Annotated in this window: 47 protein-coding genes and 1 tRNA gene (2 of these 48 cut by a window edge); 19 read left to right on the top strand and 29 right to left on the bottom strand. The window is 41.0% G+C overall.

Annotated elements, in window-relative coordinates:
- The 5 genes from lonB to KSK55_RS00520 form a co-directional block, all read left to right on the top strand.
- On the top strand, window positions 1-381 hold the 3' portion of the coding sequence (gene lonB / locus KSK55_RS00540; RefSeq protein WP_214418300.1) for an ATP-dependent protease LonB. 1,662 nt of this gene lie to the left of the window's left edge; the window shows 381 of its 2,043 coding nt (coding positions 1,663-2,043); its start codon lies beyond the left edge, outside the window; its stop codon occupies window positions 379-381.
- Complete coding sequence (locus KSK55_RS00535; protein ID WP_218607781.1) at window positions 381-1,715, top strand: TldD/PmbA family protein; 1,335 nt, start codon at window positions 381-383, stop codon at window positions 1,713-1,715. The genes lonB and KSK55_RS00535 overlap by 1 nt, the downstream gene beginning before the upstream one ends.
- Window positions 1,708-2,991, top strand: a complete 1,284-nt coding sequence (locus tag KSK55_RS00530; protein ID WP_218607780.1) for a TldD/PmbA family protein — start codon at window positions 1,708-1,710, stop codon at window positions 2,989-2,991. Before KSK55_RS00535 ends, KSK55_RS00530 begins: the two co-directional genes overlap by 8 nt.
- Window positions 2,992-3,756, top strand: coding sequence for a type I 3-dehydroquinate dehydratase (locus KSK55_RS00525; RefSeq protein ID WP_218607779.1), 765 nt, complete (start codon window positions 2,992-2,994; stop codon window positions 3,754-3,756).
- 226 nt (window positions 3,757-3,982) lie between these two features.
- The gene (locus tag KSK55_RS00520; RefSeq protein WP_218607778.1) at window positions 3,983-4,675 is read left to right on the top strand and encodes a hypothetical protein; all 693 of its coding nucleotides are present in this window, start codon (window positions 3,983-3,985) and stop codon (window positions 4,673-4,675) included.
- 6 nt (window positions 4,676-4,681) lie between these two features.
- Here the strand turns inward: KSK55_RS00520 and KSK55_RS00515 are convergent, their stop codons facing one another.
- The gene (locus KSK55_RS00515) at window positions 4,682-7,267 is read right to left on the bottom strand and encodes a heavy metal translocating P-type ATPase (RefSeq protein ID WP_218607777.1); all 2,586 of its coding nucleotides are present in this window, start codon (window positions 7,265-7,267) and stop codon (window positions 4,682-4,684) included.
- An 89-nt stretch (window positions 7,268-7,356) separates the two neighbouring features.
- Between KSK55_RS00515 and KSK55_RS00510 the strand changes: the two genes are divergently transcribed.
- Window positions 7,357-8,136, top strand: a complete 780-nt coding sequence (locus KSK55_RS00510; RefSeq protein WP_214418294.1) for a carbon-nitrogen hydrolase family protein — start codon at window positions 7,357-7,359, stop codon at window positions 8,134-8,136.
- Window positions 8,137-8,154: 18 nt separating this feature from the next.
- Here the strand turns inward: KSK55_RS00510 and KSK55_RS00505 are convergent, their stop codons facing one another.
- The 13 genes from KSK55_RS00505 to KSK55_RS00445 form a co-directional block, all read right to left on the bottom strand.
- Entirely contained in the window at window positions 8,155-8,928 is a 774-nt protein-coding gene (locus tag KSK55_RS00505) for a peptidase associated/transthyretin-like domain-containing protein (RefSeq protein ID WP_214418293.1), read from the bottom strand.
- A 62-nt stretch (window positions 8,929-8,990) separates the two neighbouring features.
- Window positions 8,991-11,111, bottom strand: a complete 2,121-nt coding sequence (locus tag KSK55_RS00500; RefSeq protein ID WP_214418292.1) for a minichromosome maintenance protein MCM — start codon at window positions 11,109-11,111, stop codon at window positions 8,991-8,993.
- A gap of 60 nt (window positions 11,112-11,171) precedes the next feature.
- On the bottom strand, window positions 11,172-12,473 hold the full coding sequence (locus KSK55_RS00495; RefSeq protein WP_218607776.1) for a hybrid sensor histidine kinase/response regulator: 1,302 nt from the start codon (window positions 12,471-12,473) through the stop codon (window positions 11,172-11,174).
- Window positions 12,466-13,818 (bottom strand): ATP-binding response regulator, encoded by a 1,353-nt coding sequence (locus KSK55_RS00490; RefSeq protein ID WP_218607775.1) that lies wholly within the window; start codon window positions 13,816-13,818, stop codon window positions 12,466-12,468. Before KSK55_RS00490 ends, KSK55_RS00495 begins: the two co-directional genes overlap by 8 nt.
- Before the next feature lie 2 nt (window positions 13,819-13,820).
- Window positions 13,821-14,870, bottom strand: coding sequence for a chemotaxis-specific protein-glutamate methyltransferase CheB (cheB, locus tag KSK55_RS00485; protein WP_218607774.1), 1,050 nt, complete (start codon window positions 14,868-14,870; stop codon window positions 13,821-13,823).
- Window positions 14,870-17,263, bottom strand: a complete 2,394-nt coding sequence (locus KSK55_RS00480; protein WP_218607773.1) for a hybrid sensor histidine kinase/response regulator — start codon at window positions 17,261-17,263, stop codon at window positions 14,870-14,872. The genes cheB and KSK55_RS00480 overlap by 1 nt, the downstream gene beginning before the upstream one ends.
- Window positions 17,264-17,275: 12 nt before the next feature.
- Window positions 17,276-19,750: a methyl-accepting chemotaxis protein gene (locus KSK55_RS00475; protein WP_218607772.1), complete on the bottom strand. Its 2,475-nt coding sequence runs from the start codon at window positions 19,748-19,750 to the stop codon at window positions 17,276-17,278.
- Window positions 19,751-19,865: 115 nt separating this feature from the next.
- On the bottom strand, window positions 19,866-20,408 hold the full coding sequence (locus KSK55_RS00470; protein ID WP_218607771.1) for a chemotaxis protein CheW: 543 nt from the start codon (window positions 20,406-20,408) through the stop codon (window positions 19,866-19,868).
- Between the two features lie 10 nt (window positions 20,409-20,418).
- Window positions 20,419-21,774 (bottom strand): CheR family methyltransferase, encoded by a 1,356-nt coding sequence (locus tag KSK55_RS00465; protein WP_218607770.1) that lies wholly within the window; start codon window positions 21,772-21,774, stop codon window positions 20,419-20,421.
- A 158-nt stretch (window positions 21,775-21,932) separates the two neighbouring features.
- Entirely contained in the window at window positions 21,933-22,436 is a 504-nt protein-coding gene (locus KSK55_RS00460; protein ID WP_214418284.1) for a chemotaxis protein CheW, read from the bottom strand.
- Entirely contained in the window at window positions 22,417-23,388 is a 972-nt protein-coding gene (locus tag KSK55_RS00455; protein WP_214421353.1) for a replication factor C small subunit, read from the bottom strand. Before KSK55_RS00455 ends, KSK55_RS00460 begins: the two co-directional genes overlap by 20 nt.
- Before the next feature lie 95 nt (window positions 23,389-23,483).
- On the bottom strand, window positions 23,484-25,322 hold the full coding sequence (locus KSK55_RS00450; protein WP_218607769.1) for a tetratricopeptide repeat protein: 1,839 nt from the start codon (window positions 25,320-25,322) through the stop codon (window positions 23,484-23,486).
- A 93-nt stretch (window positions 25,323-25,415) separates the two neighbouring features.
- Complete coding sequence (locus KSK55_RS00445) at window positions 25,416-27,317, bottom strand: tetratricopeptide repeat protein (protein WP_218607768.1); 1,902 nt, start codon at window positions 27,315-27,317, stop codon at window positions 25,416-25,418.
- A 264-nt stretch (window positions 27,318-27,581) separates the two neighbouring features.
- On the opposite strand from KSK55_RS00445, the gene KSK55_RS00440 reads away from it, so the two are divergent.
- Window positions 27,582-27,653: transfer RNA gene (locus KSK55_RS00440), tRNA-Thr, on the top strand.
- Here the strand turns inward: KSK55_RS00440 and KSK55_RS00435 are convergent.
- Window positions 27,635-27,835, bottom strand: a complete 201-nt coding sequence (locus tag KSK55_RS00435) for a hypothetical protein (RefSeq protein WP_218607767.1) — start codon at window positions 27,833-27,835, stop codon at window positions 27,635-27,637. The two genes, KSK55_RS00440 and KSK55_RS00435, sit on opposite strands and share 19 nt — an antisense overlap.
- A gap of 64 nt (window positions 27,836-27,899) precedes the next feature.
- On the opposite strand from KSK55_RS00435, the gene KSK55_RS00430 reads away from it, so the two are divergent.
- Window positions 27,900-28,478, top strand: a complete 579-nt coding sequence (locus tag KSK55_RS00430) for a hypothetical protein (protein ID WP_218607766.1) — start codon at window positions 27,900-27,902, stop codon at window positions 28,476-28,478.
- Window positions 28,479-28,693: 215 nt separating this feature from the next.
- On the opposite strand, the gene KSK55_RS00425 is transcribed toward KSK55_RS00430, so the two are convergent.
- Both KSK55_RS00425 and KSK55_RS00420 read right to left on the bottom strand, forming a co-directional pair.
- Window positions 28,694-29,617, bottom strand: a complete 924-nt coding sequence (locus KSK55_RS00425; RefSeq protein ID WP_218607765.1) for a hydantoinase/oxoprolinase family protein — start codon at window positions 29,615-29,617, stop codon at window positions 28,694-28,696.
- Complete coding sequence (locus tag KSK55_RS00420) at window positions 29,604-30,503, bottom strand: ATP-grasp domain-containing protein (RefSeq protein WP_218607764.1); 900 nt, start codon at window positions 30,501-30,503, stop codon at window positions 29,604-29,606. The genes KSK55_RS00425 and KSK55_RS00420 overlap by 14 nt, the downstream gene beginning before the upstream one ends.
- Before the next feature lie 126 nt (window positions 30,504-30,629).
- On the opposite strand from KSK55_RS00420, the gene surE reads away from it, so the two are divergent.
- A complete protein-coding gene (gene surE, locus KSK55_RS00415) occupies window positions 30,630-31,466 on the top strand; it encodes a 5'/3'-nucleotidase SurE (protein ID WP_218607763.1) in 837 nt (278 codons plus the stop codon).
- Between the two features lie 53 nt (window positions 31,467-31,519).
- Window positions 31,520-32,224, top strand: a complete 705-nt coding sequence (rpiA, locus tag KSK55_RS00410) for a ribose-5-phosphate isomerase RpiA (RefSeq protein ID WP_218607762.1) — start codon at window positions 31,520-31,522, stop codon at window positions 32,222-32,224.
- Window positions 32,225-32,434: 210 nt separating this feature from the next.
- Here the strand turns inward: rpiA and KSK55_RS00405 are convergent, their stop codons facing one another.
- The gene (locus KSK55_RS00405; RefSeq protein ID WP_214418275.1) at window positions 32,435-32,995 is read right to left on the bottom strand and encodes a TATA-box-binding protein; all 561 of its coding nucleotides are present in this window, start codon (window positions 32,993-32,995) and stop codon (window positions 32,435-32,437) included.
- 41 nt (window positions 32,996-33,036) lie between these two features.
- Entirely contained in the window at window positions 33,037-34,893 is a 1,857-nt protein-coding gene (gene acs, locus KSK55_RS00400; protein WP_250545110.1) for an acetate--CoA ligase, read from the bottom strand.
- A gap of 233 nt (window positions 34,894-35,126) precedes the next feature.
- Between acs and KSK55_RS00395 the strand changes: the two genes are divergently transcribed.
- Window positions 35,127-37,193 carry an acetate--CoA ligase family protein gene (locus tag KSK55_RS00395; RefSeq protein ID WP_218607761.1) on the top strand — a complete coding sequence of 689 codons (2,067 nt, stop codon included), beginning with the start codon at window positions 35,127-35,129 and terminating at the stop codon, window positions 37,191-37,193.
- A gap of 15 nt (window positions 37,194-37,208) precedes the next feature.
- On the opposite strand, the gene KSK55_RS00390 is transcribed toward KSK55_RS00395, so the two are convergent.
- Window positions 37,209-37,499, bottom strand: a complete 291-nt coding sequence (locus KSK55_RS00390) for a DUF3467 domain-containing protein (RefSeq protein ID WP_214418272.1) — start codon at window positions 37,497-37,499, stop codon at window positions 37,209-37,211.
- 220 nt (window positions 37,500-37,719) lie between these two features.
- Between KSK55_RS00390 and KSK55_RS00385 the strand changes: the two genes are divergently transcribed.
- Window positions 37,720-38,229 carry a CRISPR-associated protein Cas4 gene (locus tag KSK55_RS00385; RefSeq protein ID WP_218607760.1) on the top strand — a complete coding sequence of 170 codons (510 nt, stop codon included), beginning with the start codon at window positions 37,720-37,722 and terminating at the stop codon, window positions 38,227-38,229.
- Here the strand turns inward: KSK55_RS00385 and KSK55_RS00380 are convergent.
- The 3 genes from KSK55_RS00380 to KSK55_RS00370 are packed head-to-tail and all read right to left on the bottom strand — an operon-like array spanning window position 38,206 to window position 40,384.
- Window positions 38,206-39,135 carry a DNA polymerase subunit beta gene (locus KSK55_RS00380; protein WP_218607759.1) on the bottom strand — a complete coding sequence of 310 codons (930 nt, stop codon included), beginning with the start codon at window positions 39,133-39,135 and terminating at the stop codon, window positions 38,206-38,208. The two genes, KSK55_RS00385 and KSK55_RS00380, sit on opposite strands and share 24 nt — an antisense overlap.
- Entirely contained in the window at window positions 39,135-39,677 is a 543-nt protein-coding gene (locus KSK55_RS00375; RefSeq protein WP_256664081.1) for an L-threonylcarbamoyladenylate synthase, read from the bottom strand. The genes KSK55_RS00380 and KSK55_RS00375 overlap by 1 nt, the downstream gene beginning before the upstream one ends.
- Before the next feature lie 32 nt (window positions 39,678-39,709).
- On the bottom strand, window positions 39,710-40,384 hold the full coding sequence (locus tag KSK55_RS00370; protein WP_214418269.1) for a DUF5612 domain-containing protein: 675 nt from the start codon (window positions 40,382-40,384) through the stop codon (window positions 39,710-39,712).
- 512 nt (window positions 40,385-40,896) lie between these two features.
- On the opposite strand from KSK55_RS00370, the gene KSK55_RS00365 reads away from it, so the two are divergent.
- Window positions 40,897-41,928, top strand: a complete 1,032-nt coding sequence (locus tag KSK55_RS00365) for a thioredoxin domain-containing protein (protein ID WP_218607758.1) — start codon at window positions 40,897-40,899, stop codon at window positions 41,926-41,928.
- 596 nt (window positions 41,929-42,524) lie between these two features.
- Here KSK55_RS00365 and KSK55_RS00360 read toward each other — a convergent pair.
- The 3 genes from KSK55_RS00360 to KSK55_RS00350 form a co-directional block, all read right to left on the bottom strand.
- Entirely contained in the window at window positions 42,525-43,496 is a 972-nt protein-coding gene (locus tag KSK55_RS00360) for a hypothetical protein (RefSeq protein WP_218607757.1), read from the bottom strand.
- 142 nt (window positions 43,497-43,638) lie between these two features.
- Complete coding sequence (locus KSK55_RS00355) at window positions 43,639-45,450, bottom strand: carbon starvation CstA family protein (protein WP_218607756.1); 1,812 nt, start codon at window positions 45,448-45,450, stop codon at window positions 43,639-43,641.
- 226 nt (window positions 45,451-45,676) lie between these two features.
- Entirely contained in the window at window positions 45,677-49,546 is a 3,870-nt protein-coding gene (locus tag KSK55_RS00350) for a PAS domain S-box protein (RefSeq protein ID WP_218607755.1), read from the bottom strand.
- A 249-nt stretch (window positions 49,547-49,795) separates the two neighbouring features.
- On the opposite strand from KSK55_RS00350, the gene KSK55_RS00345 reads away from it, so the two are divergent.
- From KSK55_RS00345 to KSK55_RS00335, 3 genes are all read left to right on the top strand, one after another.
- The gene (locus tag KSK55_RS00345; protein WP_218607754.1) at window positions 49,796-50,152 is read left to right on the top strand and encodes a DUF167 domain-containing protein; all 357 of its coding nucleotides are present in this window, start codon (window positions 49,796-49,798) and stop codon (window positions 50,150-50,152) included.
- Window positions 50,153-50,253: 101 nt separating this feature from the next.
- The gene (gene dnaG / locus KSK55_RS00340) at window positions 50,254-51,570 is read left to right on the top strand and encodes a DNA primase DnaG (protein ID WP_214418263.1); all 1,317 of its coding nucleotides are present in this window, start codon (window positions 50,254-50,256) and stop codon (window positions 51,568-51,570) included.
- A 59-nt stretch (window positions 51,571-51,629) separates the two neighbouring features.
- Complete coding sequence (locus tag KSK55_RS00335) at window positions 51,630-51,914, top strand: UPF0058 family protein (protein WP_214418262.1); 285 nt, start codon at window positions 51,630-51,632, stop codon at window positions 51,912-51,914.
- Window positions 51,915-51,929: 15 nt separating this feature from the next.
- Here KSK55_RS00335 and KSK55_RS00330 read toward each other — a convergent pair whose 3' ends face one another.
- Window positions 51,930-52,721 (bottom strand): ATP-grasp domain-containing protein, encoded by a 792-nt coding sequence (locus tag KSK55_RS00330; protein ID WP_214418261.1) that lies wholly within the window; start codon window positions 52,719-52,721, stop codon window positions 51,930-51,932.
- Between the two features lie 19 nt (window positions 52,722-52,740).
- Window positions 52,741-54,201 (bottom strand): tetraether lipid synthase Tes, encoded by a 1,461-nt coding sequence (tes, locus tag KSK55_RS00325; RefSeq protein WP_214421351.1) that lies wholly within the window; start codon window positions 54,199-54,201, stop codon window positions 52,741-52,743.
- A 140-nt stretch (window positions 54,202-54,341) separates the two neighbouring features.
- On the opposite strand from tes, the gene KSK55_RS00320 reads away from it, so the two are divergent.
- The 3 genes from KSK55_RS00320 to KSK55_RS00310 are packed head-to-tail and all read left to right on the top strand — an operon-like array spanning window position 54,342 to window position 56,941.
- Window positions 54,342-54,842, top strand: a complete 501-nt coding sequence (locus tag KSK55_RS00320; protein ID WP_256664287.1) for a CDP-2,3-bis-(O-geranylgeranyl)-sn-glycerol synthase — start codon at window positions 54,342-54,344, stop codon at window positions 54,840-54,842.
- On the top strand, window positions 54,836-55,354 hold the full coding sequence (gene pyrE, locus KSK55_RS00315; RefSeq protein WP_218607752.1) for an orotate phosphoribosyltransferase: 519 nt from the start codon (window positions 54,836-54,838) through the stop codon (window positions 55,352-55,354). Before KSK55_RS00320 ends, pyrE begins: the two co-directional genes overlap by 7 nt.
- 51 nt (window positions 55,355-55,405) lie before the next feature.
- Window positions 55,406-56,941 (top strand): NHL repeat-containing protein, encoded by a 1,536-nt coding sequence (locus KSK55_RS00310; protein ID WP_218607751.1) that lies wholly within the window; start codon window positions 55,406-55,408, stop codon window positions 56,939-56,941.
- Window positions 56,942-56,977: 36 nt separating this feature from the next.
- Here KSK55_RS00310 and KSK55_RS00305 read toward each other — a convergent pair whose 3' ends face one another.
- Window positions 56,978-57,671: the 3' portion of a class I SAM-dependent methyltransferase gene (locus KSK55_RS00305; RefSeq protein ID WP_218607750.1), read on the bottom strand. 110 nt of this gene lie beyond the right edge of the window; 694 of the gene's 804 nt are visible here — the last part of the coding sequence; its start codon lies off the right edge, out of view; the stop codon is at window positions 56,978-56,980.

The raw sequence follows: 57,671 nt of genomic DNA, 5'->3' as shown, positions 1-57,671 counted from the left end.
GCATCCATTACGGTTGCAACTGCTGCAATTAGCGCTCTTGAATCTATTCCGGTAAGACAGGATATTGCGATGACTGGGTCTTTGTCAGTCAGAGGGGATGTTCTGCCGGTTGGTGGAGTTACCTATAAAATTGAAGCAGCAGCACGGGCAGGTATAAGAAAAGTACTCATTCCAAAAGCAAATCTAGGAGACGTTCTCATCGAAGATGAATTTATTTCATCCATTGAAATAATTCCGGTTGAGAAGATTGACGAAGTCCTTAAGATTGCTCTTGTTCCTGACAACCGTGAACTCTTCCTGGACAAACTTAAAACAATTGCATGGTCAACAACCAGTTCTATACTGGGGACTGAAATTCCTGCTACCCGGACGGTTGTCTGATGTCTCAACCGTATCGATACTATGACGTCAGAAGGGTGACCGGAGAGGTAACTCAGATTGATGTTGATAATGGTAAAGTGGAACAGGCAGGTTCTTCTTTTTTTGATAAGGCAGTAATCCGAGTACTCGGTGAAAAAGGGTGGGGAGTTTTCTCCATATCAGGCCAGGAAGTAGACTCTGAAAAACTATCCAATACACTCATTGAAGAAGCAATATCTGCATCACAGGTTACTAATATCCACATCCCTATCCAGGAAACATCTTCAAAACTCCACGCAATACCGAAGATGAAGGAAAATCCCGCAGATATTAGTCTTGATGAGAAAGTCGCCATTCTCCTTGACATGTACAAAGCAACAGAGGGCACGAACATCGTCAGCAGACGAATTAACTATATCGAGAAAGATGAGCAAGTAACTTTTTCAGACTGTCTTGGGCATTCCTATGATTATCATCTCTGTCGATGTGGTTTTTCAGTAATGGCAGTTGCTTCCCGTTCAGGAGTGGTTCAAATGGGTTATGAACGGGATCATACGATTTCAGGTTTGAATATCAAACACCGTCAGGATCTAGCCAGAGAAGCTGCAGAACGAGCAGAAAAACTGCTTGATGCCAAACCTGCCAAGGGAGGGATATTAAGAGCTGTTCTTGACCCAGAACTTGCCGGCGTATTTGCTCATGAAGCAGTTGGTCATGCATCTGAAGGTGACTTGGTAAAAGAAGGAAGTTCAATCCTGAAAGATAGAATTCATGAATGTATAGGATCACCCCTTTTAACAATCGTAGACGATCCATCACTTTCCGAATTTGGATTTTGTCCTGTAGATGACGAAGGATCTGAAACCAAACGGACTGAGATCATCTCAAATGGGATTCTCCAGGCATATCTCCATTCAAAAGAGACCCTTTCAGCGATTGGAAACGGAGATGCTGGTCATTGCAGAGGGATGCCCGGTGTTGAACCGATTGTCCGGATGAGTAACACCTTTATTGAAAATGGAGATGCGTCATATGATGAGATTATCTCCGAATGTAATTCTGGAATTCTACTTAAAGGATCCCGGGGCGGACAAGTCGATCCTGGACGCGGAATGTTTCAATTCAACGCAGAATATGGATATTTAATTGAGAATGGTGAATTGACAACGATGGTCCGAGATGTATCATTATCAGGGGAAATTTTACAGACACTACATACCATCGCACTGGTAGGAAATGATCTTGCTCTCCATCCCGGATATTGCGGAAAAGGAGGACAAACTGTTCCGGTTACTGATGGATCACCCCATCTTCTGTTAGAAAAGGCTATAGTCGGGGGGTGCGAGATTGATTGATGAGATACTCAAAGCTGCAAATAAACAGGCTGATGAGACTGAAATTTTCTTTGCGTCATCAGAATCCATTGGAGCGGACCTGAAACAGGATAAGATAGCCATCGGGAGTAAATCCAGGGGATCAGGACTTATTATACGCGTCATCACAAATGGAAAAGTGGGTGTCTCTTGTACAGATAATCCAAAGACGTGGAAACAATGTCTTGATGCAGCACTTGCAAGCGCAAAATTTGCTGATCACATACCGTGGAATGGTCTTCCAAAACCAGATTCCATAGATAAAACACTTCATGCATTTGATCCCCGGATAAAACCAGATCCAGATCTCATATTGAATCTTATTGAACGGTTAAAATCAGGATCTGAATCATATACTGCGGATATAACATCAGGATCAGCATCTCTTGGGATTTCTGAACACACCATCGCGAACAGCCATGGACTTGAATATTCTGCAAAAGGAACACAGGTTCATGTCAGTCTCGAAATGATTGCAGGTACCTCAACGGGGTATGAATCAGATACGTCATGGAACCTTGATCATATTCATCCAGAAAAAACCGGAGAAGATGCTGCCTTTTTTGCTTCAAAAGGACAAGGAGGGAAAGAAATTACATCAGGATCGTATGATGTGGTTCTTTCACCCATGGCGATTACCCAACTTCTGGAGGCAGCAGTAGTCCCTGCATTATCCGGTCGGAATGTCCATACCGGTCGTTCATTTTTTTCTGACAAGATTGGTCAGTCTATAGCATCAGAAACCATATCACTCATAGATGATCCTATGGACAAACGTGGTGTGGCAAATTGTGCTTGGGATGGTGAAGGAATGCCAGTAAAAGTTCTCCCATTTATTGAAAACGGAATACTTCATTCCTTTGCATATGATCTTCGCACTGCATACCGGTATAATGAAACACCTACCGCTAGTGCAGTAAGAACTGGTCAATCAGGAGCACCTGCAATTGGAAACCATAACCTTATTCTGAAAGGTCCCGAATCAGATGTTCTCTCTGAAAAGGCAATATTTGTTCACGATCTCATTGGTGCTCATACTGCAAATCCAATGTCCGGAGACTTTTCTGTAGAATTGTCATCTCCATTTTATGCGCAGGATGGAGAATTACATGAACCAATCAGAACCGGCATGATATCAGGAAATATTTTTGACCTACTCCATAAAATTGAAGGCTGCAGCACAGAGACTCGAACACTTGGATCTATGATAATGCCATCAGTCAGATTATCCGGAATGACCGTTATTGGGAGAGCATAAATGAGCTCAGAGGCTTTGAAATCTGATTCAAACAGGATTATTCATATTATCGCTTCTTTATCAAGTCCGCGTGAGTTTCAATCTCCATTGATCACAGAAGCTGATGCCCTAGAGGTCCGTCTTGATATGATTACAGAGCCTATCGGGGATGCATTGCACACCCTTCGTACCAAATTCCAGGGGCCGATTATAATCACCATTCGAAGCAGTAATGAGGGTGGTGCATATGCCGGAGGGCCAGACAGTCTTTTGGAAAAGATCGAGCCTCATTTATCAAATATTGATATGGTAGATCTTGAAATCCGTTTCAGGGATCATGCTCAGATCATGAAAGACCGTAATAAAAAGGTTATTGCATCATGTCATCAGAACCGGATGCCAAGCGATAATGAGATGAAAGACCTGATTGAGGAACTACATTCTTTTGGAGACATTGTTAAAATAGCAGTACAACCGCAATCAAACGATGATCTCATTCGGCTTCTTCGAATAACTGCAGAATGTCCCTATCCAATCATTATGAGCGTGACCGGCACTCTGTTCCGATATGCCAGACCAATTCTTTGTTTATTTGGGTCCCAATACACCTATTGTTATATTGATAGTGAAACTTCACCTGGTCAGTATAGTATTCGAGAAATGCAACTTCTTGCTCATCTCCTTACTCCGGGTTTTGTAGATCCCTGGTTTGAAGGAAGACCAGTACGATCAGGAGATGTGTCAGGGTTTATCGAGCGGGCTCATGCTTATCTGAAATCTCAATAATTTCGAGTATATTCATTATTCCTTTTTTACGGAGTTTTTACCGAACATTCCTGCAGATGTGATGTGATTCACAGATCAGCTCATTTCACAAAAAGGGTTTAAAGGATTATCTTCCTCAAACCTGATAAGCCCATACGGTAATATATTACATATACGGGATGCGATGGGAACTGACATGCAAATAACTTCTTTTCTGATTCTCCTAATCTGTGCACTTTTTATATTCATGCAACCTGCATGTGCAACATTAGAAGAATTTAAAGAAACAACAAATCCGACAGCACTGGTTACATTAGAAGAATTAACAGACGAGGTAATAATCGGTGATAAAATCACTCTGACCGGTAGAATAGATCACTCATTATATGGTACAAATCCTTCTGATGTTGTCATCCTCATCTCCGCGCCACCAGGATCACATGCAGATGCGTTTATGCTTGCAAAACCTGCATCAAATGGAACGTTTCGATATAATCAGATAGCTGATGTTGGAGGAGACTGGGGATTTGAAGCTTTATACACCGGAGTGTATAGCGAAAAGGTATCTGTTCAAGCAATTCCTGGAAATGAACCAAAAAAGACTGCACTGACTTTAAGTGGTTGGCCGACTTTTCCTAAAACAGGTGATTATGTGACTTTTAAAGGGAGATTAACGGATAGTGAAGGAAAAGGAATTCCTAACAAAGTCATCACTTATCAATTAGCGTCAAGCCCTGTGGGTTGTCTTGGTGGATGTGCTTTTGGAGGCATCCTTGAATGGAGAGAGGCCGGATCGATAAGTACAGATATGAATGGTGAATATTCATTCGGTCTTCCCGTAGTCGAAAAAGGATCTGTCCAGATCGAATCTGTATTTGCTGGTGATGACGGATACAGTCCTTCATCCTCAAGAACATTAAAAATTACGGTATATGAGTAAAAATTATTATTTATATTTTTCTGGATTTGAATCAAAGGTTTCTTTGCATCCTTTATTACAAAAATAATATCTCTTTTCATTGAAATCAGACCAATATTGAGCGGTTTTTGGATCCACCATCATTCCACAGATGGGATCTTTTTCCAGTTCTTTTTTGCTATGATTTTCCCTTTCAATATAAGAGAGTGCTGGAGGAATGTACCGCTTGAGGAGAAGAGAAAGACTGATAACTGTGACTGAGGAAAAGGCCATTGCCAACGCTCCATATTCTGGTTTGAACAGGATAACAGGATAAAGGATGCCTGCAGCGAGAGGAATAAGGATTATGTTATATGCAAAAGCCCAGAATAGATTCAATCGAATCCGACCCATAACTTTACGAGCCAACTGAATCGCCGCAGGTATGTGAATTAACGAATCGCGGACAAGGACAATATCGGCGCTTTCAATGGCGATATCAGTTCCTGATCCAATCGCAATTCCTGTATCCGCACGTGCGAGTGCTGGTGCATCATTAATTCCGTCCCCAATGAAAGCAACCACATCTCCTGATTTCTGTACCCGTGATACTTCCTGTTCTTTCCCTTCCGGAAGAACACGGGCAAACACTTCATGGATACCGACCATCGATGCAACAGCGTCAGCCGTCACTTTGTTATCACCAGTCACCATCCCGGATCTGATACCCATCTCGTTCAAAATCCGTACACAAGATCCAGCCTCTGGTTTCACTTGATCTGCTATGGAAATAAGACCGAGGATAGAACTATCTCTCGATACAAGAACAGTTGTTTTTCCCTCCCGTTCACGTTGAGTATGTATTGCATCCTGTGGAGGAGTAAGAGAAAGGCCGGATGAGAGGATATAATCTCTGACACCAAGACGAACAATGCCTCCTGCAATAATACCCGAAAGTCCACTTCCGGATACCGTCTGAAAATCCTGAACTTCAGCAGGAATTATACCTTCTTCTTTACTCTTGGAAAGTATTGCGGAACTGATTGGGTGATCAGAAAGATGTTCTAAAGATGCGGCCATAGAAATGAGTAAACCGGGATTTCCTGTGAATGAATCGACGTCGGTGACAACTGGTTTCCCTTGTGTAATTGTTCCGGTTTTGTCAAATAAGGCAAGAGTAATTTTGTTTGCAATCTCAAGGACAGAACCATTCCGAATAAGTATTCCAAATTCCGCTCCTCGGCCGATACCCACCGTCACAGCGGTTGGTGTCGCAAGACCCAGAGCACAAGGGCAGGCAACAACAAGAACAGCAATCATAGTCTGTAATGAGAACCGGAGGTCCATTCCACGGATCCCATACCAATACGAAAATGCGAGAACCGCAATGAGCAGGACAGCTGGAATGAACCATGCCACAACATAATCTGCAAGTCGCTGAACAGGAGGACGGGATCCCTGAGCTTCTTCCACAAGTCTGATGATACGAGCAAGCATTGTATCAGACCCGACTCTTGTTGCTTTGTACTGAAATGCCCCAGTAGTAACCAAAGTTCCTCCGATAACTTCATGACCAGATTCCCGAAACACGGCAAGCGGTTCACCAGTTACCATGGATTCATCCACATAACTTGACCCAGAAAAAATTACCCCATCTACAGGAATCCTGGCTCCTGTTCGCATCTGAATAATATCACCTGGGAGTACATCCTGAACCGGAATTTCTCTTTCTTCACCATCACGAATTACTGATGCCGATTCAGCTTGAAGTCCGATCAGTGATTTAATTGCAGAAGATGTTCTCCCTTTTGCTCTGGCCTCAAGATATCGTCCAAGCATTAAAAACGCCGTAAGCATAAGGGCAGTTTCATAAAACAAGGTACTCATGTCAAGGATAATTGAGAAAGTTCCAAGGACACTTGCACCATACGCCACCCCAATTCCCATGGCGTACATAACATCCATATTCAGGGTTTTATTTCGAAGAGAAGTGAATGCTGCTCGAAATATGGGACTTCCCAGCCAGATTAATACAGGAGTGGTAATGATAAACTGGAGATATGAAATAAGGTGCATATCATGTGACGGGATATACATCATTCCCATCATGAGCAGGGATAATGCAAATCCGAGGATTATTTTTCGTAGCTGACTAGATAACTCGCGTTCACGAATTTTATCACTCTCATCTTCTTTATCCCGGTCAGTCCCAAGAAACTGATATCCTGCTGAAATTATTACATTCCGGATATCCCCTATACCAACAAGAGAAGGATTGTAGGTAACATATGCTCGTTCGGTGTTCAGATTTACATCAGCAGATATAATGCCCTCCAACGTCAGAAGGGCATGAGTCACAGTTTGAACACAAGAAGCGCAGGTCATACCACCTACCTTAACGATGATTTTTTCATGACTCACCGAAAATCCACTTTTTTCTACTGCATGTGTTAAATCATGAAGACTGACCTGAGATGGATCATATGAAATCCTGGCTTTTCCTGTTGCAAGATTTACCTTAGATTCCATAACTCCGGGAGTAGCCGCAAGTCCTTTTTCAACTGATATCGCACATGTTGCACAATGCATTCCGGAAATTTGGAGATCTACCTCTTTTTTCTTTTCCTCCTCCATGGTTACACCTATCTTCCAGATAGATGATTTTCAATCACATAAATGTCACCCGAAAACTCATTTCTGGGAATAACACCAGATAATAGAATATGATCCTCTGTCTGGCTCAGATGACTCCCTGTTGGAATGATCCATTATCTGGTCTGAAAAAAATCAGGACTTGTGTTGCAGAAGCTGTGGAAGGAGATGCCTCATTTATCGCTTTTCCAGAGCAGTTTTTAACCGGCTGGGATCCAAATGATACTTCATGGACCTTTGATGAATCTGAAGAGGAAATATCACAATTACGGGAAATTGCTCGTGATTATAGCATTGGTATCCTCGGATCATTTCGGGAAAAAAGAAATGGACCTCCACGAAATACTTGCATCGCTATTGGTCCTGATGGCCGAACATGTGCCACATATTCAAAAATTCACCTTTTTTCTCCGGCGAGTGAGGATCGATATTATGCCCCGGGTGATTCTCTTGGAATTTTTTCTTTCGATTCCTGTAAAATTGGACTTGCTATATGTTATGATCTCAGATTTGCTACACTCTTTCAGGCATATAGAAATAAGGGAGTGAACCTGATGCTCGTACCATCTGCATGGCCTGCAGCCAGATTGAAACATTTCAACCTTTTTACAACCAGTAGAGCGGCAGAATTCCAAACCTTCGTAGCTTCAATTAATACTGTTGGAACAACTCCTGTTGATGTATACACTGGAGGATCATGTATTGCAGGACCTGACGGAACAATCAGGGCACGAGGGAGCGATCTTGAAGAACTTATCTTCTATGAAGTGAAGGGTTCTGAAGCCGACACAATTCGGGCAGAATTTCCTGTTCACCAGGATATGCAAAAAGCAAATTATGACCAGATTTAAAATGAATTAAAAAATAGGTTATAAAACGACTATCAAATTACTGAATGATTCTTCATAAGAATCATCACCAGCAAAATGAACCTGAATATATGTCGTTGTTGAACCACCACCTACAGTAAATTTAAAAAATCCGTTTTTATCCGTTGTTGAAATTCCAAGGATTGAAAAATCACTTCTGGTACCAACACGGTCTGAAGATTCACAGATAACTTTTTTTCCTTCAAGAGGAGTTCCATTTTCTCCCATAAGCTGTCCGGTTATAGATACAGTCTGTCCTGGAGAGGGATTGGATGGTGATGCTTTTGCAGTTATTAATGTGTTCGATTTTGCTACGGCAGGAACAACACCAGTTTTTACTTGCGGTTCCTTCGTAATATGACCAGATACAATATCACTTACTGATCCCTCAAACTGAGAATTTCCATTAAACTTTACACGAAGAAACTCCGCTGGGGCTGCTTCTGGTCGTTTGAATGTATATACACCATCAATATCTGTGGTAGCGACAGCAAGAAATTCATACTCGCTATTTGGATCATCTGATTTTAATTGTTCAAGCGTTACTTTTTTGTTACCCATAACATTTCCATCGCCATCGGTCAGGATTCCAGAAACCGTGAACGGGAGGCTTTCTCCAGGATCTACCGGATCTGTACCGATAGTAAGAGTTGTTGAGATCTTTTCAGCAAATACAGCACACCCGCCACCGCAAACAAGAAGAGAGATGAGAAAGATCATAAAAACAAGAAAAATGCGGGGTGCAGATCGGTATTGCACCAGTGGAAACATCATACCTTATACAATAGACCGCTCCTGTTAACAGGGTTCTCATCATCATATCAATTTCGAGAAAATTATATCAGCTTAACCACATCATGTTTTGGCTCCATGGCTTCTCCAGAACGGAGCATTGCAGTGAGTTGTCGCTCAACTTCATCACGGTCAAAACCCTGTTGACGTACAATTTCAATGACATCTGGTTTATGTGCACGACCATTTTCATCAGCAATATCCCGTATAGCCTGCTTAATAGTCCTAATAAGATCCCGTTTGCTTTTTGACACTCCGGTTGCGAGCATATCAATGTCAAAAGACCCACTTGATGGATCATAAGCTACTTGTCTGAGACAGGTATCAATGATAGTAATTACCCGCTCTGCATCACTCTTTTCTATTATAGGCGAAAGTCTGATCCGAGCAGATGCTTCTGCTAATCTGACGATAGCTTCGAGTTGTCTGGCAGTAACCGGTACAGGTTTGTTGGCATCAGCAAGATCTCGTAATTTCATATAGTATGCAATCAGAGCCTCACGAGCCTCATCCTCAAGCCGGGGGAAACAACTTCGTTTAGCATATGCAACATACTTCCGGAACATCGCCGGATCAATCTCCGGAGTGACTGGTTTTAACTGTTCGGTGATGTATTCATCATCCACACCAGGGATGGGATCACGGGTGTGCTGAGCAATAAGTTCTCCAACACTGTGTGCTTTAATAATATGTTCAGCAATTGCAAGATCACGTTCATGTTCTGGTTTATCTGTCAGGACAAAAATGAGATCAAAACGTGAAAGAAGGGATGGTGGCATATTGATCTGATCACCAATTGGAACAAAATCATCAAACCGCCCATATTTTGGGTTTGCAGCACCAAGAAGAGCACACCTTGATTTCAAAGTGGCAGTAATTCCTGCTTTTGCAACCGAGATAGACTGTTGTTCCATCGCTTCGTGAAGAGCACTCCGATCATGCTTTTCCATCTTATCCATCTCATCTACACAGGCAACACCCATGTCAGCAAGAACAAGAGCACCGGCTTCAAGTGTCCATCGTCCATCTCCAAATTCATCCTTTACCGCAGTGGCAGTAAGACCTGCAGAGGTCGTGGATTGTCCGGAGGTATAAATAGCACGAGGAGAGAGCCGGACAACGTACCGAAGCATCTGAGATTTTGCAATTCCTGGATCTCCTATTAACAGAACATGAATGTCTCCACGTAGTCTGCTCCCATCAGGCATCTCCTTGGCAATTCCACCAAACAGCTGAAGAGCGATTGCATCCTTAACATCATCAACACCATAAATGGTCGGAGCGATGGAATGTGCAATTTTCCGATAGATATTTGGATCGGTTGATAGACTCCGGATCTCTTTTTCATCCTCTTCACTGATATTAACCTCTTCAAACTCTTTTTCTGCCACCTCGATAGAATTACATTCTACGTAAATATCAAAAATGGTAGATTTAGTTCCGTAAGAATTCCGCTGCATGGATCTGAGGATGCCATTGACGACAATACGATCTCCAGGAGCTACAATACCACAAATATCGTCTGTTACATCAAGATCAATTGTCTGTGGTTGTTCTCCTCCACGAAGACCCTCCGGGGACTCTTGTATTCTGAGTTTTTGGGAATCAACAAACCGGGAAAACCGTGGAATCAGTTCAAGCTTTTTTTGAGTGCATCCATCAGCCTGACATCCGTCAGGTTCTACAAAAGGACCATAAGATTGGGCTTTCACAGTCCGATGACCAGAGGGACAGCGAAATACAGCAAGAGTAATTCGTGGTCGGACTTCAGTGGTTTTCCGAAGGATCCCTTCAACGCTAATAAATTTCCCAATATGATCCGATCGTATCTCTCTGATTGCAATTTTCCGGGGAAGGTTAATAAACCGTACATTAATGTCAGGTTGTTCTTCTTTTTTCCGGGTTTTTACAAGTCTATGAGTTCTGATAGCATCCTTAATATCACCGATAACTTTTCCAGGATTATCTAAGAGTTCATCCGCAAGTTCTGTTCCTGTTTTACCAAAACTCTCAATATCCCGGTAATTGATATAAAGTGAACGTGTATACGGATATTCACGGGATAATTCATCCAGCTCTTTTTTATATCGTGTCTTTAAAAACCGATGCCAGTCTGCGTCACGATCTGTTATTTCTACTGAATCCATATCTTTAGCTGATGCCATAACTATCAAAACTTAACAAAACATGAATGTGAAAGAGGGGGTATTTGTATGATTTTATCCTTAACAGCCTTTTCGAAAGTGAACCCTTGGAATACTCAATTTGAAACAAGCACCTTGGTCTTTTTTTCCGGTTTCTGCTATGGTAATGCTAGTAATTGAAAGTATTTCTCTAACCAGAAATAATCCAAGACCAGTATTTTTCCCATACCCCCGCCCGAATATCTTTTCTTTATCTTCATCAGCAACACCTATACCATCGTCAGCAATAAAGATGTGAAGAAAACCTTCACTTTCATTTGCTGATATTGTAATACGAGTGACTCTCTCCCCATGACGAATAGCATTATCAAACAGATTATAAAACACTTTTTCAATGAGAGGATCTACAAATATTTCGTACGAAACAATACTGGGACTAATTTGTGTCATAATCTGTGAAAAAGACGAACTCATTTTGGTTATGAGATTCTCAAGATGAATCCATACTGCTCCTTTTACACCTAATTCTTCATAAAGCCGTGTAAATTCAATCTGAGCAGAAAGACGGGATAACAGCATGGACTCTTTCTGAAGATACTGGGTAAATGGATTATCAACATTATCCATCCGGGCCAGTTCATTATACGAAAGCAGTGCCATCATGGTATTTTTCATGTCATGCCTGGTGATTGATGACAGCAGACCAAGTTTTTTATTTGCCATTGAGAGGGATTGTTCAACCCGTTTGCGTTCTGCGATCTCATTTTTGAGATCATCATTCATACGCAAAAGTTCATCATTTGCATCACTTAGTTGATCGTTTACCAACGCAAGTCTGTCTTTTGCTTCGATGAGTTCATTATTTTTGGAAATGGCTATTTCATACGTTGAAAGAAGAATATTTAAAATCTGTTGTCGGCTCGAAGCTATCTCATGAGTTTTTCCAGAGTAAAAAACCGGTACCATACTTATATCAGGTTCATCAATAGTATAGGACTGATTTGCCAAGACTACCTGAATACGGTCTAACAGATATTTTGAATCATAGGGTTTGATAATAAAATTATCTGCTCCACATTCCAGACCGGAAAGAACATCACCAGGATCAAATAACTGAGTAACCAGGATAACTGGAATATGCCGGGTCTTTGGATCTGATTTAATCTCTTTACATAATTCATATCCGTTCATTTCAGGCATTATTACATCAGTCAGAACAATAGTCGGAAGTTTCTTATGTATTTCTTCAAGAGCTATTCGTCCATTATATGCCACTTTTACGTCATACCCGGCATTATTGAGCAGATGTTTTAGAATTTCAGCTTGAGTTTTACTATCCTCAGCAACAAGGATAGAAACCGGACAATATTCTGAATTATCCATTATTTTCCCCATTCTGGATATTCATATCATAGGATTCTTTTTCAGGATAAGGTAGTACTACCTGAAATGTGGACCCACGGCCTGGACCTGGACTATATACTGATACAAAGCCCCCATACAATGTCACGATTCGCCTTACAATTGACAATCCAAGGCCATGTGCATTATGGTCATGTCTCGATTCATCGGCCTTATAAAAATCCTCAAACACTCTGACAGTTTGTTCTGAAGTAAGACCAATTCCGGTATCCTCTATCGTAAGAACCTGGTTATATCCTTCCTGTTCACAAGATAACGTGATTGTTCCCCCATCTGAATTATAATTAATAGCATTAGAGACAAGGTTTTCCATTATAGTCATAATGTGAAAGTGTGATATTTTGCAAAATGATAGTGGCCGAATGTAATTTTTCACCTGAATTCCTTTTTGCTCAATCAGATATGAATGGTTACCCAGGACTTCAAGTGAAATCAGATGAATATCAGCATTTGTTTTCTCCTCGGAGAACGAGTCGATTGAAATATGAGACATTTTTAAAATACGTTCAACTAATTGCTTGAGCACTGTTACATCCTTTACGAGAAGGGAAAGAATCTCCTTTTTGTCTGGATCTGTCTCTTTACGTAACAAATATGGTAAAAATGCATACAGAGGTGTCAACGGAGTTTTTAAATCATGGCCGATCCTGGTTATCAGTTCTGTTCTCTGCATCAGAAGGTGTTCTACAATCTCATTCGTAACTGATAAAGCCTGTGTTCGTTCCTTGACTAGTTCTTCCAGATGTTGCGAAAAATCATTCAATTCACGGGTGGTTTGTTCAAGTTCAGAATTTTTTTGGGCGGCAGTCTGATATATTGATAAGAGAATTCTTAACAGATCATACCGGGATGAGCGTATGGAATAGGTGTGATTCTCATAATGAAAGGGCAGAACCCCTCCAGCATCTTCATGTCCCTGCGATGCATTCATTTTTAGCGAAAAAATATTGTTTACTTCGCTAATAAGTTGCTCTTTCCGGACAGGTTTTATAATAAAATTATTCGCCCCACAACACAGCCCTTTTATAATATCTGCAGGATCTGAAAGCTGCGATACAAAAACAATAGGAATAGAGGAATATTTTGGATCATTGCGTAAGGTATGACAAAAAACATATCCATCCATTCCTGGCATAATAATATCTGTCAGTATAAGATCAACTGAAGAGTCTGATAATAATGTAAATGCCGATGCCGGACAATCTACCGGGATAGCATGATATCCTGCTTGAGTCAGGTAATAACAAAGTAAATCGGCCTGAGTTTTACTATCTTCTACGACAAGTATCTTATATGAACCTGTCATCTCTATAAACTCCTTAATGATATTGAATGCAAAAATTCAGCAATTTGCTTTGGTGGGAGAGAAAACATTCCTGCATGTCTTGCTTCAGCTGCCCCAGGCATACCATAAACAAAAGAGCTTTCCCGGTCCTGAATAATAGTGCAGCCACCCTTTTGTCTGATCTGTAGGAGTTCTTCTGCTCCATCAGAACCCATTCCTGTCAGTAAAACACCAAGAGACTTGGATCCCAGATTTTTTGCAGCAGATCTGAAAAGATAAGAAACAGAAGGGCGAAGATTATGTTCTGGTTCCGTGTTTGAGAACTCGATGGAGAGATCAGAGGTAATCCCAGTATGCTTCCCATCAGGTGCGATATATAAAACTCCTGGTATTATTATTTCCCCTTCTTCAGCTATTTTGGTTTGAAAACCGGTTGATTCTTTCAGCCAGAGACTTAATCCTTCAATAAACCCGGGGGACATGTGTTGAACAAGAACCATAGGAAGAGAAAAATCAGGTTTCATATTCTGTAAAATCTCCTGAACCGCTTGAGGCCCTCCTGTAGATGCCCCAATCAGAACAACGCGAATATCCTGACTTATTCGAAACGGGACGGTAATTTTTTCTGGTTCGTCGTGGTTCCCATTATTACCTGAACTCCTTCTTCTGATCACTTTGACTTCAGAAAAGGTTCTGATTGCAGAAATGAGTTCTAATGAAGCGGACCTAAACTCGGGATCGTCATATCCCGGTGGTTTTCGAAATACACCAAGCGCTCCTGCTTCAACGGCACGAAACGAAGCACGAATTTCCTCAAGATTATCAATGCCACTCACAATAATGATGGGTGTGGGTGTATTTTCCATGATTTTTCTGGTTGTGACAAAACCATCCAAATCAGGCATGTTGATATCCATCGTGATTATATCAGGAGCCCATCGTGATGCTAAAGCGATGGCTTCCCGGCCATTTTTCGCTCGCCCGATTACTGATATATCTGGTTCTTTTTCTAATATACTCTGAAGAACCATGAGTGTTACTTCAGAGTCATCTACCAGGAGAACACGAATCATTATCTTCCCGCACCTATCAATCGCTTGATCACGTCAATGAGGTTGCTTTGATCAAAACTTGATTTAATAATATATGCATTTGCCCCGACAGTAATTCCATGTTCCCGATCTTCCCTGGAATCCAGCGATGTAACCAGTATTACCGGAAGATCAACAAGGTTTTTTTCAGAACGAATTTTTTCTGTCAGGACAAAACCACTCATTCGTGGCATATCTACATCTGATACAACAAGATCTACTTGTGTTGTCTTCAACTTTGTAAATGCATCTAATCCATCAACAGCAGTCTCTACCTCATAACCAGAACCTTCAAGGATATTTTTAAGAAGCATGCGGGAGGTGATTGAATCTTCCACCACCATTATTTTTTGTCTTCCGGATAATGAGGAGGAGAGATCATTCTTCATTCCAACTGTTGTGTCCACACCCTGCATCGCCTGGACAAGATCATCGACCTGCAAAACCGGTACAACAGTATTATTATTCAGAATAGCCACGCCACTGATGAAGCGAACTTCTTTTAACTGTGGACCCAGTCCCCTGACAACAATCTCCTGAGCACCACATATCTGGCTAACGATAAGCCCAAAAACCTTTCCCTGATTATTTATCAACACAAAAGAACGTGCATCTTCTGGCTCTGCTGATCCACCGGGTAATTGAAGAATCGAATTAAGCATAACTACCGGAATTAATTGACCTTCAAATTGAATGACAGTACGTCCCTCAATAGTAGAAATATCATCTGCATCCGGAATCAACACCCGTTCAACCTGATCAAGAGGGAAAAAAAATGGTCGGTTTTCTACATATACTAAAAGTCCTCTGAATGTTGACAAGGTTACAGGTATGTTAAGTGAGAAGGTTGTTCCTTTTCCAGGAATAGTTTTGATATCAATACTACCACCAATCTGGTTAACCTTCTCCTGGACTATCGCAAGGCCAAGACCTCGACCGGAAACCGTTGATACTGTTTTTGAGGTAGAAAATCCTGAACGAAAAACCAACAATGCTTTTTGATCTGAAGGCATCCGTTCTGCTTCTTCACGTGTAATAAAACCTTTTTCAACAGCAGCCTCACTCGCAGCATCCGTATTAATTCCTTGTCCGTCATCTCTCACAGTAATTGTTATCTGATTCGCCCGATTATGGACTATTTCAATAGAGATCTCTCCCCCTGGTGGTTTATGCATACTGACTCTCAAGTCCGCCGGTTCTATACCATGATCAACTGCATTCCGAAGAATATGGATCATTGGATCTTTGATAATCTCCAAAATTCTCCGATCAATTTCAATATCAGAGCCAGAAATAGAAAGATTTACCTGTTTATTCTGTTCTCTTGCAATGTCACGTATCATCCGGGGATATGAATCAGAAAGGGTGGAGAACGGAGTGAGTACTACTTCCCTGATATTTTCAATAAGGCCAGTGATGACAGAATCCATCTCATATTGATCCTGAATCATTGATTTGATAGTTGAATCAAGTTTTGTTTCGCAACTTCCTATCAAATCCCGAGTCACATCAATAAATGATACTAATCTTTCAATGGAATCCTGATTATCCAAAATCTGACGCTTCAGATGAGAAACATCGCCTTCTATCCGGTTCATATTCCACCTCCATGTCCGGATAATCTGTGCAATCTCTTTTAAATCAGAAAGACGAACTCCGGAAGAAAGCCGGTATGACAACAGATCATCAGTGACTTCATACAAGGATCGAAGGCGTTCTTCAGATATACGAACAGTTGTGCTTGCCTGTGTCAAAGACGGAACAAATTGAGATCGCAACTCTGATGGGGAGTCTTCGCAGAGTTTATCAGATTTATCGTGTTTGATTTGTGTTTCCTTAATAACGTCTGCCTGTTCTGGATGTATTGCAGATGATAATGGTAATGGTTGGGATAAGTATTCAGCTTGTTTAGGTATCTGAGCATGTTGATGATGTGAAGAATCAGAAATCTGGATACTGGTTGTTCCTGATTTTTGAGATGCTCCTGAAATTGGAACTATTTGTTTTAGTTTATAAATCAGTGGACCTGCTTTCACCACGGTATCTCCCGCAAGAAGAGCCTCAAGCGTGGATATTACCTGATGCACAAGATCAAATTCTTCAGATTGTAGGATAAAATCTCCTTTCCGAACTGCTGAAAAAACAGATTCCAAATGCTGACAGACAGATTCAATATCTTTGAGTCCTACAGCACGTGCAGCTCCTTTCAGACTATGAGTTGCTCGGTATACAGGCTCTATCTCAACTGATTGCGTACAAGTTGAATTTTTTTCAAGATCAAGAACACCTGAAATAATTGCCTGAAGATGGTCGGCTGCTTCCTCCCGAAAGGTTGCAAGAAGGCGGGTTAAGAATTCATCATCCTGCACGGCCATGATTCTTTCCGCTTATACCCTGAATCGTTCGGTAATTTCTTTCAGACTATTTCCAAGATCATGAAGATCCCGTGCAGTCTTCTCCACCTGTCTGGTTACTTCCAGATTATTCTGGGCAGCAGTCCGGATATTTTCCATTGCGATGGATATCTGGTCCATACCAACGACCTGTTCCTGGCTAGAAGCAGTAATCTGAACACCTGCCCTGGCGGTATCTGCAATACTCTGGGAAAGAACAACTATCGCCTCCTGAGCATCTTTTGTCAGTTTCATCCCGACTGCCACAGTCTTTGTTCCCTGCTCTGTTGATATCACAGTAGAACTGATTCCTCGTTGAATGTCAGTTAAAATATTCCGGATATTCGTTGTCGCCTGTTTTGACTGCTCAGCAAGACTTTTAATTTCTAGTGCAACCACACCAAATCCTTTCCCAAATTCACCTGCTTTTGCAGCTTCGATAGAGGCATTGACAGCTAACAGATTGGACTGTTCTGCAATGTCAGTCACACTGACGATGATCTCCCCAATAGCCTGACTTTGTTCAGAAAGACGGATTACATTCGATGCAATGGATTCCATCTGCTGATTGATGTGATTCATTCCGGTAATTATCTCTTCAACAGATGTCTGACCGTTTTTCACCACCTGATTAACTGCCTGGGACTTTTCAGCAACATTTTTCGCTTTCTGGTTGGTCACTTCAGTGGTTTTCCTGACTTCTTCTACCGTAGCAGAGGTCTCATTCACGGCTGATGCTGTTTCTGCTGTACTGGAGGACAACTGAGCTGTAACGGATAAAATTTCTGTGGATGCAGATGAAAGGACATTCACGCCCTGATATAACTCTTCATTGATGACAGTCATCATCCTGGAAAGTTCTATTCCAATCCGGTTGAGGGCATCCTTTAATGTGATATATTCTCCTTTCACATGCAGGGTTTCATCCACCCGTGCAGTGAAATTTCCATTTGCATATTCTCCGGAAATCCTCATAACTTCATGTATCGGCTCAATTACAGCATCAAGGGTGGAATTGACCCCTTCAACTATTCTTCTGAAATCGCCCATATGTCGGGCAGCGTCAGCACGGGTCTCAAGTCTTCCATCAATTGCTGCCTGTGTCAGCATCCCGGCATCTTCAATCAGATAATTGATAGCATCTATACATTGATTCAGATTATTTTTAATTTCATTAAAATCACCATGATATTCATCAGATATCCGGGCTGGAACATCACCATGTGAGATTCGTTCTACATATTCTGCTGCTACATTTAACGGGCCAATGATTGAATCGAGCATCTTATTAATGCCTTCAAACATATTCCGGCTATATCCGGTATATTCAGATACATTAACCCGATAATCAAGATTGCCGGCAATTCCATTTTCAATTAACAATTCAATTTCAGTATTTCTTTTATTCAGAACAGTGACAAGATTGTTCAGATTAATCCTGATTTCTTCAAATGAACCGGAAAACGGTGAATCAAGAGGTTGAGGGATCTCCCCATGAGCTATTTCATCAATAAAGGATGCAGTGATTTTCATCGGTTTGAGATAGGCATCAAGGGTTGCATTAATACCAGAAATAATCTTTTTATAATCACCTTCATGATCATCAGCATGAGCCCGGTAAGACAATTCTCCCCTTACCGCTGCATCAGTGAGAGAATGAGCATCAGTAGCCATATGAGCGATATTTTTACTCATATCATTGACAGATTCTCCAAGTAATCCGATCTCATCTTTCCGATGAAAAACAATTCGAGCGGAACTATCTCCATGTCCAATTCGTGTTGCAACCTCAATGAGCTCATCAAGAGGTCGTGTAATATTCCTGGTCAGGATAAATGCAATAATTATTGAAAGAATAATTACCCCGGCTCCGAGAGTAAACATGATTAGAGCAAGAGTTTTCGTCTCATTTGAACTATTATGAATAGTTCTTTGTGCATCAGAAATAAGTGAATCTTTCAAGGCTGAAAATGTTGATTCTGTCGCCCGTCGTGCCTCAGCATGTTCACCACCATTCATAACAGATAATATGGCATCTTTCTCTTTTCCACTTTTTTCAAGCTCAAATACCGAAAGAGCGGCAGATTTATACCGAATCCACTGATCTTCAAATGTATTGAGAATATTCTTTTGCTCATCACTAAGTGGGATATCTTTAAAATCTGCAATTATTGATTCTACATTTGATATTTCTGTATTTACCCGACCAAAATCCTGTTCACGCTCTTCAGGGATAGAGAGTGAACGAAAAACAAGTGCACGAATAGAATGTAAAGAAGATTCCATATTCCCAGTCTGCATCAGAGGTACTGTTTGCTCTGAATAGAGCTGATCCATTTCCATGGATAATCGATCAACACTTAAAAAACAGGCAACAACTACCAGAGACATCAGGACAATAACAAAAAAAAATCCGCCAATTAACTTTTTTCCAATTTTTATATTATCTAATTGTGAAATAATACTCATTGATTCCCTCTTTCAATTAAAATCAAATACTGTTTTGTTCAACAATATCGTATTCGTACCAGTTAATTCTCATCTTTACCGTTTACATACTGCCATATTCTCACCTAGGAAAATATCATATCTGAGCACTTCGTACCACCAATTTAGGATGACTCAGTACAGCTTCGGTTTTAATTAACATCAAAGGTCCTGGAAAAACACCTTCAAGAAAATCTTTGCCGATTCCACTAATTGTTTCAGGTAAAGGACCAAGATGAGAGAGGATTTGATGTGAGACGCCATCTACCTGGTCTGCAAGTATAGCAAATTCCATACCCTCTCCGGATAACACAATAATTTTATTATAATCAGATAGGCCTTTTCTTGGCAGATTAAAAAAAACACGTAAATCTGTTACTGAAACAACCCTGCCACGTATACTGATAATTCCCAGGATAAAATCAGGAGTTCCGGGAAGTGTTGTGAGTGCTCGTAATAGTGTAACTTCCCGGACATACTTCATCGAAACACAGTATCGTTCACCATTGAGCCAGAATGTCAGTACATCTAATCCTTCTCCTGTTTTTTCTTTTTGTCCAAGTGGCTCTGCGAGACATCTGGCTCGTTCCAGTAAAATATTAGCATCCTCACATTCGGGCTGCTGAAATAATCCGGTCATAATTTCTCAATTATCCTTTTAGTAACAAATGTATCATCTCTTTCATTTTGCTCGCAGAGATACCCTCTGTTTCCTCCAAAACCTTGTCCTCATCCATCATATTCAAAATGTCAACTGCGATATTATAGTGATGCTTGGCAAGATCTGGTTTTCCTATCTTTGAATAGATGCCGGCAATTGCCAGGTGGGCAGGAAGATAATCAGGATTTGCATACAGAGACTGGCGAAGAACTTGCAAAGATTGAACATACAACCCTTGTTCGTCTAAAATCGCTGCCTTTAATAAATATGCCCGTGGATGCAAAGGATCTTGTGCTATTAACCGCTCACTCCATCCAAGTGCCTTCTCATACTCTCTTGCTCCGGCATATTCTCTGATTATCGCCTCAATCTGTTTTAATGCTAACCTATTCTGAGCAATACTATTACGCTCAATTATGATACCAGTTTCCTGAAGTTTATTTTCATCAAAAAAACTATTAAAAGAATTTTTCTCTTCCAAGGAATGATTATTGGAAGGTTGTACTCCATCAGTGATATCATAATCAGGAACAGATCTAAATACATCAGATATTTCTTCTTCCTGAAATTCTAGGTTAACGGGCTCAATTTCAAATTGGGTTATATCTGTATTTAAATCAGGTGTCATTTCGAGAGTCTTTTCAGGTACAATTTTTTTCGGACTGTTTTTAACATGAAGAAAGACTGATCCATGGTGCAATAATTGTATTTTTTGTCCTGAAACAATACCAATTTCCTGCGGGGATACAATTAGAAAACCTCCTGTTCGAAGCGAATATATGAGATGTGAAACAACATCACGGGATTGATTCTTTGAAAAATACATCAGAACATTCCTGCAAAAAATTATGTCAAGTGATGAAGGGCCAAGTCCGTGAAAAAAATGTGTGTCTCTGATGAGGTTCATTCGTTCAAATCGTACCATTTTTTTAATGGATTCATTAATTTTCATCCGGTTATCAGGATACGGAGTAAAATATTGTCCAATTGGTAAGATTGGATCGTCCCGAAATGACCATCGGGAATATATTCCAACTCGTGCCCGCTCTAGCATCTTCTGGTTAATATCAGTACCAAGGATGTAAATGTCCCAGGAATTGATATCAGAAAGAAGATGATTAAGAAGAATAGCAAGAGAATATGGTTCTTCACCACTACTACAGGCAGCACTCCATATCCGAATAAATAATTTTCCTTCAGATCTTCTTTTTTGAATGAGATCAGGAAACAAATAATCCCGAAGATACAAGAACAGATTTTTATCTCTGAAAAAATAGGTTTCCCCAATTGTGATATGGTGGACAAGAGCATCAACAAATTGATTGTTCAGAGATGAATCCTTCATATAATGAATACATGATGATAATGGAATATTCAAATCCGAACAGACAGAGGTTAAGTGTCGGTTAAGATCCTGAAGATGATCATCATCAAAAAGAATCCCGGTGTGTTTAAGAATGAATTGTTGAACTTCAATTAGAACATTTTTATCAAATTTTTCATTCATATTGCCAGGAATTCTTTCATTGCTTGAATTTTCTTTTGATCTGTAAGACTTATCAGATCTTGAGGATGAGTAACCACAAGCAGTCCGTCTTTACAGCGATAGAATCCGGTTATACCTTGAATTCCAGGGTCTATTTTTTCGGGCGGAATAATTTCTCCAGATAAATTAAAAACCCCCTCTATGTAATCTGCAATGATGGCCAGAGACCGCTCACTTTGAACGATAAGAAGATAATCTTTGGGTGAAAGAGACTTGTTTTGTAACGAAAAATATTTTCTAAAAGAAAAAACCGGAAAAATCTCACCATGATAATTTATAATACCAATTATTCCTGGTGGAGCCTCATGGAGTGGAGTTACTGCGACCATCCGGAAAACATGGTCAATCATGACAGCAGGAATCCCAATTCTGACATCCTGAACAAGAAATATCAACAGGTCTGAATCAGGCACAAGGTCTCCAGATGGTTTGGAACCTGAATTATCTTGAATTATTTCCACAGTACATCACAAATTTTGCGATGAGAGATTGCATCTGAATATCGCTTCCGGCTCCTTCAGATAAACGGAAGTCGGTTTCACCAAGGGCATCAATGAGTCGGACTTTAATGGTCTCTGATAGATCCCGTTTAATAATTGCACGGTATAACTGTCCGATCAATTCCTGGGGAGCAATACCCCGGTCATGGAGAAGTGCCTGAAGTGCACTCCCAGCTCCGAGAAAATTTCCTGCAATACTAAGATCGATAAGATCGTCAATCTCCTCAGGCCGTGCTGTTGCAGTAATGGCAAAAATCATGGGAGGGCTGATTTCACGACCAAGTATTGCGGCTCCCTGAAGGGCATTAATGGCTTTTCGCATATCACCTTGTGCAACATAAAAAATTGCATCGATGACTTCTTCACTCACTGTCAGGTTCTGATCTGCACTAATTCTTTGGACCATCTCAGCTACTGCATGTCTTCCTAAGGGTCTGAACCGATAAATGGCACATCTGCTTTGGATAGGATCAATTATCTTCGCCGAGTAATTACAGGATAAAATAAACCGGCAAGTCTGAGCGTAGGTCTCCATTGTTCTCCGAAGAGCTGACTGAGCATCAGTGGTAAGAGCATCTGCTTCATCCAGAAAAAGAATCTTAAATGTTGATGCTCCAAACGGAGATGTCCGGGCAAATTGTTTGATCTGGTTTCTGACAACGTCAATACCTCGTTCATCAGATGCATTCAGCTCCCTAAAATTCATCTGCCAGTCTTCACCAAAAAATTCACGGGCCAATGCTACTGCAGCTGTAGTCTTTCCAGTCCCTGCATTTCCGGTAAAGAGTAGATGAGGCATCTCTCGTTTAGCGACGTAGGAACGTAATCGCTCAATGATTTCCTGCTGTCCAATAATATCCTCAAGTACTCTGGGCCTGTATTTTTCTATCCAAATAGCATGTGATTCTTCCATTGCAATAATATCCTCCGGAATGGTACCTGAACTATCAATATGGAATGGTGAAGATTTCATCTGACCAGATACCCTGATCTCTCGTACTCTATATATTACGGATTTTCATCCAATATAGGTTCTTCAGGGTGATCCTCTCCAGCTCGATCAAGAAGGTTATTCATGCAGGTCTTATAAACGTCCAAAACCCTACTATCATCAGGATCAAGCGCCAGTGATCGTTCATAACATATTTTTGCTACCGGTTCCTCACCAGATAAAAGAAGAGCATCACCCAGGTAACCCCAGCCTTCCGGATTCTCTGGATCAAGATTTGTTGCACGGGTCAAGCTGATTCGAGCTTTTTCATACTCTTCAGCCTGGATTTCTGCCATTCCCTTTAGAAGGAATGCATCAAACCAATCAGGATCAAGCTCTGCTGCCTGACGAGCGTTTACACCTGCTTCATGAAAGTGACCCAGTTCAAACAAAACACGTGCACGAGCTAACCAGACCTCCGCATTATCCGGCATTGCAATCAGTGCATTTGAGAAAAGGTCAATCGCCCGGTCTGGATCACCGGCCTGTTCATATGCCTGTCCTGCCAGATAAGCAAGGTTTCCTTCTCGTGGATTTTCAGCTATTAATTTTTCAAACTGCTCAGCTGCCAGATCAAATTCTTTCATCTGTGCCAAAAGCGATGAATACCGGTATAATATCTGCATATCGTCTGGATAATCATGTACCAAAGACGACAAGGTCTCCCTAGCATCATCATATCTTCCAATATGAACGAGTAGATCAGCCAGAACCAGATACGCCTGTGTCCCGACATGAGCATCAGCCCAATCTTTTAAAATGGTAATTCCCATATCTGGATCATCTTTGTGCCATCCAAGAGTCCGTGCAATCGTAGTTACCCAGAATGGATTGTCAGAATCCTCTTCTCTTCGCTCTTCACAAAATGAAATCAGATCTTCCCACCGGTGCAGATGATAAAGTGTTCGGGCATATCCTTCTGCAGCAGTGCTGTCATCCGGTCGTACCTGTAGTACAGAGTCAAAAATCTCCAATGCTCTCTTATATTGAAATGATGAACCTAATACACGCCCATATTGCAACAGAATGTCTGGTTCAGGAGATAATGCAACCGCTTTTTCAAGTGAGGTGATCGCATCTTCATGCCTATCGAGGGTGTTGTATACGAGCCCAAGAAGCAGATGGGGGAGATGGCTTTCTGTGTCCAATCGGGCAGCCATCCGAAAAGAGAGGACTGCTTTGGAAAGATCATCAGCGATCAGATAGATCATTCCCTTTTTCAACCAGGGAATTATTTGTTCAGGATCAATCTCAATCAGACGATTGTAACATTTAATCTCATCATCCCGTCTTCCAAGTTCCTCATATAACCGGGCACAATGAAAAAGGATTTCAGTATTGTCCGGATCATGGTCCAGAGATTCCAGGTACCAACGTTCTGCCTCATCTGGTTTTTTCAAATGAACCGATATCAAACCCAGGTACATCCTGATAAGACCATTTTCAGGATCAAAGACAAGGGCTTCAGTAAAAATTTCTTTTGATCTTTCATAATCTCCAGCTTCATACAACATTCTTGCGAGTTCTATCCGTGGTTGTGGACTCAATGGCTCAAGCATGATGCATTTGTTTAAGTACTCTTCTGCTTCATCATGATTTCCGGTATCAATTGCAAGGAGGGAAAGTTCAAAACAAACATCTGTTTTTTCCGGGTATTGCTCATTCAACTCCAGAAACAAATCCCGTGCTTCATCTAATTTTCCGGATAAATGGAGAGTATATCCTTTATTAAACCAAGCGACGGAATCATCAGGATCTTCATCCAGAATCATCTGTATACAGGAAAGTGCCAGATCGAACTCTTCATGTTTGGCATGATGAGCAGCTCTGATCATTATCAGTTCTTTTTCATTCATGTGCATAAGGGCCCTGAAATAATTACAGATGTGTATCTGCAGATTATGTACCTATCAGCACGAGTATAGTTGAACTTTCGGGAAAAAAGAAGGTTAGTTTGAGTTCTCAGAAGATTCCTCAGACTCATTCATTTCTAAAGCTGGTGCATCTGATTGTAATTCGGTTGTGTTTCCACTTTCCGGATTTTCAATTAGAGCTTTGAGATCAAGAGCATATTGCCAGGACTCATCATAAGAGAGTGCTTTGTTTATTGCTGCTAGTGCTTCATCGGTTCTGTTCAGTTTATAGAGAGTTAATGCCTTCTGTGCCCAGAGGTCTGCCTTTGTATCGTCAAGTGCAATTGCAGATTCGAAAGCACCGAGAGCTTCTTCATAGTTCTCAAGGATGAGCAGAGCCATTCCTTTTGCAAGATATGCACGCGGACTTGGTTCAATTTCAATTGCCTTGTCAAAGGATGCTATTGCTTCCTCAGGTTTTTCAAGTGAATTGAGGGTTGTTCCCAGGTTGTAGTGGAATTCAGCATTCTCTGCAGAAATTCCTATTGCTTCTTCAAACGCTTTCAGAGCCTCGTCATGGTTATCAAGCTCATTGAGAACAACACCATAGTCATTCCAAGCAACTGCATTAGATGCATTCAGAACGACCGCTTCAGCAAATGCTTCAGATGCACCCTGATTGTCATCATTCTGAACCTTTGATAATCCAAGAGTATAGAATGCCTTAGATCGGTCATCGTCAGTCATCTGAGTTGAGTTAAGCATGGTTGCCTGTTCAAGTGAATCTTCTGCATCCTGATAGTTATCAAGCTGGTACTGAGTCAATCCTTTCAGATAATAAGGATCAGCAAGATCTGGCCTAATCTCAATCATTTTGTCAAGTGAAGTGGTTGCTTCTTCATAGGAACCTTCATCACTTAAGAGACCACCGAGATAGTACCATGCATCGGCAAGACCGGGATTTAACTCGGTTGCAGTTCTGAATTCTGCGATTGCTCCTGAACGGTCACTCTGGTCGATGTAAACCTGACCTTTCCAGTAATGTGCAACACCCATGGTTGGATCTGCTGCAATTGCTTCGTCAAATGCTGATATTGCGCCGGTCAGATCATCCTGATCGTATAAAACACGTCCCTTGTAGTAGAGAGCATTTGCATTTGCCGGATTGAGTTCGATTGCTTTATTGAATGCAACAAGTGCTTCATCAGGGTTACTGCGAACCTCAAAGAGAATTCTTCCCTTCCGGTCCCATACGTCAGAATCGCTGCCAACAGTAAGGAATGGTTCAGAGTAATCACCTTCAATAGTCAGTACTTCGTTGAAAGTTGCTTCTGCTTCATCAAATTTACCAAGAGCACTTTCTGCAATTCCTTTTGCATATAAAGCATCCTTAAACTGAGGATTGAGTTCAATTGCCTTGGTATACGCTTCCAGGGATTCTTCGGGCTGACCGAGATCAGAGAGAGTAATACCTTTCCAGTAATATGCACGAGAACTATCCGGCATGATCTCAATTGCCTTGTTAAATGATTCTAACGCTAAATCTGATTCTGTATTGAGAAGGTGTGCAATTCCCTTGTTAATCCAGATACCTGCATCATCAGGTGTGTATTCAACCGCCTGAGTCAATGCTTCAAGAGCGGGGACTGGATCTGGTTTTTCCTTACCGACAAGGTAAATCATACCGATATTACTCCATGCATTCCCATTTTCAGGATTTATTGTAGTAACATTCTGGAATGCATACAGGGCTGATTCAACATCGCCAGACATTAAATATGAACCACCAAGTTTGAACAGGGCCTGTTCATCCTCTGGGTTCTCTTCTACTGCTTTCAGGAAGTTTGTAACTGCCTCTTCGTAATTTTCACTTTCAAAGGCTGCAAGCCCCTGATCGTACCACCCGGATCCCGTGACATTCTCTTCTGCAACAACTCCTATCGTCATTATTGACAGGAGAATTATTGCAAGAACCGGGAGTATTGCTCCGATCTTCATGCCTTATATATCACCTGATTTATAGAGAAATAGTTTCTTCTTTTAATACTTATATAGTGAATTCTGTAAAATATTTTCAAGATATTATGAAATTGTTTAAATATTACCATATATGTTCTATTTTGTGATTATTTCTAGGAAGGTTGCATAATTAGAAACGGATATTAAAATAGTAATGGATTATTGATAGAGTATTTCGCGACTAGCTAAAGGATTTAGAGATGAGATATTCTTTAATAGATAGGGTGCGTATATTAAGGGCACGCCGTTGTGGCTTAGCGGTATAGCGGCTGATTCGTAATCAGCAGGTCGAGGGTTCAAGTCCCTCCAGCGGCTTCCATACTAAAGTTCAAAATGACTGTTTTAAATGGTGTTCCTAGAATAACTTTTTTATCATCATATGAATAAATTAGTTCAAAATTTTCAACACTATCAATAATTACAGATGTTAAGATCTGTCTATTGAAGAAGATTCCATCACCTATATTGAGGAGAGCGGTTAAGATTAACTCTATCACATTGTTCTTTCACTTTCACCCTGTTTGAATAATCTTTACATACTCAAAACAAAAACCTCACGTTATGACTGGACGATATGATACACTTCAAAAAATAAACCAGAATACATTCTCCATTTATGTTGCACCAAGTAGGGATTTACAACAAGCCTTAGTTTCAGGTCCGGTTCAGACCATTCACAGCCCGATAACCTATCTGTTTTTTGGATATGATGAACCATTGTTGATTCTTCCGTCCCATCTCAAACATCGGATATATTTCAGACGGATTGAGGGACTGGCAGGTCTTATTGGGGCGATGAAAAAAGATGATTCAGGTGTGCTCTTCATTCAGTACTCCAGGGATCATATTGAGGAAAATGAATCTAACATTCATTTCCTTGCAGAAGAATGTATCACTCATGCACGACATATTGCCCCGGTAGTAATCCTATCAGTCAACCACGACCATATCATTGAACAACTAGGATTACTATCAGATCGATATATCATTCTCACTGATAAAACCCGGAAGACTATAGCAGGTAATAAATGTGCAAAACAAAAAACATTGCACGAATGTATCTCTCTACCACCTTCGATACATCCCCTACAACCTACCAAACAATATGGGCAACAATCATTATGGAGATCATCACAATGATTTTTTCTTTAATTCCAGTAATTCCCCGTCATATGGGCAATATCGTTCATTTCTATTCGTTTGCCATCCACAAATCGGGCAGACCAAGATCTCCTGATCCCGCCCAAACAATGGTATCAATGGAATAAATAGAAATAAAAAGAAAAAAGGAAATCCAAAGATCCAGAGAAGGATAGTTAATCCAATTGAACATAAAAAAAGCAGAAGAGATAGCATCAAACGGTTCGTAACATTGCCTCCCGGACTGCCCATGCAGGCATTGCATCAGAAAGAGAACCCATTTCTTGATGAAGATCGATAGCATCCAACCAGGTAGATAAAACACCAGATCCAACACCGGCAGCAAGAATCCGGGTGCAATGGTATTTTTCCATCACAGTCCTGATTGTAGTGGTTATGAGAAGTTGTTCTTCCCGGATATATGCTTCAGCTATATTGAGAATTGCTGACTCTCCTACTTCAGAAACATCAGCACATACCATCCTGGCCATACGTCGGAGACAATCCTCACGTGAAGGGGTACAGCTATCGGGGGTTGCGGTGGTATACTCATCAGATGAAATCAGATTCACAAGTACATGAGCATCTCCGGAACAGGCAAAGTATTCAGTACTTATTCCTACCTGACTACCTTCCAGATCAACAGTCCGGAGAAGTGAAGACACAGGAGTTCTCAGTAGACCATAATAAACAAGCAGCCTGGATTTCAGACGAGAATAATCAGTCTGACCTTTTAAATGATCCCAGGCATTCAGAGGTATAATATCTGTTGTTGTACTCCCCATATCAACAAGCAGAGCATCTGAATATCTGTCCCGAAGGACATCAGCCATCACCAACCAGTTTGCTGCAGCAAGTTCGCCGACTGGAGTTGTATGAAAAGTTCCATCAGTACCATAAAACAAAGCACGGGGAAAAACATCCTTTACTGCTGCAACGATGAATTCAACACCTTCCTGTTTAGATGAGAAACAATCTGCAAGTTCGCCGCTCATTACGACAGCTGCATTTTCTGCTGATGAATATCCCCGAAGTATCTCCCGGATTGGTGTCTCTTTCCAGAGCGGACAGTAGTGTATATGTGCCCCCCTCTCATCGACAACTTTCAGGTTTGCCCCACCAATATCAACTCCTATCATATGTGACCTGACCCTCGGATGTATATGATGCCTGGCCGGAGAGATGCACTGATGCGGGTGATTTACCATACGATGCATCTAATAGAACCTGAGCAATCTCTTCTTCCATACAGGCAGCAATCCCGATAATACTGGTTGTCGGTCGGGGATTTACATCAACAACAACAATCCGGTCAGGTGTTACCACCATGTCTATCCCAACATATCCCTGACAGCCAAGTACTTCAAGCGCCTTCCGGGCACAATCATACATCTCCTGCTTTCTTGGGTGATCCACCGGAGTTTTTCCCCCGAGATATACGACAGTCCCATCCGAATTAAACCTGATATCCTGTTTATTCAATGCCAGAAGCAGCGGACCTTCACCAGTATAATAGAGACAGACCTCACCAACGACCCGACCACCAACAAGGCTCATTGAAAAATGATCTCCATCGATATATTCCTGACCAAATTCACCATCTCCTGCCGGACCATCAGTCAGTCTGACACCCACAGCTCCACATCCAGAGATCTGTTTTACGATTCGTTTCCCTGATGAAACCTCCTTTGGAACATCAATCCCATGTGATTGCAAGATCTGACCGGTCCTGCGTTTATTAGCACACACAGCTATTGAGAACGAGTTGCATCCGATATTTCTTGTCACATCCTCAAGATTTTTCGTAAACCGTGCAAGCAGATAATCAGGAGCAATAACTATCCCTTCATCGCATATCTTTCCGAGTCTGGCAATCTCTTCAGAAAAGTCCTTTCTTTCTTCCGGACAGTAAACAGCATATCCTATTTTTGTAAAACTATTTGTCAGTACATCGAGCATGGCGCGACCTTCTGGTGCTAAGGTCGGATCATGACTGACAGTATATTCAGCAATCAGAATATTCATCGCTACTAGTTTGCAGGATCAGGAAAAAAATAATGCGATTCAACGTATCAGGTTGTTATAAGGAAACCTCCATATGAGGGGTTTGCTCATCCATTTATGAAGCAGGAGAACTAATAATCGGGATACATGATTTCAGGATCCCCTCCTGATACGAGAGCGACTCATTATTCTATTGTGAATCGAAAGCCTTGTATCCTTCTTACGAATGATGACGGAGTTAATTCCGAGGGATTATGGGCTGCCTATGATGCCCTGAGTGGATGGGCGGATGTTATTGTATGTGCTCCGGCAACCCAGCAGAGTGCTGTTGGGCGGTCTCTTTCAATTTTTGAACCACTTAGAGTAAATACAGTAAACCGCGGTGAAATAACTGCATATGCAGTCGGGGGAAAACCCACTGATTCCGTCATATTGGCACTTTTTGCACTCAATGTAAAGCCAGATCTTGTCGTTTCAGGAATAAATATAGGAGAGAACCTTTCTTTCGAGGCAATCACGACTTCCGGTACGGTCGGAGCTGCTCTTGAGGCAGCAAATCATGGATATCCCGCTGTAGCATTCTCATTACAAATAGAGGATCAAAAAGAGAAATTTGAAGATGCACGACATCTGGCAGATCGATTCTCTGAATCCAAAGGCGTTGTAAAAGAAGTTATAACCCGAATACTGGAGAAAGGATTCCCATCATTTACACATGTTCTAAATGTCAATGTCCCCTCAGTCATCACCGGGGGATATGAAATCACACATCTTGCTGAACATTTATTTGTAACAGGTGTTGAAAAGCGCCTGGATCCACGTGGAAAACCCTATTACTGGATAAACGGCCCATTGGTTACCGATGCTCCGGAAGGAACTGATGTTCACGCCATTCATAAAGGAAATATCTCAATTACTCCTATCACACTTGACTGTACAGCATATTCTGGATCAGAAGAACTTCGAAGGATGTTCTTATCATAATACGCAAAAAACACTCGAAATGCCTGAAATGATTCAATGTCAGAGGAATTACAATGAGTAATACAGAATTATCACTACAAGATAAAGCGAAACAACGAGCGGGATTTAAAGCCGCAGATTATATCTCCAATGGGATGATTGTTGGACTTGGAACAGGTTCTACTGTAGCCTTTACTATGGCAAGGCTAAAAGAGCGAATTTCTGCGGAAAGACTTTCTATATATGGAGTACCCACTTCTCTTCAGACCATGATGAGAGCTGGAGCACTTGGAATTCCTCTGGTTGGCCTTGAACAGGTACAAACAATCGACATCACCATCGACGGTGCAGACCAGATAGATTCTGAACTTCGTCTAATCAAAGGCAGAGGTGCAGCCCATGTCAGGGAACGAATCATCGCAGATGCATCAAAACGAATAATAATTGTTGCAGATCCTTCAAAACTCTGTGCAGATCTGACTGGTCCTATCCCCATTGAGATAGTCCCTTTTTCTCTTCCTCATGTTCTCAATCGTCTCAACCAAATGGGAGGTACTATTCAGGTTCGTGAAGGTGTTAAGAAAGATGGACCGGTTATATCAGATAATGGTAATATTATTTTAGACTATCAGCCGATTACCATCCTGGATCCGATGCAGTTGGAGACAGTAATTAATATGATTCCCGGAGTAGTCTGTTGCGGAATATTTGCAGAATTTACACATAAGACAACTGTAATAATCGGAGAGGAAAACGGACCAAGAATCATCGGATTATAATCAAAATCAGATTCAATGATCAGAGTGTAAGAGAAAATTCTATGAATTTACTTTCCATGAGGCCAGAGCCCCATGGATATATTCAAATCGCCGTATCCTTGTGACAAAAACACAATAAATCCCCCGGATAGCGGTACTATAATACAATAAATTTTATTGTATATAAAAATATAGAATCTGAATTATAAATTCAGATTAATTATCCACAAGTTATAATAGACCAAGCCCTTTCAAATCGTCAACTATCTTAAGAACAGCCTTCTTCGCATCTTCGGGTTCTTTTCCACCAGTGATGATAAGTTTTCCGGACCCAAAAAGAAGAACAACTACTTTTGGTTCTTCAAGACGATATACAAGACCTGGAAACTGCTCTGGTTCATACTCAATTCGTTCAAGATTAAATCCGACTGCTATCTTATTCAGATTAATTCCTGATCCTAGGTCAGCAGAAGTGACAATGTTCTGAATTTTATACGTTAGTTCCTGCGCAATTTCAATATTCAAAGAACGTAACAGGTCACCTAATATTTCAAGACCCTTGTTCAGGCTTTCAACACTTTTTGCCCCGGTAAGAACCACTTTTCCTGACCCAAAAACTAATGCCGCAATCTTTGGATTCTGCATCCTGATCACAACACCCGGGAACCTTTTTTTGTTATATTCTGCATCTTTTATACTCGATGCAATTTGAGGGAGGTCAAGGGATTCAGAAATCTTCGCTGATGCCACGATATTTTCTATCCGGAGCGAAGTATCTGGAGTTGCAGACATGGTTATAAATCTATTAAAACAGTATATAAAGAGTTGGATGATTATTCATCCAGAGTAGATATATCGCCTGGATCCATACCCATCTCTTTTGCTTTTAAAACACGTCGCATTATCTTTCCACTTCGGGTTTTTGGTAAATTGTCTACAAAATCAAGTTCTGCGGGGACGGAAATGGGTCCAAGCATAATGCGGACATGATATTTCAGGTCATGGATTAGTTTGGGTGTTTGTTCCACTCCATTTCGAAGAATGACAAACGCTTTGATAATATTACCTTTCAGTGGATCAGGTTTTCCAATTGCAGCGGCCTCTGCAACGGCACTATGTGACACAAGCGCACTTTCAATTTCAGCTGTTCCCACATTATGTCCTGCCACAATGATGATATCATCCGAACGGCCAAGTAACATGATATAACCTTCTTCATCCATGACAGCCAGGTCATTACTGCTGTAATATCCATACTTTCCAAAACTCCAGTACTGGCGGTACCGCTCATCATTCTGGTACACTCCTTTCATCATAGATGGCCATGGCTCTTTGATTGCAAGATAACCAGTAGTACCTGGTGGTATTGGCTCTCCTAGTTCATCAACAACTGTTGCAACAACACCAGGAATAGGTTTGCCAGCAAAGCCGGGTTTCATTGGAAGACCGACCATTGTCGTAACCATGTGCATACCGGTTTCAGTCTGCCACCAGGTATCAAGAATTGGGCATTTTTCTTTACCAATGTATTTGTAGAACCATTCAAATGCTTCAGGATTGAGTGGTTCACCAACCGAGCCTAAAAGGCGGAGAGAAGAAAGATCATATTTTTGAGGCCATTCCTCTCCCATTCGCATAAACATCCTGATTGCAGTCGGAGCAGTATAAAATATTGTTACTCCATAATCCTCGACAAGTTTCCACCAGATGCCAGCATCAGGATAATCCGGGGTATATTCAGAGAGGAAGATAGTTCCACCCACGAGCAGGGGACCATAAATCCCATAGGTGTGACCAGTGATCCAACCGGGATCTGCTGTGCACCAATAGACATCATTCTCACGAAGAGTTAGAACATATTTTGTTGTGTAATATGCACCGACCATGTAGCCACCGGCTGCATGAACGATACCTTTTGGAGCTCCAGTCGTACCGGATGTGTAAAGAATAAAAAGTGGATCCTCAGAATTAACATGAACCGGTTCACAATATCGGTCTGCCTGATTGATGAGTTCTTCATAATCAAGTTCAAAGTCGTCAAGCAATCCGACTTTTGGTTCCTGTGTCCTGAGAATAATCACTTTTTCGACAGTAGGAGCATGAATCAGGGCTTCTTCCACGATTGGTTTTAATGGGATACTCCCCCCACGACGGACTGAAGCATCTGCGGTGATAACTATCTTGGCCCCTGCACCGGTAATACGTTCATTCAGAGCCTTGGCACCATATCCTGCAAAAACAACTGTGTGAACAGCACCAATCCTTGCACATGCGAGCATCGAGACAACAAGTTCAGGAATCCCAGGAAGGTAAATGCAGACCCGGTCACCTTTCTGAACACCGAGCGATTTAAGAGCATTACCCATCCGCATGACATCTTTATAGAGCTGGTAATAAGTAAAGATACGTTCTCTCCCATTTTCGCCAGCCCAAAATATTGCTACTTTATTTCTCCGGTCATTATTGACATGCCGCTCCAGACAGTTATAAGTAATATTTAGCTCTGCACCGGTGAACCAGCTGGCATGGGGATGCTCCCAGACGCGGACTTTATCCCATGGCTTAAACCAGAGAAGATCTGATGCGATTCTGCGCCAGAAGGCATCAGGATCTTTTTCAAATTCATGATATAATTCGTTATAATCGTGAATCAGAGCCGATTCCCTGTAACAAGGGTCTGGATAATACACTTTTTGCTCAGGCTTTTGCAACTCTTCAGTTGAGATAGTTCTTCACTCCAATTATCATTATTTATCATGGACAATTCCTTAAATTCTTTATTATTTTACTAAATTATCCGTGATCGACAAATACACATTCTTTATATGTCTGAATGGTTCACATCGTAAGTGAAGTATTTGACGAATAGCCATACGTCATTTGTTGAAGCCGGCACTCCGGCACGAACACCCAGAGGTAATACATGACAGAATGGATGCTCAGTGAATCTGAAGGATATGATCTCCTATCTAAATACGGAATACCAACACCAAAGTATCGCATCGTGACCAGAGCTGAAGATGCTGGATCTGCAGCAGAAACTATCGGTTTTCCTGTGGTCATGAAGATTATTTCACCCGACATCAGCCATAAAAGCGATGCAGGTGGTGTCATTGTCGGTGTCGGTACAAAAGAAGCCGCCCAATCAGCCTTTAATCAGATTGTAGCAAATGCCCGTGCTTACAATCCAAACGCAGACATTCACGGAGTAATCGTAGAAAATCAGGCCGCTCCAGGACTTGAGCTTATTATCGGTGGGAAAACCGATCCGACATTTGGGAAAGTCATCACTTTTGGTATTGGTGGAACCCTCGTCGAACTGATGAAAGATGTCACACTTCGTATTCTTCCAATTGACGAAGATGAGATCAGGAAAATGGTCACTGATATTGACTCATATCCACTCATAACCGGGTACCGAGGTTCAAAACCCAAGGATGAAGAGTGCCTGATTCAGATTATCAAAAACGTCTGCAAAATGTTTGAAGATCAAAAAGATCTTCGGGAATTTGACATCAACCCAATCAGATTGTATGACTCTGGTGCATGTGCAGTTGATGCACGTGTCATCATGGATGATAATATCCATCTTCTTGACACTGTTGACCTTGAACCAGTGCCTCCAGAATATTTCAAGCCAAAATCTGTTGCTGTAATTGGTGCATCAGATGATAAGAATAAGATGGGATATGCCGTTATGCATAACCTGCTCCATTTCCCTGGCAAGGTCTTTCCAATCAATAATAAACGTGACACTATTCAAGGTCTACAAGCTTTTCCGACCGTTCTGGATATTCCAGAAGAAGAGATTGATCTTGCAGTGATCACTGTTCCTGCCCGGCACGTTCCCGGGGTTATGGAAGAGTGTGGAAAGAAGGGAGTCAAGATTGCAGTTGTCATCACTGCCGGTTTTAAGGAGATGTCCGAAGAAGGCAGGATGCTGGAAGAACGTATTGTTGAGATTGCTCACCGTTATGGAACCAGAATTGTCGGTCCAAATTGTCTTGGACTTATTATCCCACCAATAGGTCTTGATACCACATATGTAGCACAGTCTCCTAATCCAGGAAACATTGCATTTATCTCCCAGAGTGGTGCTATTGTAAACACTGTTGTAGACTGGTCCCTTACCAAGGATATTGGATTCTCACTTGTTGTCTCTGTTGGAAACCAGGCAGACCTAAATTTCTTTGACTACCTCAGGGCAGCCGCAGCAGATCCTGAAACGAAAGTAATCATTATGTACATCGAGCAGATCAAAAACGGCAAAGCTTTCATGGAGATTGTAAGTGAAGTCTCCAGACACAAGCCAGTCGTGGCATTAAAAGCCGGATCATCTGCACGAGGTCAGGCAGCAGCAGCATCACATACTGGATCCCTCTCAGGATCTTATGATGTATATGTTGAAGCCTTTAGAAAATCCGGTGTGCTTCTGGTCCACACCCTGACCGGAGCATTCCTTGCAGCTGAAATGCTCTCTCATCCGAAAAGGTACCCCAAAGGTCGCCGTGCCATCGTCGTTACCAATGCCGGAGGATTTGCAGTGCTTTCATCAGATTATACCGAAAGGTATGGAATCAAGATGATTGATCTACCAGATTATCTGGTAAAAGAATTGGATTCATTCCTTCCAGAATTCTGGAACCGTGGAAATCCGATTGACCTTCTTGGTGACGCAACAGAAGCCAGATTTGAAAAGACCTTTGAAGTGCTTGCAAAGAATGATGCACTCTGGGACATGTGCTTTATTGTCGGATTCCCAAACAACATTCTCTCATCCGAACAACTGGCAAACCAGATCCTTAAGCTCTCAAAATCAACAGACAAGAGAATCATTCCGACACTGCTTGGAGGAGCATCCATGGATCGTGGCAGACATATCCTACATGCACACAATATTCCAAGTTTCGAAGAACTGGATATGATGTACCGGGTTGTTGGAAGACTGCTCTACCAGATCTACCGGGTTAAGGCACAGGGAGTATACTAATTCCAAAAATTTTTTTTATGAATATCCAGTCATTGCTGTAACGTTCTGCTGTTTTTCTTGTGGAGCCTCAAGAGTTCTGAATTTTTGTTCATATTCTCCAACTGTTCTCTGTAGAACTGCAAGAAGATTTTTTGCATGATTTGGGCTAATGCTCACAACTGCTTTTCCTCTTGCCTGATTAATTCCAGGAATCTGATGAAGGAAGAGAAACGTAAATTCATCCTCTTTATAGGCAATCTGGATCATATTACTGTAGACCGGTTCTACATTAGGAGGGATGGTTACCTGAATTTCATTTGATGCCATCTCTCACCTATTTGATACCAACTCCAATAAAATGACCGAAAATAAGCCAGACATGAACATTATGAGTAATATTGCAATATCGTCTATTATAAGAGCTTATCACTGTCCCCGACAGTATTACTTCCATAAAGAATTGAAATTTAAACCATCCGAATCATATACTGTTTGCAAACAGGTCTCATGCGCATATCCTGACCACACAGAGGAAGAGATCTGGAATATGATAATTCTTATCCAACCAGATATATCTCCAGATGCACGAAGTTTTCTTTCCTCCTGTATATGTGCAATGACTCATACTCCCATCAGGCCATGGACAGAAACGGATATAACAGTTAAATCTGATAAAGTCGGAATATATGGCCTTCTGGATAAATATGATGCACTATCAGGAGAATACACTCTCACAAGATGCACAACAGCCCCAAAGAACGGATGCTGGCCGGATGATGCCATTCGAACTGCCGCTCTTCTTATATGCATCGAAGAGACATCTGCAAAAAGGTTAAAGGGAATGTATATTGAGTATATTCCCTCTGGAATCATCAGGTATTATGAACCAACACCAAAGGATCGCAGACGACTGATACAGATAATTCGCCAGATACAAGATGTTGATCGAGGACTGTTTCCCTCTAAACCGCTTCATCCGCCATGTGATTCTTGTAAATACTACGAAAAATGTGAAAAAAATAAGCCAAAGACCTTATCCTTCCTGTTCAAGAAGTGACAATGACCGGATAAACTCCCCTTTTGCTTCTCTGGTTGTCCCCACAATCAGCCATTTTTCATTGCCATGCTGTTCAATGATTCCCTGTGCCTGGATTTGTTCACTTTTAAAGGCCTGACCCGTGTATGTATGGGTAAATGACAGCACCCGGGAAATATCTGGATGATCTATCTCATATATAGCAGGACTATCAAAAACAAATTGATCATCTACCACTATTGCCTCAATTGTTTTTTTGCCTAGAATAGTTCCTTTATGCATAGTAAACCCGGGAAGATCATGATATGCACGGGTATATAACAGATCAAAATATGTCCCGTCTACCTGACCACGGTTAAATTTCCTTTTTTCATGCAAAATGAACTCATCATATGATGTTTCAGGATTTCGTTTCTTATACACTGTCTGCCAGAGTTCTTCACTTAACGCTTCGATGTAGCCTTCCCGAAATGACCTGTTTAGTTGCTTTTGAGCATGTCTGAACGCATCTCCATACACAACTCCATCAATATCAGAGTTCTCACCTCCCAATCCGCAGAGAAGAGAACCAGTAACACCAAATGAACAGGGAGGAAGACGAAGAGTTTTTACAAGTTTTGCTGCTTTTGGATATTGAGCTGCTACTGCTTCTATCCTCTCATCCGGCTTTAATACCTCTTCAATATTATCATACGGGATCCTGTGAACGAGATCAACCCACTCGGGGTGTAATTTCTCAATGAGTTGGTACGCTTCATCAAATTCTACTTTTCGGTACCGGATTCCCGAATTATCTATCCGGTCTCCGGATGAATCAGGAATATACCGAAGAACAGAACCGATTCTGGAGGTATTATCATAGGCAGCAACTGCATAATACCAGCCGTTTTTATCTTTTATAAAATCACGAAGTCGCACCGGATTCATTATGACCACTTAGCTAAAAATGCGGCAACAGACTCAATTTCTACACCGGCACGAACTATCTCCATTTCAACAAGATCGACAACGGTTGAAGGAATTCCAGGAAGAGCTCCTACATTTACCACACAATCATATGGTACATTACAAAGTTCCAAACAAACCGGATCAGGACCGCCTGAAAGATTTGCACTTGTAGCCGTTATCGGACTATCAAAACGGGATATGATCTCAAGGGCAACCTCATGATTTGGATACCGAATCCCTATCTTCTTTGTTCCTGCAGTCAAACGAGGAGATATGATATTTCTTGCCGGAAGAATGATAGTGACAGGACCTGGGAGAAACTCATCTATAAATGCTTGTGCGATCTCATCAACACCTGCCACAGCTCCAATCATGTCAGAATCTGATACGGCTATGGAAATCGGTTTGTGATATTCCCTCCCCTTCGCTTCAAAAATTTTTATTATTGCCTCATCAGAGAGAGCATCAGCTCCAAGTCCATACAATGTATCTGTAGGATAGACTATGAGTCCGTCATGCATCAGAACTTGTAAGGCCCGGTCAATATCAATCTTCAGAATTTTCTCCCCCGTACTCGATATACATCAAACACTGCTATAGTAGATACATGCATAACTGCAAATACTCCTGCCTGAATTGGATCTGTTACTACAAGATCTGCATGCTTTACAACACTTCCTGCCATGTTGAGCGCAATGACGGGTATACCAGATACCTTTACACGCTCAACCGCGTCTGACACTGATCCACCCATAATTGATCCGGCAAGAACCAGGATCTCAACTCTGGGCAGCCGTGTCACGGCATCTATTGCTTGTGAGAGCGTTTTTTCTCCAACTAATGGAATTGTATCAACAGATATGCGTTCTCCACGAATATTATGCCTGTCAGCTTCATTAACAGCACCCATGGCAACCTGGGCTACCTGGGCTCCGCCACCAATAATGATAACCCGCTTCCCATATATATCACCAAAAGAAATATGCTGGATTACTTCTTTCACTCCGGATAATTCGTGAAGTGCACTCATGAGTTGATTTTGATCGACATCTCCCTCATACTCGACATAGAGCTCATCAAAAACATCCTCAGCCCTTCCCTGTATGCTCTCAAGATGGATCATAACAATATTCGCATTATGGTCTGCAAAAGTTCCAGAAATATCTTTCAAAACTCCCTTCTGATTACGTGCATATATACAAACTGCCTTCAGGTTTTCTTCTGACACCCGTATAATTCCTCCATTGATGATCTGATTGAATAAATCCCATGAAAGATGAGAGTTGGAAAGACATACAACTTTCCTCAATAAATCAGTGATTAGAAATGATCTTTTCAAAATTTTTTATTTTATTTTACTCATTTGTGTAATAATAAAAAATTTATGAATGAATGGTGTAAAATATCTTTATCAATCCCAGGTACTAATCCATTTATTATCTGTGAAGCCTTTTGAGCTTTAGTTCATAATAATGAAATGAAAAATGAGATCCGCTTTTTTTTTAATCCACATCCCACTGTCCATTTCTTGCATAGGATTGATCATATATCTACATAAACAGTTGATGACAATGAAATTATGCCTACCAGACCTAATTTATGATGATCAACCAAAAACATGATGTCAATAGATTGAAGAACGGTACAATGATGACGTTAGAAAAAAAAATAGTTACCTCCAAAATTTACTCGATGGGAATAGTTATCTGCATTTTCATTCTTCTCTTTCAAGGAGAATGTATGGCAGAATCAATGAATCCATCGGTAAGTACGCCAAATCCGGCAGCAGTTCATTTTTTTTATAGTCCTCTGTGTAGTTCCTGCCATAAAGTAATGCCTTTTATTGAAGAGTATGAATCAAAACACCCAGAAATTCTTCTTCAATACCATAATATCGGTGACAACCAGGATGACATTCTCTTGTTTGAAACATTTAGAAAATTACACCCGAATGAGAAATTGTTTGTTCCAGTTGTTTTCATTGGAAATGAAGTACTTATCGGAGAGGATAGGATATTTTCTGATTTTAAACAGACGGTAGAGAAATTTCATGTCAGTGATACGACCAATAACATATCGAATATTACCTCACTTGAAGATCCCGTCATGGTTAATCCTGTGATACTTCTTCTGGCTGCTCTTGGGGAGGGATTTAATCCATGCGGACTGTTGGTTCTTGCTTTGTTACTGGTCTCACTTATGGCTGTTGATTCCAGAAAAACGATATTATTAGTCGGATCTGCATATATTATTGCATTTTTCCTAGTCAGAGTTTTGTCCGGATTTGCGATTTTTTCAGTCATCCAGCTTCCAGGAGTTGCACAAATCTTTCTGATCATTGCAGCTATCATCGCAATAATTGCCGGGATTTTTCAGATAAGGGATGGTATTATTAAAAATCCAAAAGCGCTCTTCTCAATTCCTCAGTCGAAAAAGAGCTCAATTTCTAAATATCTAAAGATTGCAAGTATTCCGGCAGGATTTATTGTTGGGGGATTGACCGGATTATATGGTATGGCCTGTACAGTCGGGATATATATTTCAATCCTCGGAATGATTTACCAGGATTTTAAAGAAGGGATTATTTACCTTCTTGCATATAATTTCGTAGTAATACTGCCCCTTATTTTTATACTCCTTCTGGTTCTTTTTGGATTATCGCCTGAAAAACTTAATTCCTGGAGAGATGAGAGAAAAAGTCAGATCCGCTTCATTATCGGAGTAATTATGGTCCTGATGGGTTTCATCATATTGATCCCTTTATTCCTATAATTTTCTCCTTTATATCTCAATCATTATATTGAAAAAAATAGACTAATATTAATGAATTATTCTGGAAACGAACGTATACTTCTGATATTCGGATTAACTATGATTTTTATTTTTCTAATTACGCCTGCATGTGCAGCTGCTATTTTTTATAAAAATGGAACAGATATTTCACCTGACACTTTAACTAAATCAACATCAACTAATCACACAATTGTCTCAAATTCTGAATTTCCAATAGAATTCTTTTACAGCTCTCATTGTGGATCATGTAAAGATGTGCGAGAATTCCTCCAGTCTTTTGAACGTAAGAATCCGGGAATAATAGTTCGTTACCGCAATCTGGTGTCACCTGGAGAAATTCACCAGTTATTCACTGAATACAAAAAACAATTTAATAAGAATGAAATCCACTATCCAGTAATCTTTTATGGGGATATCGGAATAACCGGGAGTAGCGATATTATTCATCATTTAAAATCTATCATCTCCAGTTATTACGTTATAACCAGATAGATAGGGAAAGAAAAAAGAACCTTATATGAAGACTTAATGAAAAATGCAATAAAAATTATGAGTGAAGCGCAAATTTTTTTTCATTAGTTTAAGGTTTCATTCACCCAGGTAAATGTTTTCGTATCCAACACTTCTTCATTGTATAAGAAATCAATAGTCCACACACCTGGGATCAGAGCCTCCTCATAATCCTTGATATCAATATAATAACATGCCCAGTCCCAACCCTTTTCCGCTAGGAGTGTATCGGTAATATAATAATCTCCATTCGGATCATACCAATTCCAGCCCAGTATCTCATCAGAGGGTATCGAATCGAAACTGACAAGGGCACAGATTCGCTTGTCTTTCCGGGAAAAAACATCAGATACAGCGATTGGTTCACCTGTTTCTTCATTGAAATCTTTTGACAATACCAAACCTGAAAAACCAGATAATCCCTCATTCGGGTATGATTCTATAGTTTTTCCAGCATTCCCTATAGTGATGGTGACCGGATTAGTCTTATAATCTGAATTCTCAATGTAAGCATTCACATTATAAGTTCCCGGAATTGCTGAATCAGGAATATCATAATAGTACGTGTGGGAGATATTCCGCATCATAAGTGGAGGAATTTCCTGCCCGTTTCCAATACCCATGTATTCTTCTCCTTCTATCTGCCCTAATTCGACATCAAATCCAAGGAAATCACTTGTATCAAGCATCCAGGTATCATATCCCAATTCATGCATTAATGCACCTTTTGTTCCGGCGATAATAGTAGCACTAAAGACCAAATCCAATTTTATTTTTACTTTATCTCCAGGATTATACTGATTTTTATCCAGAGTTATTGTTCCTTTAAGCAGGGCATTTCCAAGAGGTTTTTCACTTCCGGACCATGTTGCAAATGCCGGACCATAATTGTCGAATAATGGTAAATCGTAGATTATTGCATTCTCTGATGTCACAGCAAAGGCAGGAGATATTAGAAAACAAAGAGTTATTCCGATAATCAATTTTTTTATAAAACCAGCAGTCAGGGTTTTGTTACCATGATTCATATAGTTCATAATGAAAAGTCAAAGTGAATGTATATAAATGTTTCAAAGGTCTCAATTTTCATATCACTCGCTATATATAGAGATGGGATATCAGTTTTCATCCTTAAGGCAGATTCAATGAGGAGCCCAATAATGCTTTTTCCACATGACATTATGATTGTGGTAATACAACCGGAGTTGGACGACGAGGATCTTTTCTCTCAACCAGTAAAAGGTCATACCAGTTGTATATTGCTTCAATTAGGACAAGTGCAAGAAGAATCATGAGGATAATAGATATCCCAGTTAAAAGATATCCTTGTGATGAATGCATATTTAGATAATTCAGAATATTCAAATACCCTGCATAAAAGGTAATAGGGATCATGGTAAGTCCAGGAAGAGCCGTTATCCACATGTATTTTTGTTTCCCCATTTTTATAAGAAGAGTAGTTCCGATAATAAGCCCAGTTGCAGCCAAAAGTTGGTTTGACATACCAAATAGTGGCCAGATTGTAGAAATTTCACCAGTATAGAGGAGATATCCCCATGAAAAGGTGAAGATAAAACTAGAAATGATTACTCCAGGAATCCATTTCCGATCATGAAACTTTGGAACTACCTGACCTAGTAATTCCTGCAAAAGATATCTCCCAACCCTGGTCCCGGTATCAACAGCGGTAAGAACGAAAACAGCTTCGAACATGATAGCAAAATGATACCAATATGACAGAAGCCCTTCAAAAATGGGTATTCTGGCAAAAATTGCAGCCATTCCAACCGCAAGGGACACAGCACCCCCGGTTCTTCCGGCAAGATTTTCTCCAATCAGACTTTCAAGTTCAGGAAGCTGGACCGGTACTATTCCAAGAGTATGATAAACAGCAGGAGCAACGTTGATTGCAAAATAATCAGCTGGAATTAAGGCACAAGCTGCAATGAGCGCCATGATTGAGACAAATCCTTCCATGAGCATGGCTCCATATCCGACAAAATAGATATCCCGTTCATTTGAAATCATCTTCGGGGTTGTACCGGTCCCTATGGTTGAATGGAACCCGGATAGTGCTCCACAGGCAATGGTAATGAAAAGGAACGGAATGGCAGATCCCGGAATAACCGGGCCACCACCATCGAAATATTCGGTAACAGCAGGCATGTGAATTTCTGGTTGGATTATGAAAACACCAATAGCTAGGACAACAATGGTCCCAATTTTCAAGAAGGTTGAGAGATAATCCCGAGGACAGAGCAAAAGCCAGACCGGAAGAGCTGCAGCAATAAAACCGTATGTTGGGATCAATAACCGGAGTGGTGTTTCACCAAGGGTTAGGCAGCTTGAAATGATTGGTATCTGCCCTAGAAACGGTCCGGCTAGAATTACCACGATAAGGAGGACCAGCCCGATGAGCGAAGCACCAAGAATATCTCCGGGCCTAAACCGATACAGATACACTCCCATGAGGAGAGCAATGGGTATTGTGGCAAGAATAGTGAAAGTGTTTACTGGACTCATGAAGAGTGCTTTGACCACGGCAAGAGACAATCCAGCCAGAGTTAACATCAGAATGAACAGAATTGAAAGTGAAGCAATAAGTCCGGCACGTTTTCCAATAAGTTCACCGGCAATCAGGGAAAGACTTTTCCCATCAAACCTTACTGATGCAAAGAGTACTACCATATCATGGACCGCTCCGGCAACGACTGCACCGATAAGAATCCAGATAAGACCAGGAAGGTACCCAAACTGGGCAGCAAGAACTGGTCCGATTAGTGGCCCGGCTCCAGCAATTGCAGCAAAATGATGACCAAAAAGCACATATTTATTTGTGGGGTGATAATCCTGCATGTCGTTAAATGACTCTGCCGGAGTCTTTCTGTTTTCATCCAGTTCCAATACTCGGGTCGCAATAAAAAGCCCATAATATCGGTAAGCAAGAGCAAAAATACAAAGGGCAATAATGAGAATAATAAATGCATTCAAGTTTTCAAACCAGGATGAACATTTGATAAGAAAGATAATAAATTATATGAATCACTCTTTCAAAGATTACGCGAACGTTTGAAAATTTTGAAAAACATTGCAATAATTACAATGTTTAATCATTTCTACAGCTTGTTATGCATTTCATATTTAGAAAATTGCTATCATATTATTAAAATTAGATAATTTACCATTCGACCTCAATAATCATCACGATTACAGAATATCAAATGGAATTCTGATATCTGTATGAGCCACTTGGAACAAAAATTTCGAATCTGACTCCATTTCCTTCAATTCCGCATTCCCGGATTGAAAGCCCAAGAATCGATAAAATCTCATGAACAAGAAATAATCCGATACCTGTATGTCTTCCATATCCGTGATTAAAAATTAAAGCTTTTTCCTGTTCTGGTATACCAATACCATCATCTTCATATACAATTAAGGTATCCATACCAACATCCTGTAAAAATATGCGAATTTTTGAGAGATTTTTACCTCCATGCCTGGATGAATTTTCAAACAGTGTAGTAAATACTTTTCTGATAATAGGATCTGAATACAATTGGAGATTAGAAGGAAGAGAAATATCCGTCTTTATATTTGTCAAAGCAACATCCAATTGAGCTCCGGTTACAATCTCCAGGAGATTTTCCCATTTACTTGAAACAGAACCAAAATTTTCATACTCCCGGGTAAACTCAATTGTCTTTTTCAAAATGTCTACTGCATCTACTGCTTTTAAGAGGTATTCATGTTTTATTGCTTCATCATCAGATTCCCGCATCATATCGAGAGAGAGATATATTACACTCAAATCATTTACTACATCATGACGAGTAATTCCAGTAAGGACTTTCAATTTCAATAATGCTTCCCGAAGAGATAACTCGAGATGTTTCCTTTCAGTGATATCCATGATATTTCCGGTCACTTTAATAACCTTATTACCTTCAAAAACCGGATTTCCCATGGTTCTGACCCAGATCTGCTTTCCATCATTCTGGATAAAATTCAGTTCCAGATCATAAGGTATTCCTTCATTCACAGCTCGATGAAATGCAGTTTCAATTATTCTGGCATCATCAGGGGCATAAAATGAAATGTTTTTCTGAAGATCATTTGGATCATATTCATGCCCAACACCATGAATATGGTACACTTCTTCAGTCCAGGAGATACGTCCAGATTGAACATCAATCTCCCATCCTCCTACTTTTGAAATCCTCTGAACTTCATTAAGCAGGTTCATAGTTTTTTTCTGAAGTTCTTCTGCATGCTTCCGGTCACTGATATCACGTATTAAAAAAAGACAACCAGGGGTACCATTATAAGATATACCCGCTGCATTCACTTCAACAGTGAAGGTTGTTTTGTCTTTTCGTATGAGATCTATCTCTCGACTTGTTGGTTTTTCCATGCAGAGAAGAGTCTCATCGACATAATTTTTCACCTCATATATGTTTTTTTCTTGTATGAACTCTAAATAGGACATTCCCATTAATTCATTCTGATCATACCCTGACATGTAAGCAAACGCTTCGTTTACAAACACCAGAAGATTATTCTGAACAATTGCAATACCATCATGAGCTTGTTCAACCACACTTCGGTATTTTTCTTCACTTTCCGCAATTTGCTGTTCTGCTTCCTGTTTTTCTGTAATGTCGCGTCCATAAACTGCAATACGTGAGACTTCTCCATCATTTCCCAGGATTGGATAGAGATAATTTTCCATTATCCTTCCAAATCTTTGATCAATAAAGTGGACAGTATCTCGAGTTTGCATCATTCGATCAACATACTCTCTTCTCCTTTCCGATACTTCAGCAGGAGCAAGATCATATACGCATTTACCAATGAGATCCTGTGCAAAATACCCAAACCGATAGGCCATAGTATCATTTGCATATAATATTGTCCCATCCGGTTTCATCATAAAGATAGATTCTTTTTGAGCATTTATAAGAGCACGAGCATTCTCTTCACTCTCTTTTAATAGATTTTCAATTCTTTTCCGTTCAGTTATATCAATAAAACTAACCAGGCTAGCGATGATATGTCCATGATTGTCAGTTACTGGATTTCCAAAAACTTCTAAAAGAACTTGCGTACCATCTGGACGGACAACAACCATATCATCAATATGACTGCTTTTCCCATACATCCCCTGAATTATCGGCATTTCCGATGCAGGGTACTTTTGAGAGGTTCCAATTCTATATGCCTCATACTTTTCGGAAAGATTTTTTTCCGATGTATCTGGTAATACACCCCGGCCAAGCAACCTGGTTGCTGCTTGATTAGAAATCAGGGCTCTGCCAGAAGGAGCCTCTACCATAAATACACCAATAGGAACTGTTTCAAGGAGTACGGTTAGAAGTCTTGTCCTTAAATTGAGTTCTTCTGCCTTTTTTTTCAGTTCCTCTTCGACTCTTTTTTGTACGGTAATGTCTGTCGCAATGCTGAGCAGGACATTCTTTCCTCTCCATACTATCTTTTTCAAGTTGACATGGAGAGGAATAAGTGATCCATCTTTACGGATATGATGTACATCAAATTCCAGTGAATTGTTTTTAAAAACCTCATCAAGCCGATTATGTATCAAGAGCTCACTATCTGGGGCATCAATATCATGAAGATTTTTAGCGAGAAACTCTTCGTGAGTATAGCCATGCAATTCAAAGGTTTTTTCATTTGCATAAAGCATATTTCCATCAAAATCATGAACAGTGATAGATGCCGGAGAATTATCAAGAACATGAGCTAGAAACCGCCTCGTTTCGTCCTGCTCTTTTAATGCCGTATTATCAAAAATAATACCATTATAAAGAAGAGATTCTTGGTTTATGTCCAGGCTTGATACAAACTTTATCCAGATTCTTTCTCCGGATGGTTTGACATACTTCCCTTCAAAATCAAATGGAATTTTTAGTAAAATCGCCTGGTTAACCATGTTGATGAATCTAGGGCGATCATAATCATCAATACCCTGAACAAATACGTCATAGAAAATAACGGGATTACTTTCAAGACCTAGTATTTCAAGACTTTTTGTACTGATAAAATCTATCCGTAGTTTATTATCAGAACGAACATGACACCGATAAACAACTCCAGGAATATTGTTGGTTATTGCACGAAGGTGCTGTTCTTTCTTTTCGAGTTCTTCTCCTTTTTGAATTATTTCTTGATAATTTGCACGAAGTTCTTCTTCAGTGGCTGATATCTGCTCATAAGCTGCCTGAAGTTCTTCATGTTTGCGGATAAGGTTTTGCTCTGAACTCTTAATGTCAGTTATTTCACGGATAGACTCAATTGCCCCTGCTATCCTCCCTTCATTGTCATAGAGCGGGGATGCGGTAAACCAAAACGATGCTCCGGTACCTTCATGAAAGGACGGAATCGTGATTTCTGAAGAAATTAAGTCTCTGTTTCGATTAATTGATGAATATGTCCTATAGATAACCGGATCGTCTTTTAAAACAAGGTTAATCAGCATAGGGCGACGTTCCTGATAAAAAGGAATAGAGTATTCAAAATCGCCTTTTCCTAAAATTTTAGAAGCACTTACACCAGTCATTTCTTCCATGGCCTGGTTCCAGGCTATAACAATTCCTTCAGTATTAATTGCAAATGTTGCATCAGGGAGAAAATTTAGAATATCGGCTTCCCGACGTTCATAATCCCTTACAGAAGACTCTAATCCTCTTTGTCGTACTGCAAGCCGGATTTTATGAGCAAGTTCAGTAAATTGAGATTTTGGATCCCCACCTTTCTGCAGGTAATAATCAGCCCCCTCATTGAGAGCTTGAATGACAACTTCTTCCCGACCCTTTCCAGTAAATATAATAAATGGTATAGAATTTCCTGACCCCCTGACTTTTTTTAGAAATTCAATCCCATCCATATCTGGCATTTGATAATCAGAAACTATTGCATCAAAAGCCTGCTCCTTAATTAAAAGTAATGCAGAATCAGCAGTATCTAAAGTTGTTACAACAAATTCTCCTGTGATTTGAAGAAATGTCTGTACAATATCCAAAAGGGCAGGTTCATCGTCAACATAAAGAACATGAATTTCCTTTTTCATTCCATAAATCCCTGTGGAGTATTATCTAACTATTCAGCAAGCTGAGATCACTTAACGTAAAATTTTCCTATTAAGAATTCCATATTCCAGAGCACATATTTATTTTGAGATTATTCGAATAATCAGACAAGTATAATATGATTATTGAAATACGGTTCTAATTTTTACAATGAGATATAAGATATATATACTTAATGAAGCAGACAATTCGAACATCAGGATTCTGTATGTAAAAAATTAGGTCACTCAATGTATGGAAAAACAGAAAAACAAAAAAGAAACGAATCAGATGATAAGAAACCCACTGATGACATTTGTCAGGTCACATCAGATGGAATAATAATTACTGTCGAGGTTTCAGCTGGAAGTAAACAATCAATATTTCCTGATGGGTATAACTCATGGAGAAAAGCATTTGGAATTTCTGTAAAAGCTCCTCCAATGGAAGGAAAAGCAAATAAAGCAATAATCGAACTCATTGCCAGCCAACTGCATATATCAAAAAATGCCGTGACAATTATATCCGGACATACAGCATCAGTAAAAAAGATTCAGATCACCGGTATCTCGCGTCAACAGCTAATCGACCTATCAGCAAATAAGTAATGTAGCTGATTCCAATATCCCAAACCTAATTCTTATATACTTTCTGGTAGATGAATCACCGATACATATGATTCATTCCATCACAGACGGAGGGTTCGTGAGTGTATGAACAGGATACAACTAAATATCGTATTCATCTGGTTATTCAGACCGACGGGGTGGTAGATCGCTCTGATGTTGTAGGGGCAATTTTTGGTCAGATCGAAGGACTGCTTGGATCAGAACTAGAACTTCGTGAGCTTCAGCGACAGGGAAAGCTTGGGCGAATTGATGTTAAGGTCCAGAGCAAGTTAGGCAAATCATATGGTGAGATAACTATACCAACCTCTGTTGATCGGGCTGAAACTGCAATTCTTGCTGCTTCCATGGAGACCATAAACAGGGTAGGTCCCTGCAGTTCAGAAATCTCAGTTCAATCTATTGAAGACGTCAGAATTACCAAACGCACCCAAATTATCGAACGTGCAAAAGCTTTACTTCTTGAGTTTGAAGAACCAGGTATTGATCCAGAGTCACTCATTGACGCAGTCCGCGAAAGCCAGCGGATAGAAAAGATTGCGACAATAGGACCTGACAATGTTCCAGCCGGCCCTAATGTCCTCATCTCAGATGCTATCATTGTTGTTGAAGGGCGAGCAGATGTTATCAACCTGCTTCGGGCAGGAATAAAAAATGCCGTCGCAGTTGAAGGAACAAGTATACCTAAAACAATAATTGAGATGTGCCGGAAAAAGACTACAACAGCATTCTTCGACGGAGATCGGGGTGGGGATCTCATTCTACGTGAACTTCTTGAAGTGACCGATGTTGATTTTGTTGCATATCCCACCAGAGGAGAATCTGTTGAAGATCTTTCTCGAAAAGAGATCATTAAGGCCCTCCGAAACAAGATCCCTATTGAATATATTCTTGAAGATAGGATTTCAGAATATTTCGCTACTCAAAACCAGCAACAAGAGATTATAATCCGTGAAAGTGAAATAAAAAAAGAGGAAAATGTTGAAGAGGATCAGATCAAGACTGAAAAAAATGAACAAATTTTAGAACAATCAGAGGAATGTGTTGAGACCGAATCTCTTTTAGAATGCTCAGCAGAAGAAATTCATAGTATTTCAGATTCTGAACTTTCAGAAGAACGACCACGAACCGTTTTTTCTCATATCAGGGAAGTAAAAAATCGTGGGACGGCCAGACTCATTGGGCTTGGAGGTGAAATTAAAACTGAACTTCCTGCCGGAGATATTGAAGAAAAACTTGGAACAATAGAACATGACTTAGAAGGAGTTATTATCGACCAGGAAGTAAACCAACATCTCTTAGATCAATGTTTCACACATGGAATCAGATATCTTGCAGCACCATCCTTTACGGGAATTGTACGTCTTCCGGCAACCATTCGGCTCATTCCTTTTAGATAGTTGGTTTCAGGCTATTTTTTTTATATTTTTCCCACCAACATTATTGTGGAGACAGAAGTGTGCATAAAGAAGAACTAATTTCCTTGCATACCATGCTCACAAATGTCCGCGAATATCTCCAGGAGCAGAACCCTGAGGCTGATTTTTCTGAATATGATGCCCTCGAGATTACGCCCTCCCAGACACACCGGAGTAAGGTAGAGCATAAATATGCAATTTTTGTCCTGGGAAATGCCATCGCAAAGGCCATGCGTGAGGTAGATAACCCATCAGCAGCACGAATGGCTGATCGGATGCATGAACTTGCTGAGCGCACGTTAAAAGAGATAGAAATGGGTGTCTAAAGACATCCTCTCCTATTATTGATTCTGTTTATCCTGTAAAATAAGATATTCCGCAAGAAGTTGTGGGATTGGTGCCTGCATACAATGCCAGTTAGGCGTTCCATTTACTTCCAAAACAACATAAGAACCATTGTAGGCGAGCAGATCGACACCACCATAATCAACACCAACACAATGTGCAGCCTGAACTGCTATTTTCGCCATTTCTTTTGGGATGTCAATAGCACTACCACAGCCCCCTTGATGAATATTGTGAGTCAGGTGATCAGATACACGCATTATTGCCCCGACAGCCTGATCGCCGATGACAAACACCCGGAAGTCACGGTCATTTGGCACATACTCCTGCAGGTAGAAAGGAGGATCCCCAAGATCGCCCTCACTTTCAACCAGGTGAATACCCACTCCGTCAAATCCATATACCGGCTTTGATACGGCTTTCGTATGTTTTTTTATGAACTGACCTGCCAGAGTCCGTGATTCGGTAAAAAAGGTTGTCGGAGTCGGTACCCCGTGCTGCACCAGAAGGGCTGATGTCATCACTTTACTTGCACAGGTGACAATACTCTCCGGGGAGTTAATAATCCGGTTTTTTAGCGAAAGAGCCTGAAGAGACTCAAAATTATGACCATTCTGTCTGATTCCACAGGCCCAGATAGTAGCTCCTGACAGGTCATCTGAAAATGGATCAATGGCTTCTAAAAACCTGACCTGGTACGGATATCCCATCCGATCAAACTCATCCATGACCATCCGGGTGGAATTGTCAGATGGAATATCGGTTGGTTTTGGAATAATGGTTATCATAAGACACGAAAAAGGAAATTTATTCAAATGGTTGACTATATTTCTTCCATACCTCTTCACGGAACACCGGACCACTGTTATAAGAACAGAATGGAATCAGAGTTCCATCCGGTGTTGCGTAATGAATACAGCACTGGCTCACCCGCTCAACATCATAATTATAGTTATCCATGAAATGCATCATTCCGATAAAGAGGGCATTCCAATGGAACTCACGAAGGGAGTCAAAGTTATGAGTAATGAGAGCCTTTCCAAGACTGGTCCAGAGTTCTCGTCCCCCCTCCTCGCTCTTCTTCACCGAACCATAGAGCTCCTTAATCCCGTTTATAGCGACCATCTTCCGGCTGATAGGTCCTGCAGATGTTAGTTGGGTCGTCAGCCGCTCGATGGAATCAAAGAATGCATCAACATCTATCATGCGGTTGATCGGGACGATCTTCTTATCCCTGACAAAGACATAGGTTGCTGCACCACAATGCTGATGAGCAGTGAACTTTAGTTGTGGTTTACCAGTATATGCCTCAACAAAGTCGCTGATCGGCACAACACAGGGAACCGGATAAAAATCCTCTTTTTCCACTGAACCACTGGTTTGCTTCTCAATACAATCTAGTAACTCTGGGATAGTTATCCGCTGCCGTTCGATATCCTCCGGCGATGCTGCCCCGGTAAATGATACCGGCTGGAAGTTTACACCACGGATAACCTCAATATGTTCTGCTGCAAACCTGACGATATCACCAATTTCATGATCATTTTGGCCTTTGATAATGGTTGGTACCAGAACCACACCCTGTTTAGCCTTCTTCAGGTTTTCTATTGCTTTCAGATCATGTGTAAGTTTGAAATTTGTCTCCTTTGAGACTCCGTCAAAATGCAGGTAAACCGTGGAAAGTCCAGCTTCTTTGAGCTTGAGTGCGTAATCAGGATCCTGAGCAATGATAAGTCCGTTCGTTGCCAGCTGCACCTGCATGAATCCCAAACTTTTTGCCAGTCTAATGATCTCAACCAGATCATCCCGGAGTGTTGGTTCGCCTCCGGCAAACTGAACTGCTGGTGCAGGAGTCGGTTTTTCAGAGCGCAGGATCGTCAGCATATCTTTGATCTGGTCAAAGGTGGGCTCGTAAATGTATCCGCAAGCACGGGCATTGGCAAAACAAAAGGAACAATTCAGGTTACACCGGTTTGTCAGATCAACATTTGCAAGGAGAGTTGTTGATTTATGATTATTACAAATCCCACAATCATATGGACAGTTGCTTATCTCCCTGATGACCTGAGGATTTTCAAGACCTGAACCTTTTACACCGAATGCCTCATATCTGCGCCATGCTTCGACATCATCCCAGTATAGGTATGAAAAAAAGCCATGATCAGGACAGGTCCTGTTTATATACACCTTTCCATCTTTTTCTGTAATCTCTGCATCGAGTACCTTTTTACATATCGGACAGAGACTTTTCGTATTTTTTAGGAGTATACTATCACCACCAGCGGGTATTCCATACCAAGGTATTACTTCTGCTCATATGTATGCGAAAACCTAACCTTATAGGTATGCCGAATTTTGCTACTATAGTCATGAATATACTCATTCTCATCGGTTCTGCCATCTGGTTGATGCTCCCCGCCTACCTTCCAAATAATTTCGCGGCTCTCACGGGTGGGGGTATGCCCATAGATCTGAAGAAAAAATGGTCTGACGGAAAACGGATACTTGGAGATGGAAAAACTATCCGGGGATTTATTGGAGGAGTTAGCGCAGGAATTTTGGCTGGTTTTCTTCAGATATATCTGGAAATATCCGGCATTATACCCTGGTTCCCTCACCACACGGTATCTGCAGTGATTTTGTTTGCAATTGGATCACTCCTTGGAGATATGGTCAAGAGTTTTTTTAAAAGACGCCGGGGAATAGACCGGGGAGGGGAATGGTTTTTGGTGGATCAACTGGACTTTGTTGTCGGGGCTTTGCTTCTGACACTTTTGTTTGATCCGGTCTGGATAATGGGCACCATGACTTTACCATTACTTATAGTCATCCTTGTGCTGACACCCCTGCTGCACCGAACCGTGAATATTATCGGGTATAAACTAGGATTGAAGAAGGTACCATGGTAACTGCAACATTGCGTGAGATGTTAATCTCAGCAGAAGCAATCCGATTTGGAGATTTTACCCTTGCGTCCGGAAGAAAAAGCAAGGTATATATTGATATTAAAAAGGCAATCACTGATCCTGCTATCCTGAAAAAGATTGCATCAGAGATCCTGATAAAAAATACTGATTTCGATGCCGTCGCAGGAGTGGCCGTCGGTGGTGTTCCCCTTGCGGTATCTGTCTCCCTTACCTCTGGAAAACCCTACGTGATCATCAGGAAAGAACAGAAAGGACATGGTCTTACCAGTCTCATCATTGGAGAAGTTACCGGAAAACACATCCTTCTTGTTGAAGATGTAACCACATCCGGTGGATCTGCGGTATTTGGAATTGAGCAGCTTCGCTCTGCCGGTGCAATAGTAAAAAATGTGATCACCGTAGTAGATCGAAATGAAGGAGCTGAGAAAAAACTTCAAAATCTCGATATCACGCTGAAATCTCTAGTTAGTATACAGGAACTTATGAACGAGTAATTAACCCTTGTATCATACATGCCATTATACTCATATGGCTAATCTTAGTTTATGAACCGGCATGTGGTTGGTATTATCATACTTCTAATCGCCGGTATCTTGAGTGGCATTATCCTTGGACTTTTTTTTCACGGAGATGCACCAGAACAAACACAGAATAACACATCACCGGCAAAGCAGGTATCAGTGACCCAGTCTAACCTTATCAGGCCGTCACATATACTACCCCTACCTAATGAATCATTTTTAGTCAGTGATCTCCATGACAAAGCCCTGTTTCTGGTTCAGGCAGATGGGACAATGCAGAGGATCATTACCCGGGATGTTGCAAAACCGTTTGGGTACTGGGATATCGCCGGAATAACTCATGACAAGCAGGGAAATATCTACATTTCCGATGCAGCAACCCACCGGATATTAAAACTCAGTGACAAAGGATCTCTCCTGACCAGCTGGGGTGGTTTTGGAGATGGGGACGGGAAGTTTGACATCCCTGCTGGGATCAGCGTAGTGAATGTGTCAGGTGAAGAGATCATATATGTCTGTGATTCCGGCAATGCACGAGTCCAGGTCTTTACTCCACAGGGGAAATACCTGCATAGTCTACAGATTCCTACTGATGAAACAAAAAAGATCAGGATTTTAAAATCCCAGGAATTATCGAACACAACCGATTTGGAGAAATTCATAGTTATCCCACAAAAAGGAGCTAACCCCGCATTTGTGGAACGGACATTCACCATTCAGTCTTCTGGAGATACGCTGCCGCTTACCTTTGATATCAACCGGTCGGTTCACCTGGGTGCACAAAAGATTTCCTTCCAATCAACGGATGTCTCAACAAAAAATCCTGAAGAGTGGATCCCGGTTCTTTCTGCTATTCTTACTGATCCAACTACACAGGAGACTGTGAAGGAAACCTTGGACGAAGTCAGACGGCAGGCAAATATCAAACGGATTAATGAGCGGGCAAAACTGGAATGTATTGTCCATTTTGTTCAGCAGATCCCTCTGACTGAAAGTCCTGAAAACCGGTACCCGGTTGAGATATTACATGATAAAACCGGGAATAGTTATGATAAAGCTCTGTTTTTATATGGTCTGCTCAGTGAAGCAGGATATGATGTGGTCTACCTTGCATATCCCGGCCTCTCTCATGCAGCAGTTGGTATCCGTCTCACCGATCCCCTGCAGAGTTCTGCCATAGCAACTTACCGGGATAGCAATGACAGTATTTACATGTATATCAACCCTGACGGACCCTCATTTATCGGAGGAATTGCCCAGAAATACCGGAGGACTGATCCATTTGTCATTCACCTGGAGGATATTGGCAAGGATGGACAGTCCATATCAGCAGATCACCTTTATTCAACATATGTCGTGGAGAGTATCTTTTCACTATCTGAAAAGTATCAGTTTCTGATAAATAAGGAGAAGGATGTAAAGAGTAATGATGCACGAAAGATACGGGAGAATTACCAGAAGATCAAGAGTGTTCTTGACTTTATCGAAAAAAATCCCTGGAATACCGAGATTGCCTATATGAGAATAAAAAATTCAAAGGTGAATGATATTATCGTGTAACACCCAGTCCCAGGCGATTTCTGCCCATTCCGGCACTCATTTATTTCCGGAAACCAGGTAGCCGGTGAAGGAACCGAAGAATAAACCTTTTTGATCCATAGTTCTAAGATAGGCAATAAACTCTTCCGCTGCCTTTTGTGATACTTGTCCGGCAGATGCTGCCCGTATTGCATTTTCTGAAACGGTGAAGATTGCCTCTGCTTCTTTGAATGCATGCATGATCATGGTCCGGGGATAGACCTGTACATCAATAAATCCCGCATTCAGGCAAAATCGTCTGATTTTTCTCCCGACATGACCACAGGCAAACTGATCTGACCAGAAGTTATGTATACTCCTCGTGACCGTTTCATCTATCCCGTCGATGATAAAATTCTCCCAGTCTGGTTCAAAGAGGACACATCGTCCCCCCGGTTTCAGGATCCGATACATCTCATCAATCACCTGCTCCGGATTTTTGACATGTTGAAGGACCCGGTCTTCCCTGACAGCATCACATACACCCTCCCTGACTGCAGAATATTGTCCGTCCATCCGGATGAACGAGAGATTGGGTGTATGGGTCGCCTTTTTTGCAAGAGTTACAAGTGAAGAACTAATATCTGACCCGATAACCAGCCCTCCCGGGCAACACTGTTCGGCCAGGATATGCACATCATCAAGCGGTCCGCACCCTATCTCAAGGATAATATCTCCGGGGGATATCTGCAGGAGTTGAAATGATTCCTCT

The sequence above is a fragment of the Methanospirillum hungatei genome (assembly GCF_019263745.1).
In the GTDB taxonomy this organism is placed as follows: domain Archaea; phylum Halobacteriota; class Methanomicrobia; order Methanomicrobiales; family Methanospirillaceae; genus Methanospirillum; species Methanospirillum purgamenti.
This window is presented reverse-complemented; position numbering and strand designations above follow the sequence as displayed.

What these genes read in the sequence shown, in the direction of transcription:
- KSK55_RS00535 (WP_218607781.1), top strand. Translation starts at nt 381, where the DNA reads ATGTCTCAACCGTATCGATACTATGACGTCAGAAGGGTGACCGGAGAG.
- KSK55_RS00525 (WP_218607779.1), top strand. Translation starts at nt 2,992, where the DNA reads ATGAGCTCAGAGGCTTTGAAATCTGATTCAAACAGGATTATTCATATT.
- KSK55_RS00520 (WP_218607778.1), top strand. Translation starts at nt 3,983, where the DNA reads ATGCAACCTGCATGTGCAACATTAGAAGAATTTAAAGAAACAACAAAT.
- KSK55_RS00515 (WP_218607777.1), bottom strand. Translation starts at nt 7,267, where the DNA reads ATGGAGGAGGAAAAGAAAAAAGAGGTAGATCTCCAAATTTCCGGAATG.
- KSK55_RS00510 (WP_214418294.1), top strand. Translation starts at nt 7,357, where the DNA reads ATGATCCTCTGTCTGGCTCAGATGACTCCCTGTTGGAATGATCCATTA.
- KSK55_RS00505 (WP_214418293.1), bottom strand. Translation starts at nt 8,928, where the DNA reads ATGATGTTTCCACTGGTGCAATACCGATCTGCACCCCGCATTTTTCTT.
- KSK55_RS00500 (WP_214418292.1), bottom strand. Translation starts at nt 11,111, where the DNA reads ATGGCATCAGCTAAAGATATGGATTCAGTAGAAATAACAGATCGTGAC.
- KSK55_RS00495 (WP_218607776.1), bottom strand. Translation starts at nt 12,473, where the DNA reads ATGGATAATTCAGAATATTGTCCGGTTTCTATCCTTGTTGCTGAGGAT.
- KSK55_RS00490 (WP_218607775.1), bottom strand. Translation starts at nt 13,818, where the DNA reads ATGACAGGTTCATATAAGATACTTGTCGTAGAAGATAGTAAAACTCAG.
- cheB (WP_218607774.1), bottom strand. Translation starts at nt 14,870, where the DNA reads ATGATTCGTGTTCTCCTGGTAGATGACTCTGAAGTAACACTCATGGTT.
- KSK55_RS00480 (WP_218607773.1), bottom strand. Translation starts at nt 17,263, where the DNA reads ATGGCCGTGCAGGATGATGAATTCTTAACCCGCCTTCTTGCAACCTTT.
- KSK55_RS00475 (WP_218607772.1), bottom strand. Translation starts at nt 19,750, where the DNA reads ATGAGTATTATTTCACAATTAGATAATATAAAAATTGGAAAAAAGTTA.
- KSK55_RS00470 (WP_218607771.1), bottom strand. Translation starts at nt 20,408, where the DNA reads ATGACCGGATTATTTCAGCAGCCCGAATGTGAGGATGCTAATATTTTA.
- KSK55_RS00465 (WP_218607770.1), bottom strand. Translation starts at nt 21,774, where the DNA reads ATGAAGGATTCATCTCTGAACAATCAATTTGTTGATGCTCTTGTCCAC.
- KSK55_RS00455 (WP_214421353.1), bottom strand. Translation starts at nt 23,388, where the DNA reads ATGGAAGAATCACATGCTATTTGGATAGAAAAATACAGGCCCAGAGTA.
- KSK55_RS00450 (WP_218607769.1), bottom strand. Translation starts at nt 25,322, where the DNA reads ATGAATGAAAAAGAACTGATAATGATCAGAGCTGCTCATCATGCCAAA.
- KSK55_RS00445 (WP_218607768.1), bottom strand. Translation starts at nt 27,317, where the DNA reads ATGAAGATCGGAGCAATACTCCCGGTTCTTGCAATAATTCTCCTGTCA.
- KSK55_RS00430 (WP_218607766.1), top strand. Translation starts at nt 27,900, where the DNA reads ATGACTGGACGATATGATACACTTCAAAAAATAAACCAGAATACATTC.
- KSK55_RS00425 (WP_218607765.1), bottom strand. Translation starts at nt 29,617, where the DNA reads ATGATAGGAGTTGATATTGGTGGGGCAAACCTGAAAGTTGTCGATGAG.
- KSK55_RS00420 (WP_218607764.1), bottom strand. Translation starts at nt 30,503, where the DNA reads ATGAATATTCTGATTGCTGAATATACTGTCAGTCATGATCCGACCTTA.
- surE (WP_218607763.1), top strand. Translation starts at nt 30,630, where the DNA reads ATGATTTCAGGATCCCCTCCTGATACGAGAGCGACTCATTATTCTATT.
- rpiA (WP_218607762.1), top strand. Translation starts at nt 31,520, where the DNA reads ATGAGTAATACAGAATTATCACTACAAGATAAAGCGAAACAACGAGCG.
- KSK55_RS00405 (WP_214418275.1), bottom strand. Translation starts at nt 32,995, where the DNA reads ATGTCTGCAACTCCAGATACTTCGCTCCGGATAGAAAATATCGTGGCA.
- KSK55_RS00395 (WP_218607761.1), top strand. Translation starts at nt 35,127, where the DNA reads ATGACAGAATGGATGCTCAGTGAATCTGAAGGATATGATCTCCTATCT.
- KSK55_RS00390 (WP_214418272.1), bottom strand. Translation starts at nt 37,499, where the DNA reads ATGGCATCAAATGAAATTCAGGTAACCATCCCTCCTAATGTAGAACCG.
- KSK55_RS00385 (WP_218607760.1), top strand. Translation starts at nt 37,720, where the DNA reads ATGATAATTCTTATCCAACCAGATATATCTCCAGATGCACGAAGTTTT.
- KSK55_RS00380 (WP_218607759.1), bottom strand. Translation starts at nt 39,135, where the DNA reads ATGAATCCGGTGCGACTTCGTGATTTTATAAAAGATAAAAACGGCTGG.
- KSK55_RS00375 (WP_256664081.1), bottom strand. Translation starts at nt 39,677, where the DNA reads ATGCATGACGGACTCATAGTCTATCCTACAGATACATTGTATGGACTT.
- KSK55_RS00365 (WP_218607758.1), top strand. Translation starts at nt 40,897, where the DNA reads ATGGCAGAATCAATGAATCCATCGGTAAGTACGCCAAATCCGGCAGCA.
- KSK55_RS00360 (WP_218607757.1), bottom strand. Translation starts at nt 43,496, where the DNA reads ATGAACTATATGAATCATGGTAACAAAACCCTGACTGCTGGTTTTATA.
- KSK55_RS00350 (WP_218607755.1), bottom strand. Translation starts at nt 49,546, where the DNA reads ATGAAAAAGGAAATTCATGTTCTTTATGTTGACGATGAACCTGCCCTT.
- KSK55_RS00345 (WP_218607754.1), top strand. Translation starts at nt 49,796, where the DNA reads ATGTATGGAAAAACAGAAAAACAAAAAAGAAACGAATCAGATGATAAG.
- KSK55_RS00330 (WP_214418261.1), bottom strand. Translation starts at nt 52,721, where the DNA reads ATGATAACCATTATTCCAAAACCAACCGATATTCCATCTGACAATTCC.
- KSK55_RS00320 (WP_256664287.1), top strand. Translation starts at nt 54,342, where the DNA reads ATGCTCCCCGCCTACCTTCCAAATAATTTCGCGGCTCTCACGGGTGGG.
- pyrE (WP_218607752.1), top strand. Translation starts at nt 54,836, where the DNA reads ATGGTAACTGCAACATTGCGTGAGATGTTAATCTCAGCAGAAGCAATC.
- KSK55_RS00310 (WP_218607751.1), top strand. Translation starts at nt 55,406, where the DNA reads ATGAACCGGCATGTGGTTGGTATTATCATACTTCTAATCGCCGGTATC.